Annotated in this window: 53 protein-coding genes and 1 riboswitch (2 of these 54 only partly in view); of the genes, 27 read left to right on the forward strand and 26 right to left on the reverse strand. The window is 68.9% G+C overall.

Annotated elements, in window-relative coordinates:
• From DMH01_RS08235 to DMH01_RS08275, 10 genes are all read left to right on the forward strand, one after another.
• Positions 1-138: the 3' portion of an adenylosuccinate lyase family protein gene (locus DMH01_RS08235; RefSeq protein WP_125674807.1), read on the forward strand. The gene continues 1,284 nt to the left of window position 1, outside the view; 138 of the gene's 1,422 nt are visible here — the last part of the coding sequence; its start codon lies beyond the left edge, outside the window; its stop codon occupies positions 136-138.
• A gap of 61 nt (positions 139-199) precedes the next feature.
• Positions 200-439, forward strand: a complete 240-nt coding sequence (locus tag DMH01_RS08240; protein ID WP_125674809.1) for a hypothetical protein — start codon at positions 200-202, stop codon at positions 437-439.
• A 15-nt stretch (positions 440-454) separates the two neighbouring features.
• Positions 455-589, forward strand: coding sequence for a hypothetical protein (locus DMH01_RS43520; protein WP_255432015.1), 135 nt, complete (start codon positions 455-457; stop codon positions 587-589).
• 363 nt (positions 590-952) lie between these two features.
• Positions 953-1,714 (forward strand): 3-oxoacyl-ACP reductase FabG, encoded by a 762-nt coding sequence (gene fabG, locus DMH01_RS08245; RefSeq protein ID WP_125674811.1) that lies wholly within the window; start codon positions 953-955, stop codon positions 1,712-1,714.
• Positions 1,715-1,717: 3 nt separating this feature from the next.
• The gene (locus tag DMH01_RS08250; RefSeq protein WP_125674813.1) at positions 1,718-2,170 is read left to right on the forward strand and encodes a MaoC family dehydratase; all 453 of its coding nucleotides are present in this window, start codon (positions 1,718-1,720) and stop codon (positions 2,168-2,170) included.
• A gap of 91 nt (positions 2,171-2,261) precedes the next feature.
• Positions 2,262-3,287: a phosphotransferase family protein gene (locus tag DMH01_RS08255; protein ID WP_125674815.1), complete on the forward strand. Its 1,026-nt coding sequence runs from the start codon at positions 2,262-2,264 to the stop codon at positions 3,285-3,287.
• Between the two features lie 2 nt (positions 3,288-3,289).
• Positions 3,290-4,513 (forward strand): acyl-CoA dehydrogenase family protein, encoded by a 1,224-nt coding sequence (locus DMH01_RS08260; protein ID WP_125674817.1) that lies wholly within the window; start codon positions 3,290-3,292, stop codon positions 4,511-4,513.
• A complete protein-coding gene (locus DMH01_RS08265) occupies positions 4,510-5,691 on the forward strand; it encodes an acyl-CoA dehydrogenase family protein (protein ID WP_125674819.1) in 1,182 nt (393 codons plus the stop codon). Before DMH01_RS08260 ends, DMH01_RS08265 begins: the two co-directional genes overlap by 4 nt.
• Positions 5,688-6,803 (forward strand): acyl-CoA dehydrogenase family protein, encoded by a 1,116-nt coding sequence (locus DMH01_RS08270; RefSeq protein ID WP_125674821.1) that lies wholly within the window; start codon positions 5,688-5,690, stop codon positions 6,801-6,803. Before DMH01_RS08265 ends, DMH01_RS08270 begins: the two co-directional genes overlap by 4 nt.
• Positions 6,804-6,887: 84 nt before the next feature.
• A complete protein-coding gene (locus DMH01_RS08275; protein ID WP_125674823.1) occupies positions 6,888-7,274 on the forward strand; it encodes a hypothetical protein in 387 nt (128 codons plus the stop codon).
• 3 nt (positions 7,275-7,277) lie between these two features.
• Here DMH01_RS08275 and DMH01_RS08280 read toward each other — a convergent pair whose 3' ends face one another.
• The 3 genes from DMH01_RS08280 to DMH01_RS08290 all read right to left on the reverse strand — a co-directional run bounded on the left by DMH01_RS08280 (position 7,278) and on the right by DMH01_RS08290 (position 10,713).
• Entirely contained in the window at positions 7,278-7,895 is a 618-nt protein-coding gene (locus DMH01_RS08280; protein WP_125674825.1) for a TetR/AcrR family transcriptional regulator, read from the reverse strand.
• A 173-nt stretch (positions 7,896-8,068) separates the two neighbouring features.
• Positions 8,069-9,052 (reverse strand): phosphotriesterase, encoded by a 984-nt coding sequence (locus tag DMH01_RS08285; protein ID WP_125674827.1) that lies wholly within the window; start codon positions 9,050-9,052, stop codon positions 8,069-8,071.
• A gap of 5 nt (positions 9,053-9,057) precedes the next feature.
• Positions 9,058-10,713 (reverse strand): AMP-binding protein, encoded by a 1,656-nt coding sequence (locus tag DMH01_RS08290; RefSeq protein ID WP_125674829.1) that lies wholly within the window; start codon positions 10,711-10,713, stop codon positions 9,058-9,060.
• Between the two features lie 76 nt (positions 10,714-10,789).
• Here DMH01_RS08290 and DMH01_RS08295 point away from each other — a divergent pair, with 76 nt between their 5' ends.
• Positions 10,790-11,611, forward strand: a complete 822-nt coding sequence (locus DMH01_RS08295) for an enoyl-CoA hydratase-related protein (RefSeq protein WP_233621449.1) — start codon at positions 10,790-10,792, stop codon at positions 11,609-11,611.
• 38 nt (positions 11,612-11,649) lie between these two features.
• Here DMH01_RS08295 and DMH01_RS08300 read toward each other — a convergent pair whose 3' ends face one another.
• The 3 genes from DMH01_RS08300 to DMH01_RS08310 form a co-directional block, all read right to left on the reverse strand.
• Positions 11,650-11,985, reverse strand: a complete 336-nt coding sequence (locus tag DMH01_RS08300; RefSeq protein WP_125674831.1) for a hypothetical protein — start codon at positions 11,983-11,985, stop codon at positions 11,650-11,652.
• A gap of 161 nt (positions 11,986-12,146) precedes the next feature.
• Positions 12,147-12,932, reverse strand: coding sequence for an SDR family oxidoreductase (locus tag DMH01_RS08305; RefSeq protein ID WP_125674833.1), 786 nt, complete (start codon positions 12,930-12,932; stop codon positions 12,147-12,149).
• Positions 12,929-13,681, reverse strand: coding sequence for an SDR family oxidoreductase (locus tag DMH01_RS08310; protein ID WP_125674835.1), 753 nt, complete (start codon positions 13,679-13,681; stop codon positions 12,929-12,931). The genes DMH01_RS08305 and DMH01_RS08310 overlap by 4 nt, the downstream gene beginning before the upstream one ends.
• A gap of 122 nt (positions 13,682-13,803) precedes the next feature.
• On the opposite strand from DMH01_RS08310, the gene DMH01_RS08315 reads away from it, so the two are divergent.
• Both DMH01_RS08315 and DMH01_RS08320 read left to right on the forward strand, forming a co-directional pair.
• On the forward strand, positions 13,804-14,418 hold the full coding sequence (locus DMH01_RS08315) for a TetR/AcrR family transcriptional regulator (protein ID WP_125674837.1): 615 nt from the start codon (positions 13,804-13,806) through the stop codon (positions 14,416-14,418).
• A gap of 158 nt (positions 14,419-14,576) precedes the next feature.
• Positions 14,577-15,950, forward strand: a complete 1,374-nt coding sequence (locus DMH01_RS08320) for an MFS transporter (RefSeq protein WP_125674839.1) — start codon at positions 14,577-14,579, stop codon at positions 15,948-15,950.
• On the opposite strand, the gene DMH01_RS08325 is transcribed toward DMH01_RS08320, so the two are convergent.
• Entirely contained in the window at positions 15,909-16,868 is a 960-nt protein-coding gene (locus DMH01_RS08325; protein WP_125674840.1) for a YafY family protein, read from the reverse strand. The genes DMH01_RS08320 and DMH01_RS08325 overlap by 42 nt on opposite strands.
• 310 nt (positions 16,869-17,178) lie before the next feature.
• Here DMH01_RS08325 and DMH01_RS08330 point away from each other — a divergent pair, with 310 nt between their 5' ends.
• Positions 17,179-17,610 carry a nucleoside deaminase gene (locus tag DMH01_RS08330; RefSeq protein ID WP_125676604.1) on the forward strand — a complete coding sequence of 144 codons (432 nt, stop codon included), beginning with the start codon at positions 17,179-17,181 and terminating at the stop codon, positions 17,608-17,610.
• Here DMH01_RS08330 and DMH01_RS08335 read toward each other — a convergent pair.
• Complete coding sequence (locus tag DMH01_RS08335; RefSeq protein ID WP_233621450.1) at positions 17,607-18,866, reverse strand: GGDEF domain-containing protein; 1,260 nt, start codon at positions 18,864-18,866, stop codon at positions 17,607-17,609. The genes DMH01_RS08330 and DMH01_RS08335 overlap by 4 nt on opposite strands.
• A 223-nt stretch (positions 18,867-19,089) precedes the next feature.
• Here DMH01_RS08335 and DMH01_RS08340 point away from each other — a divergent pair, with 223 nt between their 5' ends.
• Positions 19,090-20,040: a chitinase gene (locus tag DMH01_RS08340; protein WP_125674842.1), complete on the forward strand. Its 951-nt coding sequence runs from the start codon at positions 19,090-19,092 to the stop codon at positions 20,038-20,040.
• 433 nt (positions 20,041-20,473) lie between these two features.
• Here the strand turns inward: DMH01_RS08340 and DMH01_RS08345 are convergent, their stop codons facing one another.
• From DMH01_RS08345 to DMH01_RS08405, 13 genes are all read right to left on the reverse strand, one after another.
• Positions 20,474-22,012: an amino acid ABC transporter substrate-binding protein gene (locus DMH01_RS08345; RefSeq protein WP_125674844.1), complete on the reverse strand. Its 1,539-nt coding sequence runs from the start codon at positions 22,010-22,012 to the stop codon at positions 20,474-20,476.
• Between the two features lie 49 nt (positions 22,013-22,061).
• A complete protein-coding gene (locus tag DMH01_RS08350) occupies positions 22,062-24,086 on the reverse strand; it encodes a hypothetical protein (RefSeq protein WP_125674846.1) in 2,025 nt (674 codons plus the stop codon).
• 182 nt (positions 24,087-24,268) lie between these two features.
• Entirely contained in the window at positions 24,269-24,784 is a 516-nt protein-coding gene (locus tag DMH01_RS08355) for a hypothetical protein (protein ID WP_233621451.1), read from the reverse strand.
• Positions 24,785-24,907: 123 nt separating this feature from the next.
• Positions 24,908-25,177 carry a hypothetical protein gene (locus tag DMH01_RS08360; protein WP_125674848.1) on the reverse strand — a complete coding sequence of 90 codons (270 nt, stop codon included), beginning with the start codon at positions 25,175-25,177 and terminating at the stop codon, positions 24,908-24,910.
• Between the two features lie 86 nt (positions 25,178-25,263).
• Positions 25,264-25,896 (reverse strand): TetR/AcrR family transcriptional regulator, encoded by a 633-nt coding sequence (locus DMH01_RS08365; RefSeq protein ID WP_125674850.1) that lies wholly within the window; start codon positions 25,894-25,896, stop codon positions 25,264-25,266.
• Entirely contained in the window at positions 25,893-26,744 is an 852-nt protein-coding gene (locus DMH01_RS08370) for an NAD(P)-dependent oxidoreductase (protein ID WP_125674852.1), read from the reverse strand. Before DMH01_RS08370 ends, DMH01_RS08365 begins: the two co-directional genes overlap by 4 nt.
• A gap of 12 nt (positions 26,745-26,756) precedes the next feature.
• Positions 26,757-27,923, reverse strand: coding sequence for an acyl-CoA dehydrogenase family protein (locus tag DMH01_RS08375; RefSeq protein WP_091597231.1), 1,167 nt, complete (start codon positions 27,921-27,923; stop codon positions 26,757-26,759).
• Entirely contained in the window at positions 27,920-29,872 is a 1,953-nt protein-coding gene (locus DMH01_RS08380; protein ID WP_125674854.1) for a biotin carboxylase N-terminal domain-containing protein, read from the reverse strand. The genes DMH01_RS08375 and DMH01_RS08380 overlap by 4 nt, the downstream gene beginning before the upstream one ends.
• A gap of 8 nt (positions 29,873-29,880) precedes the next feature.
• Entirely contained in the window at positions 29,881-31,479 is a 1,599-nt protein-coding gene (locus tag DMH01_RS08385) for an acyl-CoA carboxylase subunit beta (protein ID WP_199745407.1), read from the reverse strand.
• Entirely contained in the window at positions 31,476-32,624 is a 1,149-nt protein-coding gene (locus DMH01_RS08390; RefSeq protein ID WP_125674856.1) for an acyl-CoA dehydrogenase family protein, read from the reverse strand. Before DMH01_RS08390 ends, DMH01_RS08385 begins: the two co-directional genes overlap by 4 nt.
• Complete coding sequence (locus DMH01_RS08395; protein ID WP_125674858.1) at positions 32,621-34,318, reverse strand: acyclic terpene utilization AtuA family protein; 1,698 nt, start codon at positions 34,316-34,318, stop codon at positions 32,621-32,623. Before DMH01_RS08395 ends, DMH01_RS08390 begins: the two co-directional genes overlap by 4 nt.
• Positions 34,315-35,109: a TIGR03084 family metal-binding protein gene (locus DMH01_RS08400; protein WP_125674860.1), complete on the reverse strand. Its 795-nt coding sequence runs from the start codon at positions 35,107-35,109 to the stop codon at positions 34,315-34,317. Before DMH01_RS08400 ends, DMH01_RS08395 begins: the two co-directional genes overlap by 4 nt.
• A gap of 265 nt (positions 35,110-35,374) precedes the next feature.
• A complete protein-coding gene (locus tag DMH01_RS08405; protein ID WP_125674862.1) occupies positions 35,375-36,235 on the reverse strand; it encodes an NAD(P)-dependent oxidoreductase in 861 nt (286 codons plus the stop codon).
• Positions 36,236-36,285: 50 nt separating this feature from the next.
• Here DMH01_RS08405 and DMH01_RS08410 point away from each other — a divergent pair, with 50 nt between their 5' ends.
• From DMH01_RS08410 to DMH01_RS08455, 10 genes are all read left to right on the forward strand, one after another.
• Positions 36,286-36,678 carry a MerR family transcriptional regulator gene (locus tag DMH01_RS08410; protein WP_125674864.1) on the forward strand — a complete coding sequence of 131 codons (393 nt, stop codon included), beginning with the start codon at positions 36,286-36,288 and terminating at the stop codon, positions 36,676-36,678.
• On the forward strand, positions 36,675-37,154 hold the full coding sequence (locus DMH01_RS08415; protein WP_233621452.1) for a tetratricopeptide repeat protein: 480 nt from the start codon (positions 36,675-36,677) through the stop codon (positions 37,152-37,154). The genes DMH01_RS08410 and DMH01_RS08415 overlap by 4 nt, the downstream gene beginning before the upstream one ends.
• 41 nt (positions 37,155-37,195) lie before the next feature.
• Entirely contained in the window at positions 37,196-38,035 is an 840-nt protein-coding gene (locus DMH01_RS08420; protein ID WP_125674866.1) for an enoyl-CoA hydratase-related protein, read from the forward strand.
• Positions 38,032-38,640: an acetoacetate decarboxylase family protein gene (locus tag DMH01_RS08425; protein WP_125676613.1), complete on the forward strand. Its 609-nt coding sequence runs from the start codon at positions 38,032-38,034 to the stop codon at positions 38,638-38,640. Before DMH01_RS08420 ends, DMH01_RS08425 begins: the two co-directional genes overlap by 4 nt.
• A gap of 235 nt (positions 38,641-38,875) precedes the next feature.
• On the forward strand, positions 38,876-41,851 hold the full coding sequence (locus tag DMH01_RS08430; RefSeq protein WP_125674868.1) for a ribonucleoside-diphosphate reductase subunit alpha: 2,976 nt from the start codon (positions 38,876-38,878) through the stop codon (positions 41,849-41,851).
• 70 nt (positions 41,852-41,921) lie between these two features.
• On the forward strand, positions 41,922-42,998 hold the full coding sequence (locus DMH01_RS08435) for a ribonucleotide-diphosphate reductase subunit beta (protein WP_125674870.1): 1,077 nt from the start codon (positions 41,922-41,924) through the stop codon (positions 42,996-42,998).
• A 195-nt stretch (positions 42,999-43,193) separates the two neighbouring features.
• Positions 43,194-43,417: riboswitch (cobalamin riboswitch) on the forward strand.
• Positions 43,418-43,515: 98 nt separating this feature from the next.
• Positions 43,516-45,789, forward strand: a complete 2,274-nt coding sequence (gene metE, locus DMH01_RS08440) for a 5-methyltetrahydropteroyltriglutamate--homocysteine S-methyltransferase (RefSeq protein ID WP_125674872.1) — start codon at positions 43,516-43,518, stop codon at positions 45,787-45,789.
• Positions 45,790-45,925: 136 nt separating this feature from the next.
• Entirely contained in the window at positions 45,926-47,371 is a 1,446-nt protein-coding gene (locus DMH01_RS08445) for a cytochrome P450 (protein WP_199745408.1), read from the forward strand.
• Positions 47,372-47,580: 209 nt separating this feature from the next.
• The gene (locus DMH01_RS08450; RefSeq protein WP_233621453.1) at positions 47,581-49,428 is read left to right on the forward strand and encodes a bifunctional diguanylate cyclase/phosphodiesterase; all 1,848 of its coding nucleotides are present in this window, start codon (positions 47,581-47,583) and stop codon (positions 49,426-49,428) included.
• Between the two features lie 17 nt (positions 49,429-49,445).
• On the forward strand, positions 49,446-49,910 hold the full coding sequence (locus DMH01_RS08455) for a peroxiredoxin (protein WP_034311845.1): 465 nt from the start codon (positions 49,446-49,448) through the stop codon (positions 49,908-49,910).
• Here DMH01_RS08455 and DMH01_RS08460 read toward each other — a convergent pair.
• The 4 genes from DMH01_RS08460 to DMH01_RS08475 form a co-directional block, all read right to left on the reverse strand.
• Positions 49,897-50,427, reverse strand: a complete 531-nt coding sequence (locus tag DMH01_RS08460) for a GNAT family N-acetyltransferase (RefSeq protein ID WP_125674875.1) — start codon at positions 50,425-50,427, stop codon at positions 49,897-49,899. The two genes, DMH01_RS08455 and DMH01_RS08460, sit on opposite strands and share 14 nt — an antisense overlap.
• 61 nt (positions 50,428-50,488) lie before the next feature.
• Positions 50,489-51,700 (reverse strand): LCP family protein, encoded by a 1,212-nt coding sequence (locus tag DMH01_RS08465; protein WP_125674877.1) that lies wholly within the window; start codon positions 51,698-51,700, stop codon positions 50,489-50,491.
• 94 nt (positions 51,701-51,794) lie between these two features.
• Positions 51,795-53,057, reverse strand: a complete 1,263-nt coding sequence (locus tag DMH01_RS08470; RefSeq protein WP_125674879.1) for a cyclopropane-fatty-acyl-phospholipid synthase family protein — start codon at positions 53,055-53,057, stop codon at positions 51,795-51,797.
• 21 nt (positions 53,058-53,078) lie between these two features.
• A complete protein-coding gene (locus DMH01_RS08475) occupies positions 53,079-53,774 on the reverse strand; it encodes an alpha/beta hydrolase (protein WP_125674881.1) in 696 nt (231 codons plus the stop codon).
• Positions 53,775-53,905: 131 nt separating this feature from the next.
• Here DMH01_RS08475 and DMH01_RS08480 point away from each other — a divergent pair, with 131 nt between their 5' ends.
• Both DMH01_RS08480 and DMH01_RS08485 read left to right on the forward strand, forming a co-directional pair.
• The gene (locus DMH01_RS08480; RefSeq protein ID WP_125674883.1) at positions 53,906-54,634 is read left to right on the forward strand and encodes an SIS domain-containing protein; all 729 of its coding nucleotides are present in this window, start codon (positions 53,906-53,908) and stop codon (positions 54,632-54,634) included.
• 93 nt (positions 54,635-54,727) lie between these two features.
• Positions 54,728-55,876, forward strand: a complete 1,149-nt coding sequence (locus tag DMH01_RS08485) for a serine hydrolase domain-containing protein (RefSeq protein WP_125674885.1) — start codon at positions 54,728-54,730, stop codon at positions 55,874-55,876.
• Between the two features lie 82 nt (positions 55,877-55,958).
• Here the strand turns inward: DMH01_RS08485 and DMH01_RS08490 are convergent, their stop codons facing one another.
• A protein-coding gene (locus DMH01_RS08490) for an ABC transporter ATP-binding protein (RefSeq protein WP_125674887.1) crosses the window boundary here: on the reverse strand, positions 55,959-57,671 show its 3' portion. 153 nt of this gene lie beyond the right edge of the window; 1,713 of the gene's 1,866 nt are visible here — the last part of the coding sequence; the start codon falls outside the window, past its right edge; the stop codon is at positions 55,959-55,961.

Below are 57,671 nucleotides of genomic sequence, written 5' to 3' on the forward strand. Positions count from 1 at the left end.
CCGCTCCTCGCCGCCCGCTTCGACGGCGAGGACCTGGCCGGGCTCTTGGCTCCGGAGCGGTACACCGGCGCGGCCGCCCGGCTGGTGGACCGGGCGCTGGCCGATTACCGGCAGCGCCGATCCAGTCCTCGTGAGTGATGCTATCGAGGGTACCGTCGCGCGAGAGCCGCGTGGAACCCTCCACCGCCGACAGGCTGACGTGGTCGCCGCTCGCCGCGAGCAACGGGAGCAGGACGCTGTCCGTGGGGTCGTCTCCACCGGAGAAGTCCTTGGCCGCGACCACTTTGCCCGCCAGATCCGGGTGGCGGGCGTCGATACCGGTGTCCAGCACTTCCGCACCGAAGCCGCGCCGGGACCGGTCAACGAGGCCCAGAATTCGCCCGCGCGGTCCTTGGGCTGGACGATCAGCGGCAACGTCCGCCGCGCGCTCTCGTCGTAGCCGTCGGCGAGCAGCTTGTCGATCCGGAACAGCCGCGCGTCCAGCGTTCCCTTCGCCACCAGCGGCAGCGCCTCGGCCTGGTACACCGACCAGCCGTCCTTGCCCTGGCTGCGCTGGAAACCCATCCGTTCCCGGCCCGGCCCCGGCTGAACGGCGAGTGTGGGCACGCCGCCCGGTCGCTCCTGCACGGTGACCCGGTCGCCGGTGATCAGTGTGAGGGTGCGCGGCCCGGGCACCGCGTTCTACTCCGAGCACGGTCACCAGGAGCAGACCGGTCAGGACATGGGCTCTTCGGCGCATGTGGCGCCTCCGTGTGCGCTCGTATCGGCGCGCCGAGGCTTTCGGGAGTGCAGGTCGGGGCGCTAGCGGTCGGGACGATCAGGTCGTCGGGAGTAGCCGTTCGGGCATCCGTGATTACGATCACAGCGAGACTCGGGGCCTGACATCTCTAACGACCGACCGCTTAGTACGGCAGACTGGCGTCACTTCCACTCGACGACGAGGAGAACACCCGTGACCGAACACCCCTCCCGTGTAGCGATCGTCACCGGCGCCGGCCGCGGCATCGGCGCGGCCGTGGCCAACCGCCTCGCTTCCGACGGGTTCGCCGTCGGCCTGCTGGACCTCGACGAGGCGGGTGTCAAGCAGGGGGCCGAAGCGATCGTCGCCGAGGGCGGCAAGGCCGTCGGTGTCGCGCTGGACGTCAACGACGCCGCACAGGTCGAAGCCGCGGTGACCCGGGTGGCCGAGGAACTCGGCGCGCCGACCGTGTTGATCAACAACGCCGGCATCACCCGCGACAACCTGCTGTTCAAGATGACCGAACAGGACTGGGACTCGGTGCTGGGCGTGCACCTGAAGGGCTCGTTCCTGATGACCCGCGAGGTGCAGAAGTACCAGACGCAGGAGAAGTGGGGCCGCATCGTCAACCTGTCCAGCACCTCGGCGCTGGGCAACCGCGGCCAGGTCAACTACTCCGCCGCCAAGGCGGGCATGCAGGGCTTCACCAAGACCCTCGCGATCGAACTGGGCAAGTTCAACGTCACCGCGAACGCCATCGCCCCCGGGTTCATCGCCACCGACATGACCGCGGCGACCGCCGAGCGGATCGGCATGTCGTTCGAGGACTTCAAGGCGGCGGCCGCGTCGCAGATCCCGGTGCAGCGCGTCGGCACCCCCGAAGACATCGCCAACCTCGCGTCGTTCCTGGTGAGCGACGGCGCCGGGTTCATCTCCGGCCAGGTCATCTACGTCGCCGGCGGACCGAAGGACTGAGCCATGCGCGAATTCGCCTCCCTGCAGGAGTTCGAGAACGCCGTCGGCGAGCACTTCGGCCACAGCGACTGGCTGACGCTCACCCAGGACCGGGTGAATCTGTTCGCCGACGCCACCGACGACCACCAGTGGATCCACGTCGACGTCGAGAAGGCGGCCGAAGGGCCGTTCGGTGCCCCGATCGCCCACGGTTTCCTGACGCTTTCGCTCATTTCGGGCTTCGTCGGGAAGCTCTACCGCGTCAACGGGCTCAAGATGGGCATCAACTACGGGCTGAACAAGGTCAGGTTCCCCCAGCCGGTCAAGGTCGGCGCGAAGATCCGGGCCGGCGCCGAACTGGTCGAGGTCACCGACGTCGCGGGCGGCAAGCAGGCCGTCGTCCGGTGGACGATCGAGATCGACGGCGAGCCCAAACCGGCGTGCGTCGCGGAGATGGTCGTCCGGCTGATCGCCTGAGAAGGTGACGTCCGGCACCTCGCCGGACCACCCCTACCCGACATACCGACTGGTCGGTACTGTAACCGGAAAGCGAGCCGCTGGAGGCACCATGAACCAGTCCGACCTGCCGGGCCTCGACCTGGCCATGCTCAAGGCCCATCTGGACGAGCACCGGCCCGGTCTCGTCCAGGGCGACCTGAGCGGCCAGGTCGTGGAAGGGGGCCGGTCCAACCTCACCTACATCGTGGGCGACGGCCGGTCCCGCTGGGTGGTCCGCCGCCCGCCGCTGGGCCACGTCCTGCCGACCGCGCACGACATGGGCCGCGAATTCCGGGTGATCTCCGGGCTGCACGGCACGGCCGTCCCGGTGCCGGAAACCGTGCTGCTGTGCGACGACACCGACGTCATCGGCTCGCGGTTCTACGTGATGGAGTTCGTCGAGGGCACGCCCTTCCGCTCGGACACCGAACTCGCCGCGCTCGGCCCCGCCCGGACAAGGGCGATCGCGGAGGAACTGGTCGACACGTTGGTCGAACTGCACGCCGTCGATCCCGGATCGGTGGGGCTGGGCGATTTCGGTCGTCCGGAAGGCTTCCTCGAACGCCAGCTGCGGCGCTGGAAGAAGCAACTCGACGGCAACCGCAGCCGCGACCTCCCCGGCGTCGACGAACTCCACGACCGGCTCGCCTCGTCGGTCCCCGAATCGGGCAAGCCGTCGATCGTCCACGGCGACTACCGGCTGGACAACGTGCTGGTGAACGCGGACGACCGGATCACCGCGGTGCTGGACTGGGAGATGTCCACCCTCGGCGACCCGCTGACCGACCTCGCGCTGCTGGTTGCCTACGCCGAACGCGACAAGGTCTCGCTGCAGTTCGTGTCCAACGCCAGCTCGGCGCCGGGCTATCCGCGCAACGACGAGGTCATCGCGCGGTACGCCGAGCGTTCCGGCCGCGACGTCTCCCGGCTCAACTGGTACGTGAGCTTCGCGTTCTTCAAACTCGCGGTGATCCTGGAAGGCATCCACCTCCGCTACAGCAAGGGACAGACCGTCGGTGCCGGCTTCGAGGGCATCGGGTCCGGCGTCGTCCCGTTGATCGCGCACGGCAATGAGACTCTCAAGGAAGAGGGATAGAGATGGACTTCGCCTTCGACGCGAAAACCGAGGAACTGCGGGGAAAACTCCTCGAGTTCATGGACTCGCACATCTACCCGGCCGAGGCCGTCTTCGAGCAGCAGTTGGCCGAGCGCGACAGCGAATGGTCGCAGCCGCCGATCGTCGAAGAACTCAAGGCCGAGGCCCGCAAGCGTGGACTGTGGAACTTCTTCCTCCCCGGTGACCACGGCGCGGGGCTGACCAACCTCCAGTACGCGCCGCTGGCCGAGATCACCGGCCGCAGCATCCGGCTCGCGCCGACCGCGCTGAACTGCGCGGCGCCGGACACCGGGAACATGGAAGTCCTCACCATGTTCGGCACCGAGCAGCAGAAGAAGCAGTGGCTCCAGCCGTTGCTGGACGGCGAGATCCGGTCCGCGTTCGCGATGACCGAGCCCGACGTCGCGTCCTCCGACGCGCGCAACATCGCGACCAGCATCCGCCGCGACGGCGACGAGTACGTCATCAACGGCCGCAAGTGGTACATCTCCGGCGCGATGAACCCGAACTGCAGGATCTTCATCGTGATGGGCAAGACCGATCCGGACGGCCCGCCGCACAAGCAGCAGAGCATGATCCTGGTCCCCCGCGACACCCCCGGCATGACCGTGAAACGCGGTATGCACGTGTTCGGCTACACCGACGGCGATCACGGCGGCCACGCCGAAGTGGTCTTCGAGGACGTCCGCGTACCCGCGGAGAACCTCATCGCCGGCGAGGGTGACGGGTTCGCCGTCGCGCAGGCCCGCCTCGGCCCGGGGCGGATCCACCACTGCATGCGCGCCATCGGCATGGCCGAACGCGCGCTGGAACTGATGTGCCGCCGGGCGCTTTCGCGCGAGACCTTCGGCAAGCCGATCGCCGAACAGGGCGTGGTGCAGGACTGGATCGCCGAGGCCAGGGTCAAGATCGAGCAGCAGCGCCTGCTGGTGCTCAAGACCGCGTGGCTGATGGACACCGTCGGCAACCAGGGCGCGCACACCGAGATCCAGGCGATCAAGATCTCCACGCCGATCACCGTCGAGTGGATCCTCGACAAGGCCGTCCAGCTGTTCGGCGCGGGCGGGGTGAGCCAGGACTTCCCGGTCGCCGAGATGTGGGCGCAGGTGCGGACGCTGCGGCTCGCCGACGGCCCGGACGAGGTGCACAAGCGCTCGCTGGCGCACCGTGAACTGAAGAAGTACCGCGGGGAGGCCAAGAAATGACCACTGTGGACGATCTCAAGCGGCGCGTGGCCGAGCTGTTGGCCGCCTATCCGCCGGAAAGCACGCCACGTCAGGACTTCCTCGACGCGCGGTTCGACGCCGGGTTGGCGTGGATCCATTTTCCCGAAGGCCTCGGCGGCTTGAACGCGCCGCGTTCGCTCCAGTCCGTCGTGGACAAGGAGCTCGCGGCGGCGGGCGCGCCGGACAACGACAAACGGCGGATCGGGATCGGCCTCGGCATGGCCGCGCCGACCATTCTCGCCTTCGGGACCCCGGAACAGCACCAGCGCTTCCTGCGTCCACTGTGGACCGAACGCGAGGTGTGGTGCCAGCTGTTCAGCGAGCCGGGCGCCGGATCCGACCTGGCCGCGCTGGGCACCCGCGCGGTCCGCGACGGCGACGACTGGGTGGTCACCGGCCAGAAGGTCTGGACGTCGGGCGCGCACAAGTCGCAGTGGGCGATCCTGGTCACCCGCACCGATCCCGACGTGCCGAAACACCGCGGCATGACGTACTTCCTGTGCGACATGACCGCCCCGGGCGTCGAGGTCCGGCCGCTGCGCCAGATCACCGGCGAGGCCGAGTTCAACGAGGTCTTCCTCAGCGAGGTCCGCATCCCCGACGCGCACCGCCTCGGCGCGGTCGGCGAGGGCTGGAAGGTCGCGCAGACCACGCTGATGAACGAACGGGTCGCGATCGGCGGCACCGAGTTCCCGCGCGACGGCGGCATGGTCGGCGTCGTCGCGGAAACCTGGCGGGAACGCCCGGAGCTGCGCACCTCCGAACTGCACGACCGGCTGCTGAAACTGTGGGTGGAGGGCGAAAGCCTGCGCCTGGTGAGTTCTCGCCTGCGGCAGCAGCTCGCCGCGGGCGCGCCGGGACCGGAAGGGTCCGCGGTCAAGGTCGCGTTCTCCGAGCTCAACCAGGCCGCGTCCGGGCTGGAGATCGAACTGCTCGGCGACGACGGCCTGCGTTACGACGACTGGACTATGCGGCGTCCCGACGGCGTGAACTTCCTCGGCCGCGAGGCCGGTTACCGCTATCTACGCGCGAAGGGCAACTCCATCGAGGGCGGCACCTCGGAGGTCCTGCGCAACATCATCGCCGAGCGCGTGCTGGGACTGCCGTCCGAGCCGCGGATCGACAAGGACGTCGCCTGGAAGGACCTGCCCCGATGAGCGACCTGCTGTATTCCGAGGTCGAAGAGGACCTTCGCGCCAGCGTCCGCGACCTGTTCAAAGACCGCGCGGAACCGGCGGCCCTCATCGCCAGGACCGAGACGGCGGAACCGTACGACCTGAAGTTGTGGCGCACGCTCGCCGCCGACCTGGGCACGGCGGGCCTCGCCGTCCCGGAGGCGCTGGGCGGGCACGGCGCTTCGGCGCGGGAAGTCGCCGTCGTGATGGAGGAACTCGGGCGCAGCGTCGCCCCGGTCCCCTATCTCGGCAGCGCCGTGCTGGCGACGTCGGCCCTGCTGGCGGCCGACACGGCACAGGCGGAAGTGGCCGAACCACTCGGGAAACTGGCCGCGGGCACGCTCGTCGGCGCGCTGGCCGTGCCGCTGTCGACCGCGCCCGGCGCCGAGTTCCCCTCGACGGTCACCGCGGCCGCCGACGGCACGCTCAGCGGCCAGGTCCGCAGTGTCGCCGACGCTTCGGTGGCCGAACTGATCGTCGTCCCGGCGGTGGGCCCCGACGGTCCCGGCCTGTACACGGTCGACGCGTCGGCGGCGGGAGTGACGGTCGCCGAGGCGATTTCCCTCGACCTCACCCGGCGCATCGCCGACGTCACCTTGGCGAACGTGGCCGCGAAACGCGTCGCCGGCCCCTCGGTGGCGGCGTCCGCGCTGGACACGGCACTGGTGACCGCGGCGGGGCTCCTCGCCTCGGAACAACTCGGGATCGCCGAATGGGCGCTGACCGAAACGGTGCGCTATCTCAAGGAGCGCTACCAGTTCGGCCGTCAGGTCGGTTCGTTCCAGTCGCTGAAGCACCGGCTGGCGAACCTGTACACGGATCTCGTCAACGCCAGGGCGACCGCGCGGTACGCCGCCGACTGCCTGGCTTCCGGCGACGACATCGCGATCGCCGTCGCGGTGGCGCAGGCCCGCAACTCCCCCATCGCCGTCCACGCCGCCGAAGAAGCGATCCAATTGCACGGCGGGATCGGCATGACCTGGGAGCACCCCGCGCATCTGTACCTGAAGCGCGCGAAGAGCGACGAGATCGCGCTCGGCACTCCTGGACGGCATCGCGCCGCCCTCGCACCGCTGATCGATCTGCCCGCCTGATCTCCTCCCGGCGGGGTCCGGCCCGGAAAGTGTCGGACCCTGCCGGTAGACCTGTTCGAACATAAGATCGAACAGGGAGTGCTCATGAAACTGCTCGTGGCCACCGCGAAGACCCAGGGCGCGCGGGAGAACGACTTCGATCACTGCGTGGAGGGCGAACTGCTCTGGGTCGCCCCGCCCTGCGGCGACGGCGAGAGCTCGCCCGATTCCCGATGCGGCTGCGGCCGGGCGTTCGGCGGGCTGAGCTCGCACCGCGGGACGACGACGGCGCTCGTCGCGGATCTGCCCGGTTTCACCTATTCCGACTACGCCGCGGCGTTGCGGTCGAGTCTGGCTGACCAAGGCTGGCCACCCGAAGCCGCCGAAGACGTGGCCACGGACCTGCTCGCCCTGGCCTCCGAATGGGCGGTGGGGGCGGTGCTCGAACGCCGCGACGACTGGTTCGCCGAACGGCTGCCATCCGGGGGCTGAGCGCTACTCGGGCCGCAGCGCGGCCAGCAGGAGATCGGCGAAGTGGTCGCCGATCTGGCGGGCCGAAAGCGCGCCGCCACGCCGGTACCACGAACCGAGGTGGTGCACCGACCCGAAGAAGAAGTCGACGATCACGTCGGCCGGTTTGTCCGAGCGGAACTCGCCGGACTCCTGGCCTTCCTCGATCAGCGTGCGGAACCGCTCGTGGTACTTGCGGCGTTCCGCTCGGACGGCCTTCTGCTTCTCCACGCTGAGCTGGTGCATGGACTGCATGAAGATCGTGTTGTCGTCGAGGTTGTCGATCGTGCTGACGATGACGTCGGAGGCGGCGGAACGCAACCGCTCCCGCAGCGGTGCCTCACTCGAGGCCACCTTCTCCAGTTGCTCGGTCTGCGAGCGCAGCACCCGGGCGTAGATCTCGTATAGGAGGTCGTCCTTGGAGCCGAAGTAGTGGTACATCGCGCCCTTGGTGACCCCGGCCGCCTCGACGATCTCCTGCACGGAGGTGCGGTCGAACCCCTTCTTGGCGAAGAGCTTCGTGGCGTGCGACAGCAGACGGCGCGGGACGGCGGCCTGGTCTTCGCCGCCGGCCTCGGCCTTCCTGGTGGTCGCTCGTGTCATGGCCGACTCCTTCTCGTGCGGACACTCAGCATACCGGCCGGTTTGTCGACGCCCGAGCAAAGGGGACTCACCGCGCGGCGAAGGGCGCCATCCCCGCATCACATGCGACGAAAGCTCCCTTCACCGCGTGAGATGCGGGGAAAGGGCCCTTCAGCCCCGCCTGGGCCGAAAGGTCAATACGCGCCACCGTGCTCGAAGAACCGCCGCGGATTGTCGACCAACATCGTCGTCATGTCCCGTTCGGACACTCCCCGCTCCCGCAAGGCGGGCAGCACGTCACGGGTGATGTGGAGGAAATGCCAGTTCGGCGCCATCGCGGCGATCTTGTCCTGCTCGAACCAATCGATGAAACAGGAGGCGTCATGGGAAAGCACCATGCTTCCGGCGTACCCCCGTTCGCACAGCGCCGCGACCGTGGCGACACGGTCTTCGAACGGCAGCAACGGGTCCAGCCCGAAGCGATCCATTCCCAGCAGCGATCCCCTGTCCGCGAGCTCGGTGAGGTAATCGAGGTCGGTGCTGTCACCGCTGTGCCCGATGAGGACCCGGCTCAAGTCGACCCCTTCGGACTCGAAGACGGCCTGCTGTTCGAGACCTCTCCGAGTGGGCGCGTGGGTGTGGGTCATGATCGGCGCGCCGGTCTCCCGGTGCGCCTTCGCGACCGCGCGCAGCACACGTTCGACGCCGGGGGTGACCCCTGGTTCGTCGGTCGCGCACTTGAGCAGCGCCGCCTTCACTCCGGTGTCGGCTATCCCGTCGACGATGTCGCCGGTGAAGAGGCCGACCAGCGGATCCTCGCCGTCGTCGAAGAGGAGACCGGGTCCGCGATGGTGGAGGTAATGCGGGACGTCGTTGTAGGTGTAGAGCCCGGTCGCGACGATGATCCGGAGCTCGGTTCCGGCCGCGACCCTCCGCACGCGCGGGATGTAGCGGCCGAGCCCGATGACGGTGGGGTCGACGATGGTGTCGATCCCGGCGGCCTTGAGCTCGTTCAGCCGCCGGATCGCGTCGGCGACGTGTTCGTCTTCACGGAAACCGTCGTGTCCGGGGTGGTTGGCCATGAATTCGGGACTGAGAACGAACAGGTGCTCGTGCATGAGCACCTTGCCCAGCTCGCCGGTGTCGACGGGACCGCGGGCCGTCTCGACCTGTGCCATGCCGCTCACCCCTTGGCCCGCAGTTCGCGGCGGAGGATCTTGCCGCTCGCGGTCTTCGGCAGTTCGTCGAGCACCTCGACCACGCGCGGATACTTGAACGCGGCGAGGCGTTCCTTGCAGTACGCGACGAGGTCCTGAGGGTCGGGCGTGCTTCCCGGCGCCGGGCTGATGTAGGCCTTCACGGTCTCGCCGCGGTATTCGTCCGGGATGCCGACGACGGCCGCTTCGCGCACGGCCGGATGCGTGTACAGGACGTCCTCGACCTCACGCGGCCAGACCTTGAAGCCGGAGGCGTTGATCATGTCCTTCTTGCGGTCGACGACGTAAACCCAGCCACTCGGCTCCATGAAGCCGATGTCACCGGTCAGGAGCCTGCCGCCGGGCAGTGCGGCTTCGGTCGCTTCGGGCCGGTTCCAGTAGCCGGGGACCACCATCGGGCCTTCGACGGCGATCTCACCCGCCTGGCCGAACGGTAGTTCTTCGCCGTCATCGCCGAGGATGCGCACGATGGTCCCGGGGACGGGCAGGCCGATGGAGATCGTGCCGGACGCTTCGTCGATGGGCGCTTCGAGACTGCTCGGGACGACGATGCAGCCCGCGGTCGTCTCGGTGAGGCCGTAGCCGTTGTGGATGTAGTGGCCGAACCGTTCGCGGAACGCTTCGACCACGGCGGGCGGCAGCGCGGCTCCGCCGGAGTACAGCAAGCGGAAAGATTCGAAGTGCTCCGGGCGGACGTCGGGCCGCGCCATCAGCGCCATGTACGCGGTGGACGGGCCGACCGTGTACACGGGCTCGTGCTCCAGGAAGGCGTCGAGCACGACACCGGGCTCGAACCGGTACGCGAGCGCGAGCGTGCCGCCGATGTCGATCGCGGAGGCGATCTCGCAGACCATGCCGGTGATGTGGAACAGCGGCGCCAGGCCGAACAGGGTGGCACCTTCGTCGAGGCCGCTGAACGCGCTGAGCACGGCCGCGTTCGCGCCGAGGTTGCCGTGCGTGTTCATCGCCCCCTTCGGTGTCCCGCTGGTGCCCGACGTGTAGCTGATCAGCGCGACGTCGTCCGGGCCGAGGGCGGGTTCCGGAAGCGGGTCCCCCGCCGCCGCTCGCGCCACCTTCAGCAGGTCGGCGGCGCCGGGAGTCGGCTCCCGCACGCTTTTGCCGAACACCCGCGGATCGTCACGACCCTGTAGGTCGAGCTCACTGGTGGTCAGCGCGATGGTCACGTCACTGCCGGGAACGAGCGGGGCGATACAGCTGTTCCACCCGCTCTGTGAGCACACGACCGCGCGCACCCCGGCGTCCTCGAAGACATGCCTGAGCTCCCGTTCCCGGTACATCGGGTTGACGGGGACGACGATCCCGCCCGCCTTCCACGCGCCGAGCAGCGCCAGCACGAACTGCGGAATGTTCTGCAGGACCAGGGCGAGCCGGTCGCCGGGGGCGAAACCGGACGCGATCAGGTGACGCGCGACGCCGTCGGAAAGCTCGTCGACCTCCCGGTAGCTCATCCTGCCGTCGAAGTAGGCGATCGCGGTGGCGTGCGGGAATTTCCGGACCGTCCGCCGGAAGGACGCGGGAACCGTGGTCGGTTCCATCGGTTCCGCGTCCCTCATCCGGGGCTCGTAGGCGGCCAGCCACGGCTTCGCTTCGTAAGAGCTCACGCAGGTTCCTCCCTGACAAAGTCTCGACGAGTCTCTAAGCATCCGCTTAGTATGGCTATGACGCAAGGAGGTCGATGTGACCGATCAGCTCGCACCGTCCGAAGTGGACACTGCGGATTTCGTCCGGTACGCCGTGGACGGCACCGTCGCCACGATCACCTTCGACAAACCCGAGCGCGGCAACGCGATGGATCAGGCGATGCAGGTCCGCTACGGCGAACTACTGGGCAAGGCGTCCGCCGATCCCGGAATCCGCGCCGTCGTCGTCACCGGCGCCGGACGATCCTTCTGCCCCGGCGCGGACTTGGGGCTGCTGGAGGGAATCTCGGCAGGCGGCGCGGCCGCGCCGGAGCACGAAGGTTTCCGGGACGTCCTGGCCGCCGCGTATGCCGAGGTGCCGGTGGTCGCGGCCATCAACGGCGGCTGCGCCGGGCTCGGCTTCGTGATCGCCTGCGCCGCCGACGTCCGGTTCGCCGCCGAGGGCGCGAAGTTCACCACCGCCTTCGCCCGGCGCGGCCTCATCGCCGAATACGGGGTGGCGAAACTGCTGCCCGAGCTCGTCGGCCGCGGCCGGGCACTCGACCTGCTGCTCTCCGGCCGGACCTTCACCGCCGAACAGGCACACGAATACGGCCTGGTCCAGGAGATCGTGCCCGCGGAAGAACTTCCGGCGCGGGCGAAGGCCTACGCGACCGAACTCGCGACCTACAGCGCACCGCGCTCCATGGCGCTCATGAAGCGGCAGGTCCTGCGGGAAGCCGGGCTCTCGCTTGAAGACTCCGCCCGCGAGGCGACCGCCCTGATGCTCGAATCCTTCGGCCGTCCGGAACTTCCCGAGGGCCTGGCCAGCTGGCACGACCGCCGGGCCCCCGACTTCCCGCCGTACCAAGGGGTTTAGGCCGCCCCGGCTGCACGACCGGGGCGGCCCTGACCGGATCAGACGGTTTCGCGCGTGGTCACCGCGTCCTTCTCGGCGGCCAGCGCGGTGCACGTGCGCACCCACAGCTCCCAGCCGCGCAGCGCCTGGTTGCAGTTCCAGCCGGTCCAGCGGCCCGCCTGCGCGCCCTCGTTGCCGGCGCGGTTGCAGGCGGTTTTGCTGCTCCAGCCCTCACTCACCTTGCGGTACGGCGTACAGGAAGCCGCCGCGACGTCACCCGACGCCCCGGCCGCGCACGGTTCCGCGGTGCTCGCCATCGCCGATCCCGCGGTCAGCACCGACCCGGCGAGAGTGGCGGCGAGAACGGCACCACGGTGCACGAAGCGTTTGTTCATCGAGTTTTCCTTACCGCGAGCAAGACCCCTGCCCACAGTGGCCGATCCGCCGACGAAGATCAACCGCCGCGCGCCGAGTTACGCCTCTGATCACGCGAGTTACGCGTCTAGTCACGCGAGTCACGCCTCTGATCACGCGAGTTCGGCGCAGGCCGCACCGGTCATTCGCCGGTGACCTGCTCCACCTTGCGCTGCAGCTTGTTCATCCCGCCGAGCCAGCGGTCGGTCTGCGTGGCCCGCGCGGCGTAGTAGTCCGCGACCTCGGGATGCGGCAGCACCAGGAACCGGTCGGCGGCGATGGCCTCGAACAGCGCGTCCGCGACCTGCTCCGGCTGGATCGCCGACGCGCCCATCAGCAGTTCGCCCGCCGGGCCGGTGTTCTCGAGCATCGCCGTCCGCACGCCCTGCGGGCAGATTGCCTGCACGGTGAGCCCGCGGTGCCGGTACGTCGCCGACAGCCATTCGGCGAAGGCGAGCGCGCCGTGTTTGGTCACCGAGTAGGACGCCGAACCGAGGCTGGTCAGCAATCCCGCCGCCGACACCGTCGAGATGAAGTGCCCGCGGCCGCGCTCGAGCCACGGCGGCAGGAGCAGCCGCGCCGCGCGCACGTGCGCCATGACGTTGACGTCCCAGATCCGCGCCCAGTCCTCCTCGGGCGCGTCCACACCGCCCATCGGCGCGATCCCGGCGTTGGCGCAGAAGACGTCGATCTCGCCGAGGGTTTCGCGCGCCGCCTCGATCAGCGACGCGACACCCGCTTCGCTCGCGGCGTCCCCGGCGACGGCGGTCCCGCCGATCTCCTCGGCGACCTCGGCCGCGGCCTCCCCGTTCAGGTCGCCGACGACGACCCTGGCGCCCTCGGCGGCGAACCGGCGGGCGAGGACGGCCCCGATGCCGCCGCCCCCACCGGTGACGACGACCCCGGAACCGGTGAACGACCCGGTCATAGGCCACCCGCCAGCGTGACGCCACCGTCGAGGACCACGGTCTGCCCGGTGATCCAGCCCGCCTCTTCCGAAAGCAGGAACGACACGGCGCTCGCGATGTCCGCCGGAACGCCGAGACGCTTCATCGGGTACGACTCGGAGACCTCTTCTTCGCGGCCTTCGTACAGCGCGGTCGCGAACTTGGTCTTGACCACGGCCGGCGCGACGGCGTTCACGCGGATCTTCGGGCCCAGTTCGAAGCCGAGTTCCTTGGTGAGCCGGATCAGCGCGGCCTTGCTGACGCCGTACATGCCGATCCCGGGCGAAGCGCCGAGCCCGGCGATGGACGCGACGTTCACCACCGCGCCGCCGTGCTCCCCCATCCACGCGTCGCGCGCCCGGCGGGTCCACGACAGCGGCGCGAGCACGTTGACGGCGAAGATCTTCGCGGCGGCCCCGGGGTCGATGTCCAGCGTCGGCCCGAACACCGGGTTGATCCCGGTGTTGTTGACCAGCATGTCGAGCCTGCCGAAGGCTTCGATGGTCTTGGCGACGGCCTCGTCCTGGTGCGCCTCGTCGTCGGCCTTGCCAGGAACGGCGATGGCGACCGCCTCGCCGCCCAGTTCGGCCACCGCTTCGGCCAGCGGCTCGGGCTTGCGCGCGGTGATGCACACCTTCGCGCCGCGCTCGACCAGGTCCTTGGCGATCCCGAGGCCGATACCCCGGCTGGCGCCGGTGACGATCGCGACGCGATCCTTGAACGAGTTCACTCTTCGATCTCCTCTGTGTTCACTGGCGCGTGCACCACTAAGCGAGCGCTCACTTACAATGGGAAGGCCGGGAGGCGGTGTCAAGCCCACTGTCCGGTACGAGCGTCTGGGAGGATCTGCGGATGACCATGTCGCTGTCGGCCGAACTGTGGCCCGACGTCCAGCCCGAGACGGCACGGCGGCTGATGCTGGCCGGGGTCGAATCCTTCGCGCGGCGCGGTTATCACGCGACCACCACCCGGGACATCGCCTCGGCGGCGGGCATGAGCCCCGCGGCGCTGTATGTGCACTTCCCGTCCAAGGCCGCGTTGCTGTTCGCGATCTCGAAGTACGGCCACGAGCAGACACTCTCGCTGGTCGAGAGTGTCGTGGCGCGGGAGACCGACCCGGTCGTGCGGATCCGGCTGCTGGTCGAGGACTTCGTGGCGTGGCACGCGCGGAGGCACACCGTGGCCCGCGTGGTGCAGTACGAGCTGCACGCGCTGCCCGACGAGGAGTTCGAGATCGTCGCGAGACTGCGGCGCCGCATCGAGCAGGTCGTGCGCGAGGTCATCACCGAAGGCGCCGCGACGGGCGTGTTCACCGTCGGCGACCCGCACACCGCCGCCCGCGCCGTGCTCTCGCTCGGCGTCGACGTCTCCCGCTGGTACAGCGAGCGGACACGCCAGACCCCCAAGAAGCTCGGCCAGGAGTACAGCGAGCTGGTGCTGCGCATGCTCGGCACGAAACTCTCCTGACCAGTACTGATCGACCTTTCCCGGCGATACCGCCACCAGAGTGACATACCAACTGGTCGGTATCTAGAATTACCCGTTGAGACGTTGACCACATACTAAGCGGTTGTTAACTTGCCCGGACTGCATCGCCGCAGCAGCGCCGAGCGAAGGGCATCCAGATGGCCGACACCGCACCGAACGCCCCGGAAACCGCCGCCGAACCGACGATCACCGTGTCCCAGCGCAGGAGGGCCGCGACCGCGGCGGCACTCGCCTCCTCGGTCGAGTGGTACGACTACTTCGTCTTCGGGATCGCGGCCGCACTGGTCTTCGGGAAGACCTTCTTCCCCACCAGCAACGCGGCGGCCGGCGTCCTCGCCTCGTTCGCGACCTTCGCGGTCGGCTTCCTCGCCCGGCCGCTCGGCGGGATCATCGCGGGCAGCCTCGGCGACAAACGCGGCCGGAAACCCGTGCTGGTGCTGGCGATCGCGCTGATGGGCGCGGCGACCACGCTGATCGGCCTGCTGCCGACCTACGACACGATCGGCATCGCCGCCCCGATCCTCCTGGTCCTGCTCCGGCTCGTGCAGGGGGTCGCCGTCGGCGCCCAGTGGGGTGGCGCGATGCTGCTCGCCACCGAATACGCGCCGCCCGGCAAACGCGGTCTCTACGGCAGCCTCGTGCAGCTCGGCGTCCCGATCGGGGTGGTGCTGGCGAACACGGTGTTCCTGATCGCCGCCCAGGTCGCGCCGCCGTCGGATTTCCTGGTCTGGGCGTGGCGGATCCCGTTCCTGGTGGGTGTCCTCGTGCTCGGGCTGGCCTGGTACATGCACGTCAAGATCGACGAGACCCCCGAATACCGCCGTGCGGAAGCGAAACTCGCCGCCGAGGAACGCGGCCGCGCCAAGTCGCCGCTGCGCGACGTCCTGCGCGACCACAAGGGCACGGTGCTGCTGGCAGGCGGTTCGTTCATGGTCAACACCGCCACCTTCTACATCCTGCTGAACGGTGTCCTCGACTACGCCACCCGCCACCTGGGCATGTCGCGGACCACCGTGCTCGTCGCGACCCTGCTGATCAGCACCTTGCAGCTGGCGATCATCCCGCTGTCGGCGAAACTGTCCGACCGGATCGGCAGGCTCAAGATCTACACCTTCGGCGCGGCGGGCGTCGCGCTCTGGGCGATCCCGATGTTCCTGCTGATCGACACGGCCTCGCTGCCGCTGTTCGTCGTCGCCTCGTTCGTCGGGTCGCTGTTCCTCGGCATCATGTACGGCCCGCAGGCGGCGTTGTTCGCCGAGCTCTTCACCGCCGAGATGCGCTACACCGGCGCCTCGCTCGGCTACCAGATCAGCGCGGTCGTCGGCGGCGGGCTCGCGCCGTTCATCATGGTGCTGCTGCTGGAATCCACCGGGACCTCGCTGTCCGTCTCGCTCTACATCATCGTGCTGGCCCTGATCTCCCTCGGCTCGATCGGCCTGCTGGCCAAACGCGCACGGTCCACTTCGGACTCAGACGACCGCGCGCGCGAAGCGGTCGGCGACCAGTCGTAGCCGTTCCTTGACCTCGTCCGGCGCCTCCTCCACGACGAAGTCGACGTCCCAATGGGCGAGGTAGTAGGGCATCACGGACAGGTCGTTGGCGCCGACCCGGACCCGGCAGGTGTGCTCGTCGATGGCCTCGATCGTCCCGGCGGTCGGGGACACGTATTCGGCGAGCGCATCCGCCGAGGCGTTCACCCGCAGCACCATCTGGTGCGGGTACGGCGAAGTCGTGATCCCGCGGGAGACGTACGCCGCGAGGTCTTCGGCGGGCGGTTCCCTCGGCGTGAACCGGAAACTCGTGTCCGGGACGCCGTCGATACGGTCGACGCGGAAGGTCCGCCAGTCGTCCCGGTCGAGGTCGAACGCGACCAGGTACCACCGGCGCCCGGTGTGCACCAGGCGCAACGGCTCGATGTAGCGCTCGCTGACGTCACCGTTGTGGCTGCGGTAGCCGAACCGGAGCCGCTGATGGTCACGGCACGCGGACGCGATGACCGTCAGCGCCGCCGCGTCGATGACCGGGACGACGCCGCCGAGCGGGATCATCGCCGTGTTCAGCGCGGTGATCCGGTGCCGCAGCCGCGCGGGCAGCACCTGCTCCAGCTTCGTGAGCGCCCGCACCGACGTCTCCTCGATCCCCGAGACCGTCCCGTTCGCGGCCGTGCGGAGCCCGACGGCGACCGCGACGGCCTCGTCGTCGTCCAGCAGCAGCGGCGGCAACGCGGCCCCCGCGCCGAGCCGGTAGCCGCCCGCGACGCCGGGGGTGGCGTGCACCGGGTAACCCAGTTCGCGCAGCCGCTCGACGTCGCGCCGGACCGTGCGGACGTCCACCTTCAGCCGGTCGGCCAGATCGGCGCCCGGCCAGTCGCGACGCGCCTGCAGCAGGGAAAGCAGCCTCAGCAGCCGTGCCGACGTGCCCGTGGTCATCGGTTCGCTCGCTTCATGGGAGGAGTGTCGCAGATATTCAGGACAGGTCCGGTCCGCATTGGGCTCGGCGGCCATGTCGCGAAAGCCACTTTCAGGACGTCAGACGTCGCGAAAGTGGCTTTCGCGACATGCCTCCGGCAGCAGCGGGAGCGCACGTCACGACCACCCCATCGGCCGACCGCGCCGACGTTGCGAAAGCCACTTTCACAACGTTGAAGGTTGCGAAAGTGGCTTTCGCGACGCACCGCCGTCGCCTTACCGCTCACCACTCACGAGCCGTAAGGTGAACCGCGTGATCGATCCCGCGCGCATGCTGTCCGTCGCCCGTGAAGAGGCCGAACTCGGCAAGGCCGAGGGCGGGGTCCCGATCGGTGCAGCCCTCTTCGACACCGCCGGCGTCCTGCTCGGCCGCGGCCACAACCGCCGGGTTCAGGACGACGACCCGTCGATGCACGCCGAGACGTCGGCCTTCCGGAACGCGGGCAGGCGGCCGCACTACCGGGACACGATCATGGTCACCACCCTGTCCCCCTGCTGGTACTGCAGCGGGCTGGTACGCCAGTTCGGCATCGGTCACGTCGTCATCGGCGAGGCCACCACGTTCGAGGGCGGGCACGGCTGGCTCGAGGAGCACGGCGTCGAGATCACCCTGCTCGACGATCCGGCGTGCACCGCGCTGATGACCGAGTTCATCCGGGATCACCCGGACCTGTGGTTCGAGGACATCGGCGTCCCGACCTAGGTCTCGGCCTCGAAGACGACGGTCCGGTTACGCCCGGCCCCCTTCGCCGCGCGCAGCGCCTGATCCGCCGCGCCGACGAGCCGGTCGAGCGTCTCACCGCAGGCGGGATGCGACGACACTCCGATCGAGACGGTCGCCCCGGCGAACTTCCCATCCAGTGAGACGAACGTCGAGGAGATCCGGAGCCGGATGCGTTCGGCGATCGCGTGCGCGTCGAACCGGCTCGTGCCGGGCAGCAGGACCACGAACTCCTCGCCGCCGAACCGGCCGACCAGGTCCGCGGCACGGACCTCGGCGCGCAAAGTGTCCGCCACGGCCCGAAGGACGTCGTCGCCGACGTGCCTGCCGTGCCGGTCGTTGAGCCGGGCGAAATGGTCGAGGTCGAGCATCAGCAGCGAAAGATCGGCGCCACGGCCGCGAAGCAGCTCGAACTGGGTGCGGGCACCGTCCAACCAGGACGACGCGGTGAGCAGCCCGGTGCCGGAATCCGTGCCCGCGTGACCACGCAGGGCGCGCATCGTCCCCGCCCGGTGAAGTACCACGAGCGCACCCGCGAGTACCACGGTGACCAGCGGCCAGTCCGCCGCCGACCACGCGAGCAGCAATCCGAACGCGACCATCGCCGCGTCAAAGGCGAATCCCGACGGTTCCGCCCCGAATTCGGCCGCCGGTGCGGCCAAGGCCGCGTCGACGGACAGGAAGACCAGCCCGGTCGCGAAAACCAGCGCGAAACTTTCGAAATCCCTTGCCGCGCCGATGAACGGCGACGCACCCAGCAGTACCGGGATGATCGAGGCGCCGAGCGCAGAAAGCATGGTCGCGGACGCCGCGAACACTTGCCGATGCGGGATTCCGCGCCGGATCCGGAACCAGCGATAGCCCGCCGAGGCGACGACGAGCACCGCGGCCGGCGCGGGCGGCAGCAGGAGCACACCCGCGAAAATCCACGCCGCGTCCAGCCCGGCGCCGAGCCGGGTGTCGGCGCGGGATCGCTCGACCGGGCGAGAAAGCTCAGCGCTGAGGACCATTCCGGTTAACAGAGCGGAAAACGGAAGAAACGACGACGGCGCCGGCGGCCGCAGCACGAAAAGGTAGACAGTGGCGGCGATGGCGGCGAAGTCGACGAGGAGCAGGTAGCCGATCAGGCCTCGCCTGGGTAATTCCCACAGGCTCCACGACCCCAGTACGCGTCGCGGCGCGGCGAGCCGGTCTCTCCGGTCGCGGCTTCCGGTCGCCATCAGGGAGTCCCCCACCATTTCGGCAAACTAGCCGGTAATCGCGATGGTGTCGATCCGCTTTCCGGGTCATGACCCCCTACTAAGGTCGGTCGTTTCCGATGGGTGTTCCGGTGAATTCTTGACAGTCCTCAATGGTCTAGTCCACCGTGAGTAGGCGCACCCTCCCGGTTGATACGCCGCGTCAAGACGGAGGTGCTCCACACCTGCGCGCCTCGCCGCGCGCGTACCAGTTGGAGGACCTATGAAATCCTTACGACGCTGGGCGACACTGGCCACCACCATCGGCGCCGCTCTCGCCACGGCCGCAGGCCTGGCCCCCGTCGCCTCGGCGGCCCCGGACCCGGTGCTCGCCTCGCCTTATCTGTACCAGTGGTCGGGACAGACGGACCCGATCGCGGCCATGAACGCCACCGGCGTCAAGGCCTTCACGCTCGCGTTCATCCTCTCCGATGGCGGCTGCAACCCGAAATGGGACGGCAGCCGTTCCCTCACCGGCGCCGACGCCACGATGATCACCAACATCCGGGCCAAGGGCGGCGACGTCATCCCGTCGTTCGGCGGCTGGTCCGGCACGAAGCTCGGCCCCAAATGCGGCACTCCCGCGGCACTCGCCGGCGCGTACCAGAAGGTCATCGACGCCTACAAACTCAAGGCGATCGACCTCGACGTCGAGAACACCGACGAGTTCGAGAACTACACCGTCCAAGACCGGATCCTGAACGCCATCAAGATCACGAAGCAGAAGAACCCGGGTCTGCGCGTGGTCATCACCATCCCGACCGAGGTCGGCGGCCCCAACGCGCACGGGAAACGGCTCATCAACCAGTCGAAGGCGCTCGGCGCGGGTGTCGACGCGTGGTCGGTCATGCCATTCGACTTCTCCAGCGGCGGTGACATGGCGGGCAAGACCCGCAGTGCCGTGGACGGGCTGAAGAACGTCGTGAAATCCGCTTTCGGCCTGAGCGACGACGCGGCCTACCGGCGCAGCGGGCTTTCGTCGATGAACGGTAAGACCGATGTGGCGGGCGAGACCGTCAGCGTCGCCGATTTCCGCGCGATCCGCGACTATGCGGCGAGCAAACACCTCGCCCGGCTGTCGTTCTGGGCGGTGAACCGCGACTGCAACAACTGCGCGGGAATCTCGCAGGGCAAGTACGACTACACCAAGATCGTGGCGGGTTATACCGGCTGACTTCCGTTCCCCACCGGTGTCAGTCCGTGAAGGCCTCCTTCCCTACTCTCAGGGTAGGGAAGGAGGCCTTCACTACGCGTGGAGCGCGCTCAGCGACCGCAATATGAGGGACCGTGGTGCGAAAGGCCGATCGGTCCAGGCGTCGTGAGTGTTTCGGGTCGTTCTAACCGTCCTTACCACTCACGAGACCCGACCGACTCGGTACCTGTGCCCTTTGTGCTCGCCTGAGTACATGAAGGCCCCCTTCCTTGCGCCTGGCGCAAGGAAGGGGGCCTTCATGTACCTCGGCAAGGTATGAAGGTCGAGTTTCCTCGGCTGAGCCGAGGCAAGGGGTCCTTCGCCCGCAGCCGTTGTGACTGCTGCTACCTGAGCGACGCACCTGGCGATTGACCTGGGCATGGGGACAACCGCGGCCGGAATCCACATCGCCAGCTCAGCGACCGCAATCCGGCAAGGTGTTCAGCGGCCGCCCGCGCGACCACACGAGGTCGACCGGATGCACCGAACCGTCCGGATCGATCGACAGGATCGGCAGCGCCTTGTCGAGCTGATTCCCCGTCGCCTGGTCGAACGCGATGAAGCCGGTCGCGCCGGGCACCGGGGAGTTGCAGTCGATGCTGCGCACCACGTTCGCCACCGAGACCGGATCCGCCGACACGTTCTGCACGGCCGCTTCGACGGCCGCGGCGACCGCGTCGTGTTCGATCATCGCGGCACCGTCCCACAATTCCGCCTTGGGGAAACCGTGGGTGCCGGTGAATTCCGCGACGAAGTTGTCGTAGTTCTTCTTGTACGTGGGATGCGCCGGATCGGCGGTGAACATATCCCACTGGTCGGGATACGCGAGCGCCGTGTAGCGGAGCCGGACACTGATGTCCCCGTTCAGCTCCAACGGTTTCCCGGCGAGGGTGCTCGCGTCGTCCCCAGTCATCACGGTCACGGTGTCGAGTCCTTCGCAGGCGCCGTCGCCCGCCAGCGCCGCCACGAGGGCGCCGACATCGAGGCCGCGGCCGGCGAAGTAGATCAGATCGGGTTTCGCACCACAGATGTCGTTGTGCCATCTGCTGAACAGCCCCCGCAGGTACGCCTCACGCGAAGTGTCGATGAGTGGCTTGACGTCGTAGGTCTTCGTGAAGCTGACCGGGACCTTCGACGAGTTCTGGAACGCCTCGGCGAGCGTGGTCGCGTAGGTGTCCTCCTTGCTGACCCCCTGGATCATCATCACCCGCCGGAAACCGTGCGCGGCGATGTATCCGGCCGCGGCGCGGGCCTCGTCGGTGTTGGTCGGACCCACGCGGAAGAAGTTGTCGATCCGCGCGCCCTTCGGGTCGGTGTTCATGTTGTCCGCGGTGACGGTCGCGCCGATCGTGGCGATACCGTGCTTGGACAGTTCGGCCACCAGTGCCCGACTGTTCTCCGAGCTGGTGCCGACGTCGGTGACCGCCACGATGCGCTGGGCCGCGGCCGCGGCGACGATCTCCTCGGCGACGACGCGCCAGTGATCGGCGTTGCTCCCGTAATTGGCCAGCAGGAGCTTGATTCCCGGCGGCCCGTTCTTGGGCCACGCGGCGGTGATCGCGCCCTGGACCTCCCGCCGCACGAACGGGAACGGCTGGCTGTCGACCTTCGGATCGGGCGCGAGGTTCTCCAGCACCACGATGGACTTGAAGTTGTCCCCCTCCAGCTCGTTGCGGCTCTTGATGAGCTTCTCCAGCGGATGGAGCGGATCGTCGTCCCGCATCGGGCCGGAGTCGAGGTTCAGCCCGACACAGACGTACGACGAGCCGACCGACTCCTCGTCCGCGTCCACCGCCCGCAGCCCGGAACCGCAGGACTCCCATGGCCTGAACGACACCAGCACCGCCCCCAGCAGCAGGACCACGACCGCGAGCAGCAAGGCCCGATGGCGGCGCGCCCAGCCGCGGGGCCGGACCGGCGGTCCCGTCACCGCGTGTTCACGGGCCTCGGACATGCGTGCTCTCAACGAATCGAACCAGGACATCACAGAGTTCCGTTCCGGGTCAGGGGAATTCGCCGCGACGGGCGGCTTCCTTGGCCGACACGAGCGCGCCGACGTCGGGCTGATGCGACGTGGTGGCCAGCGCGGCGAAGGCGTTCGCGATCACCTGGTGCTGGGCCTGCCCGCGCACGGCGAACGGGTTGGCGGTCAGCCACCCCGCCGCGATGAGCCGGGCGACGTTGTTCCGGATCTCGGACCGGTCGTTCGGGCACCGCGCGTTGTCCAGGTTGACGAGTTCTTCGTACAGCTCCGCGTGATCCCGCTCGGGTGGCAGATCGTCGGGCGCGTTCAGGACCAGCTCGAGTTTCGCGATCCACTCCGCGTGCGGGATCCGGTTGAACTCGCGCTCGAAGAAGGTGACCACCTCGCCGATGTCGCCCAGCGCGAGATTGCAGTAGGCCAGGCGCACCGGATCCTGCGCGGTGTCCGGATCGTCGCGCAGGGCCTTGAACTGGTCGGTGTAGGTCGGCCCGTCGCCGTCGCCCCGCCGGGCCAGCGCGGACACCAGGTTCGTGGCGATCCACGGATGCAGGGCCGCCTGGTCGTTCGTGGAACCGGGCGAGTTCCTCGCCGTCGCCCACAGCGAGGTACGCAGTTCGGTCAGGATCCGCCCGACGTGCGGCTGGTCGATCCGGCTCTGCGCGGCGTCCGGGATCAGCCAGGGCGCGGTCGCGAACGGGGCCGCGGTCACGAAGTCGTCGATGTGGACGTCGTCGAGGTGCTCGGTCAACGCGAGCTCGGTCAGCCTGCGGTAGCAGGGATCCTGTTCGCCACGGGGATCGGTGGTGAGCAGGTCACGGCCGCCTTCGCGCGCGTCGGTGGCCCGCAACCGCCCCGCGAGCTGTTCGACCGCCGACGGGAGTCCACCGGTCGCCTTGTGCGCGAGCGTGACCTTGGGCGTGCGCGCGCCGGAATCGAGGATGCGCGCGATCCGCCCGATCGACTGGGGTGAGATCCGGACCGGGTAGTAGGGCGAGTCGAGCGCGCCGCTACCCGGGTTCGCCCAGTCGTCGTACGAGGCCTCCTCGCAGTCCGCGATCGGCCGGACTGCGGGCGGGGCGCCGGACGCGGGTTTCCACGGCGCCAGCCAGGCGGTCCCCCAGTCGTCGTGCCACCGCCCGCTGGTGGCGATCACCAGCAGCGCGTCGTGGGCATCGCGGTCGTTGGGATGCTGCACGGCGTACCGTTCCCGCGCGGCGATGAGGTCGGCGAGGAACTCGGTGCCGCCGGCGTGGTCGACGTCGTCGAGCACCACCACCCAGTTGTGCCAGTGCCTGCGCTGCGGCGAGATGTCGCAGGTGCAGGGGCTCTTCTCCTCCGGTTTGGCCATCCGGGGATGGTTCTCCCGGACGTCGCCGAGGAATGCCGCCATCAGCCACTCGTTGACCGCCTTGGCGTCGCGGGCGCTGCCGTGCGCGAGCCGGTTGAGTTCGAGCAGCGCGTCGAACGGGGATCTCCCCTCGGCGTTGGGGAAGTCCGCGAGCGACCGCAGGGCCTTGCCGAGCCGCGGCCGGATGTTCCGGACCAGATGCGGCAACGTCTGCCGGAACAGGTCCGCATACGGGGGCTCGACGAGGCCGGTCGCCTTCGCTGTCTCGGTCAGCGTGTCGAGCGCTCTGTCCAGCGCCGGTGTCCAGATGATTCCGTGGAAACTGTTGAGCAGCGACTTCAGTTGCGCGAGGTCTTCGTCGCGATTTCGGCCGGAAAGCTCCGCCTGAACCGCGATCAACGCGATCGTGAATCGAACGAACTGCGGTTTCGGCCGATTTCGCCATTTACTCGACAACCCGTAGGCCAGTTTCGTGAGCACGTCGATCGTGCCCGCCCTGCCGCCTTGCCCGAAATCGAATCCGGCGTGCACGACACCCCAGCCCAGGTCACGGCGGATCGCTTCGAGCGCCGTGGTCTTCCCCGAGCCGACCGGCCCGAGCAGCAACGTCACCGGCTGCGGGCGGGACGGATTCCCCGTCTCGCGATTGAGCAGCATTCTCCGGGCGAGCTGCACCGCGGGAGAATGTCGGTCCACACTCATTTTTCCTGTTCAGCCCCTAGTCGTACGCCGGGAGGAATGGAGAGTGCGGACCATCGTAGGTATCCGGCCGGAGTCAAGACACCGGAAAAAGGGCACTGGACACGAACGGACCAGACCAGGGATGAATCGTGATTCTTGTTCGACGATGCGCGACGCCGCCGCTCACCCGATCGGCGCTATCTGCCCCATTGCGGCCACCGGCCGCCGCCGGGATATCCACCGTGATTCCAGTCGTAATACCACTCGTGGTGCCCGGCGCGCGGATCCGGCCGTTCCTCGGGCGACGGAGTGGGTGTCGGGGACGGTGTCTCCGAGCCGTGCATCGACGCGGTCATCGGCGGCGGAGGTGCGACACTGCCGCCCGAAGGCCCCGACGGGACGGGCGAAGGCACCGCGTCGTCCGGGAACTCGACGGCCTGAGGGGCGATGGTCAGCGACGGCGGCGGGAATGGCATCCCCGGGACGACTTCGGCCTGTTCGGCCGGGATGAGCAGCGCGACCAGCAGTCCGCCGACGAAGACTCCGCCCGCCGAAAGCGCCGAGATCCGCCGGATCCTCCCGCTCCCGGGAGCGGCGTCCGGGGCCCGGTGCTTCGGCCCGCGCGGCCCCCGGCGACGGGGTTCAGCGCCGGCTTTCCGCATCAACTCGCTGAGGGCGTCCCCGCCGGAGTCGCGGCGAGCCGTGCGTGCCATCGGCACCTCCCTACCCGGTCCGTCGCTCGACGGCGACGGCCTCATCCCGGGGTGGATCCTAGGAACGCGGGAGGTGGTTGTAAACGGTCGTCGTCCACTGCGGACAGACGATGCGGTGAAGGGTCAGGCTGCTGCGGTGACCGCGATGGCGGCTTCGCCTGCCTCGGTCAGCTCGGCGGGCACGCGGCCGGTGACCGCGGCGGGACCGGTGGACTCGCCGGGGCGGATGTAACCGCCGCGAGCCAGCGCGTGCGCGGTCATCTGATCGCAACAGGCGAACCCGTCGATGAAGAGATCCGGCTCGCAGCTGCACGACATCTGGGCACGGCGCGCCGCGACCGCTCGCAGCATCGCCATCGCGCGATGGGACAGTTCGATCTCTGAACCGGACACCGGACGGACCTCTCTCGATCAGCCACCTGAATCAGCAGCACTTACACCGTGTTATCGGCCGCTGCTCCATCAGTGTTAACAAGATCTCAGACGTTGTCGGTGACTTCTTGGTTCCGTGAGATCTTCGCCGACGCCAGGGGCGGCTCCAGGACCCGCGCCCACTGGGCGACGATCTGCTTGCGCCGCTTCGTGTCGTCGGTCAGCAGGTTCGCCAGTCCCAGACCGCGGGCAAGATCGAGAGTGGCCTGGACCAGCTCGCGAACGCCCTGGTGGGACTCGTCGACGCCGAGCAGTTCGACCGTCACCCGGTGCGCTTCCCGCCCGACCCGCGCCTCCAGCGGCACCAGGGTCGCGCGCAGCGATTCGTCGGTCGACGCCGCGACCCAGAGGTGGAGCGCGGCGCGGAACAGCGGCCCGCTGTAGAGATTGAGCACCATGTCGACGGCCCGCTCGATCCGCGACCGCCCCGACGGGAGTTCCGCGGCGCGGGCGCGCAGTTCCACGATCTGGATCTCGCCGACATGCTCGACCGCGGCGGCGACCAGGTCCTCCCGGGTCGGGAAGTGGTGCTGGGCGGCACCGCGCGAGACACCGGCGCGTTCGGCGATCAGCGCGACGGTGGTCCCGTTCCAGCCCAGCTCCCCGATCGTCTCGACGGCGGCCTCGACCAGCCGCCGCCGAGTCGTCCGGCTGCGCTCCTGTTGTGGTTCGCGGATCATGGCCCTGATTCTGGGGTACGGCTTTCGACCCAGAAATCGAGCTGCAGGTCTTCCTCCCGCCCGCCGACGCGGTACTTCGAGAAGTCCGTGATCCCCTCGGCGGCCAGCACCTCGTCGTCGAGGTAGAAGTTCCCCGTCGCCTCGGTGCTCGGCTTGGTGAGGATCGCGTGCGCCGCGTCCGCCATGATCTCCGGCGTTCGGGACTTGGCCGCGAGTTCGGCGCCGACGACGTTGCGGATCGCCGCGGTGTCGATCGTCGTCCGCGGCCACAGCGAGTTCGCCGCGATCCCGTACTGCCGCAGTTCCGCGGCGAGCCCGACCGTCACCAGGCTCATCGAGTACTTCGCGATGCTGTACGCGAGGTGCCCGGCCTGGAACCACTTCTCGTCGAGGCTGATCGGCGGAGACAGCGTCAGGATGTGCGCGTTCTCCGCGAGCTTCAGGTACGGGATGGCCAGTTTCGACAGCAGGAACGACCCTCGCGCGTTGATGTCCTGCATCAGGTCGTAGCGCTTCATGCTGACGGATTCGGTCGGGGTCAGGTCGATCGCGCTGGCGTTGTTGAGCACGATGTCGATACCGCCGAACTGCTCCGCGGTCCGCGCGATCGCGGCCTCGACCGACGTGTCGTCCCGGACGTCGCCGACGATCGGCAACGCCTGCCCGCCGGCGTCCTCGATCGCCTTGGCCGCGGTGTAGAGCGTGCCCGGCAGCTTCGGATGCGGCTCGGCGGTCTTGGCGAGCAGGGCGATGTTCGCCCCGTCGCGGGCCGCGCGGATCGCGATGGCCTCGCCGATCCCGCGGCTGCCGCCCGAGATGATGATCGTCTTGCCGTGCAGCGTGCTCATGATTCGCGCCTCTCAGTAGGAGCGGGGCAGGCCGAGACTGTGCTGGCCGACGAAGTTGAGCACCATCTCGCGGCTCACCGGCGCGATCCGCCCCAGCCGGACGGCCGTGACCAGCGTGCCCAGCCCGTATTCGCTGGCGAGCCCGTTGCCGCCGTGGGTCTGCACGGCCTGGTCGACCGCGCGGATGGCGACCTCGGCGGCGGCGTACTTCGCCATGTTCGCCGACTCGCCGGCGCCGAAGTCGTCACCGGAGTCGTAGAGCGACGCGGCCTTCTGCGTCATGAGCTTGGCCAGTTCCAGTTCGATCTTGATCTCGGCCAGCGGATGCGCGAGACCCTGGTGGGTGCCGATCGGCGCGCCCCACACCTTGCGCTCGTTGGCGTAGGAGACGGCCTTGCCCAGCGCGTAGCGGGCGATGCCGAGCGAGAACGACGCGCCCATGATGCGTTCGGGGTTGAGCCCGGCGAACAGTTGCGCGATCGCCGCGTCCTCCTCGCCGACCAGCGCGTCGGCGGGGAGGTGGACGTCGTCGAGGAACAGGCCGAACTGCTTCTCCGGCGAGATGATGTCCATCTCGATCTGCTTGTACTCGAAGCCGGGTGTGTCGGTCGGGACGGTGAACAGCGCGGGCTTGAGCTTGCCGGTCTTCGCGTCTTCGGTGCGGCCGACGACCAGGACGGCGTCCGCCTCGTCGACACCGGAGATGTAGACCTTCCGTCCACTGAGGACCCAGCCGTCGCCGTCACGTTTCGCGGTGGTGGTGATCTTGTGCGAGTTCGACCCGGCGTCCGGTTCGGTGATCGCGAACACCATCCGCCCGCTGCCGTCGGCGATCCCGGGGAGCCAGCGCTTCTTCTGCTCCTCGGTGCCGAACCGCGAGATCACCGTGCCGCAGATCGCCGGCGAGACGACCATGAGCAGCAGCGGGCAGCCCGCCGCGGCGAGTTCTTCGAGCACCGCGGCGAGATCCGCGATCCCCGCTCCCCCGCCGCCGTACTCCTCGGGCAGGTTCACGCCGAGGTAGCCGAGCCGTCCGGCCTCGGCCCACAGCTCGTCGGTCTTGAGCCCGGCACGGGCCTGTTTCGCGTAGTACTCGTGCCCGTACTTCTTGCCGAGTTCGGCGACCGCTGCCCGCAGCGCGACGCGCTCCTCGGGCTCGGTGAAGTTCATCGCGTTCATTCGTCGTCTCCTACCACCGCGAGGATCGTGCCCACTTCGACCTGTTGTCCGACCACCACCGGGAGTTCCGTCACGACGCCGTCGGCGGGCGCCGCGATCCGGTGTTCCATCTTCATCGCTTCGAGCCACAGCAACGGATCGCCGGTCTTGACGGTGTCGCCCGCTTCGACCGCGAGCCGGACGACCGTGCCCGGCATCGGCGCCACCAGCGATCCGGCGGCGAGCGCCGCGTCGGGATCGGTGTACCTCGGCACCACCCCCAGTTCGACGGTGCCTTCCGGGGAGTCGACGTACACGGTGTCGCCGTACCGGGCGACGGCGAACTTCCGCCGTACCCCGGAAACCTCCAGGACGACGGCACCACTTTCGGCGGAAACCAGTTCGACACCTTCGAAACCGTCGGCCCGCAGGCCGTCACGGCCGAGGCTGTAGCCGACCTCGATCTCGTCATCACCTTGACGAAAACGTTTGCGCTGCCCCTGGGAGTGGACGTTGCGCCAGCCGCTCGGCAACCGCCGCTGCACCTGCGCGGTCGAGCGGTTCGCCGCCGCCTCCGCCAAAGCGGCGGCCAGTGCGGATATCCGTACAGTGTCCACAGTGGCCAGTGGACGGGCCAAGGTTTCGAGTCCGTGCCGGTCGAAGAACGCCGTGTGGGTCTCTCCGGCGAGGAAGGCCTCGTGGCGCAGGACGTTCACCAGCAGGTCGCGGTTGGTCACCACACCGTGGATCTCTGCGCCGGCCAACGCTCCGGCCAGTGCCCGTGCCGCGCTCCGGCGGTCGGGGGCGTAGGCGATGACCTTGGCGAGCATCGGGTCGTAGTGCACGCCGACGGTCTGGCCGCTGACGAAACCGGAGTCCAGCCGGACACCCGGACCGACTTCGAATTCCCGTCGTGCGGCGGGAATCTCGAAGCGGTGCAAGGTGCCGCTCTGCGGCTGCCAGCCCGCGGCCGGGTCTTCGGCGTAGAGCCGGACCTCGATCGCGTGCCCCCGCGTCTCCGGCTCCTCGATCGGGAGGTGCTCGCCCTCGGCGATCCGCAGCTGCAGCGAGACGAGGTCGAGCCCGGTCGTGGCCTCGGTGACCGGATGCTCCACCTGGAGCCGCGTGTTCATCTCCAGGAAGTAGAACCGCCCGTCCGGTCCGGCGAGGAACTCGACCGTCCCGGCACCGACGTAATCGATCGCCTGCGCGGCTTTGCGCGCGGCGTCGAACAGCGCCTCCCGCATGGCTTCGTCGACGAACGGCGACGGCGCCTCTTCGACGACCTTCTGGTGACGGCGCTGGATCGAGCACTCCCGCTCCCCCACCGCCCACACCGTGCCGTGGGTGTCGGCGAGCACCTGGACCTCGATGTGACGGCCGGTCTCCAGGTACCGCTCGCAGAACACGGTCGGGTCGCCGAAGGCCGACGCGGCCTCCGCACTCGCGCCTTCGACGGCCTCGGCCAGTTCGCCGAGTGAGCGCACGACACGCATCCCGCGTCCGCCACCTCCGGCGGAAGCCTTGACCAGCAAGGGAAGGTCGGCTTCGGTGACCTCGTCCGGGTCCAATTCGGACAGGATCGGGACCCCGGCCTCGGCCATCATCCGCTTGGACTCGACCTTGGAGCCCATGCTCTCGATGGCTTCCGGCGGCGGGCCGACCCAGATGAGCCCGGCGTCGATCACGGCGCGGGCGAATCCGGCGTTCTCGGACAGGAAACCGTAGCCGGGGTGGATCGCGTCGGCGCCGGTCTCGACGGCCGCCTTGATCAGCAGTTCGGCGCGCAGGTACGTGTCGGCGGGCGCGTTGCCCGGCAGGCGGACGGCGACGTCCGCCTCGGCGGTGTGCGGCGCGTCGGCGTCCGCGTCGGAGAACACCGCGACCGTGCCGATCCCGGCGTCGCGACAAGTACGGAACACGCGGCGGGCGATCTCACCACGGTTGGCGACCAAGAGTTTCTGGATCACTTCGGCCCCTACATCCTGAAGACGCCGAAGCCTTCGGCGCCCTTCACTGGTCCATTGTGGATCACGGACAGGCTGAGCCCGAGCACCGTGCGGGTGTCGCGGGGATCGATGATCCCGTCGTCGTAGAGCATCCCGGAGAGGAACATCGGCATCGACTCGGCTTCGATCTGCCCCTCCACCATGGCGCGCATGGCGGCGTCGTGCTCCTCGTTGTACTCCTGGCCTCGCGACGCGGCAGCGGCGCGGGCCACGATGGACAGCACGCCCGCCAGCTGTTGCGGCCCCATGACCGCGGATTTCGCACTGGGCCAGGCGAAGAGGAACCGGGGATCGTAGGCGCGGCCACACATGCCGTAATGACCGGCGCCGTACGAGGCGCCCATGAGCACCGACAGATGCGGCACCTTCGAGTTCGACACGGCGTTGATCATCATCGCGCCGTGTTTGATGATGCCGCTCTGCTCGTATTCCTTGCCGACCATGTAGCCGGTGGTGTTGTGCAGGAAGACCAGCGGCGTGTCGATCTGGTTGGCCAGCTGGATGAACTGCGCTGCCTTCTGCGACTCCTCGCCGAACAGAACCCCCTGCGCGTTGGCAAGGATGCCGACCGGGTAGCCGTGGATACTCGCCCAGCCGGTGGCGAGACTGCTGCCGTACAAGGGTTTGAACTCGTCGAAGTCCGAACCGTCGGCGACCCTGGCGATCACCTCGCGCGGGTCGAACGGCACCTTGAGATCGGTGGGCACGATGCCGAGCAGGTCCTCCACGGAGTACAGCGGCTCCGCGTAGTCCGGTTTCGGCGTCGGGCCCTGTTTGGTCCAGTTCAGCCGTTTGACGATGCTGCGGCCGAGCCGGATCGCGTCCTCTTCGTCCGCCGCGAGGTAGTCGGCGAGACCGGAGGTCCTGGCGTGCATCTCGGCGCCGCCGAGCGATTCGTCGTCGGACTCCTCACCGGTGGCCATCTTGACCAGCGGCGGCCCGCCGAGGAACACCTTCGCCCGTTCCTTGACCATCACGACGTAGTCCGACATTCCCGGCAGGTACGCGCCGCCCGCTGTCGAGTTGCCGAACACCAGGGCGATCGTGGGCACCTTCGCCGCCGACGACCGCGTGAGGTCGCGGAAGATCCGGCCACCGGGGATGAAGATCTCCTTCTGCGTCGGCAGATCCGCCCCGCCGGACTCGACGAGGTTGATCACCGGCAGCCGGTTCTGCGCGGCGATGTCCGCGGCGCGGTAGCTCTTCTTGGCCGTCCACGGGTTGCTCGCCCCGCCTTTGACCGTCGGGTCGCTCGCCGAGATCATGCACTCGACGCCTTCGACGACGCCGATCCCGGTGATCACGCTGGCGCCGACCTGGTAGTCCGAACCCCAGGCCGCCAGCGGCGACAGCTCCAGGAACGGCGAGTCCTCGTCGAGGAGGAGCTCGATCCGTTCGCGGGCCAGCAGTTTGCCGCGTTTGCGGTGGCGGGCGACGTACTTCTCGCCACCGCCCGCGATCGCCTTGGCGTGCTCGCCGTCGATCTCGGCCAGCTTGCCGAGCATGGACTCGCGGTTGGCGGCGAACTCATCGCTCCGCGTGTCCACAGTGGACCTGATCGTGCTCATGCGGTGTATCCCAATCGCTTCGCGGCCAAGCCGGTGAGGATCTCGTTGGTCCCGCCGCCGATCCCGAGGATGCGCACGTCACGGTAGTGACGCTCCACTTCGGACTCCCGCATGTAGCCGAGTCCGCCGTGCAGCTGCACGGCCTCGTTGACCACCCATTCGGCGGTCTCGACGGCGGTGTTCTTCGCGAAACAGGCTTCGGCGATGACCTCTTCGCCCGCGACGTGCCGCAGGGCGACCTGCCGGGTGTAGGTGCGGGCGACGTCGATCTTGCGGGCCATCTCGGTGAGCTTGTGCTGCACCAGCTGACGGGAGATCAGCGGGCGGCCGAAGGTCTCGCGCAGGCGACACCAGTCCAGCGTCAGGTCCAGCGCTCGCTGGGCGTGCGCGTAACCCTGCACCGCCAGTGAAACCCGCTCGGTGACGAACTGGGTGGCGACCTGCGCGAACCCGCTGTTCTCGGCGCCGATCAGGTTCTCCGCGGGCACGCGAACGTCCACATAGGACAACTCAGCGGTGTCCGAGCAGAGCCAGCCCATCTTCTCCAGCTTGCGGGAGACGGTGAAGCCCGGCGTGCCGCGTTCGACGACGATGAGCGAGATCCCGTGGGCGCCTGGCTCGCCGGTGCGGACCACGGTGGTCACGAAGTCGGCGCGGCAGCCCGAGGTGATGAAGGTCTTGGCCCCGTTGATGACGTACTCGTCGCCCTCGCGCACCGCAGTGGTGCGAATCCCGGCGACGTCGGAGCCGCCGTCGGGTTCGGTGACCGCGAGCGAGCCGATCTTGTGGCCCTCCAGGGTCGGCCGGACCCAGCGTTCGATCTGCACCGGATCCCCGGCCGCCGCGATATGCGGGACGGCGATGCCGCAGGTGAAAAGCGAGGCGAACAGGCCGCCGGAACCGCCCGCGTAGTGCAGTTCCTCGGCGATGACGACCGCGTCGAGGTAGTCACCGCCCCCGCCGCCGACCTCTTCGGGGAAGCCGACGCCGAGCAGCCCGAGTTCCCCGGCCTTGCGGTGCAGATCGCGGGGCAGTTCGCCCTCGCGCTCCCAGTCTTCGAGGTGGGGCAGGATCTCGGTTTCGGCGAACCGCCGCACGGTCTTGCGGAGTTCGGCGCGTTCCGGCGTGGCGAAGGGGTCGGTCACAGGAGGGCCTCCGGGATGTCGATCTCGCGGGAGCGCAGCCATTCCCCGAGTGCCTTCGCCTGCGGGTCGAACCGCGCCTGCGACGCGACGCCCTCGCCGAGGATGCCTTCGACGACGAAGTTGAGCGCCCGCAGGTTCGGCAGGAGATGCCGCCGGACTTCGAGGTCCGCGGTCTCCGGGAGCAGCAGTTTGAATTCGGTGACGGTGAGCCGATGTGCGAGCCAGCGCCACGCCTCGTCGGAACGCGCCCAGACGCCGACGTTCGCGTTGCCGCCCTTGTCGCCGCTGCGGGCGCCGACCACCTTGCCCAGCGGTGCCCGGCGGACCTGGGCCTGGGTGAACGGCGCGGGCAGCCGGTCTTCGTCCACTTCGGACAGCGGCAGCGTTTCGGCGGCGGGCGCGATGTCGCGGCGCGTTCCGTCCGGCAGGACGGCCACGTGCGGAACCTCGTGCGCGTCGACGAAAGCGGGCCGGTACACGCCGTAGGGCGAGGCGGCCGCGGGCGGCGCGGTGACGTGGAAGCCCGGGTAGCTCGCCAACGCGAGTTCGATCGCCGCGCCGCTGAACGCGCGCCCGGCGACCTCCGGATCGGCGTCCTTCACCGCGACGTGCAGCAGCGCGCTCGCCTGCTGCTCGGTTTCGGCGTCGGGCCGGTCCGTGCGGGCCAAGGTCCACTGGACGTCCGCCGGCGGCTTGGCCTTGAGCGCGCCTTCGAGTTGTTCCTTCACCAGCGCGGCTTTCGCCTCGATGTCGAGTCCGGTGAGGACGAACGTCGTCTCGTTGCGGAAACCGCCGAGCCCGTTCAGGCAGACCTTGAGCGTCGGAGGCGGCGGCTCACCGGTGACGCCGCTGATCCGGACGCGGTCCGGGCCGTCCTCGGAGAGCGTCAGCGTGTCGAACCGCGCGGTGACGTCCGGCCCGGCGTACCGGGCGCCGGTGATCTCGTAGAGCAGTTGCGCCGTAACGGTTCCGGCGTTCACCACACCGCCGGTGCCGGGGTGTTTGGTGATCACGCTGGAGCCGTCGGCGGAGATCTCGGCGATCGGGAACCCCGGGACGCCGAGCTCGTGCTCGGCGAAGAAGGCGTAGTTGCCGCCGGTGGCCTGCGTACCGCATTCGATCACGTGCCCGGCCGCGACCGCGCCCGCCAGCGCGTCGTAGTCGTCGCGGGCCCAGCCGAAGTGCGCGGCGGCCGGGCCGACGATCACCGACGCGTCCGTGACGCGCCCGGTCACCACGATGTCGGCGCCCGCGTTCAGGCATTCCGCGATCCCCCACGCGCCGAGATACGCGTTGGCCGTCAGGGTCTTGCCGAAGCCGAGTTCTTCCGCGCGCTGGATGAGGTCGTCGCCCTCGACGTGCGCGATCGCGACGTCGACGCCGAGTTTCGCGGCCAGTTCACGAAGCGCGTCCGCGAGACCGGCGGGGTTGAGCCCACCGGCGTTCGCCACAATCTTGACGCCCTTTTCCTTCGCCAGCGCGAGATTCTGGTCCATCTGGCGCAGGAAGGTCTTGGCGTACCCGCGGTTCGGGTCCTTCATCCGGTCGCGGCCGAGGATGAGCATGGTCAGTTCGGCCAGGTAGTCGCCGGTCAGCACGTCGAGCGGGCCGCCGGTGAGCATCTCGTGGACCGCGGAGAACCGGTCGCCGTAGAACCCGGACGCGTTGCCGATCCTGATCGGAGCCTGGGTCATGCGAACTGCCCCGGTTTCCGCCCGGCACCGGGCGGACCGGCGAACGCCTGCGCGATCCCGAGCCATTCCTCGACATCCTTGCCGGTGGCGACCAGGTCGGTGTCGGCGGGGTGACGACGCTGGGTGATGACGAGACAGAAGTCGACCGCGCTGCCGGTGAGCCGCTGCCCCGCGTCCTCGGGCCCGAACGCCCAGGTGGTGCCGTCGGGCGCGGTCAGCTCGACGCGGAATTCCTCGGCGGGCGGCGAGAGCGAGTTGAGCTTGTAGGCGAAGTCGCGAGTGCGGGTGCCGAAACGGGCGATGTGCCAGATCCGCGCGGTGTTCTCCCGCTCGACGCCGAGCGCGTCGTAGATGTCCTGGCCGTGTGCCCAGGTCTCCATGAGGCGCGCCGTCACCATGGACGCGGCGCTCATCGGCGGGCCGTACCAGGGGATCTTCTGTCCGTCGGGCACCGCGGCGAGCGCGTCGGCGAGTTTCGCGCGGCCGGCGCGCCACTCCGCCAGCAGCTCACGCGGCGGCGTCTTCGCGCCCTCGGCCGCGCCGTCGTCGACGTAGGACTCGCCCGTCGCGAGCAGCCCTTCGATCTCGGTCTGCCACTCGGCCTCGGATCCGCGCGCCGCGATCAGCGCCTTTTTGTCCGTCCAGGCCAGATGGGCGATCTGATGGGCGATCGTCCAGCCTTCGGCCGGGGTCCGCCGCGCCCAGTCCGACGCGGGCAGCTCCGCCACCACGTCGTCGATGGCCTGCGATTCCGCCGCGAGATCCCCAAGGATCACGCCAAGGTCAGCCATGCCCGCCTCCTCGCGTCCCCCTCAGGCTGGCACCCACCGCCGGAAAAATCAAGCACGCCTGATTGTTTTTATCCAGCCGGACGCTCAAGTACATGAAGGCCCCCTTCCTGTACCTAGGCGCAAGGAAGGGGGCCTTCATGTACTTCGGCGGCTGTTGTGACTAGTGGTGCTGCTGGGGCGCAATTGGCGGCCAGGTCCGTGAAGGCCTCCTTGAGGGACCCTGGGTCCCTCAAGGAGGCCTTCACGGACCGACGTGCGAGCCGCCCTACTCCCCCGCCCGCTCGAATTCCCGGATCAGCACCGGATACTGCTCCCCGCCGTGCCCGGCCGCGATCGCACGGTCGGCCATCGCCTTGATCAGCTTCGGCAGTTCGGCGTTCACGCCCAGCGCCTCACTCTCCTCGACCATATGCGCCATCGCCCGCGCGTCGGTCTCCAAGGCCGACACCTCGGCGGGGAAGGAATCCTTGTCGACCTGTTCGGCGTACCCGGGCAGCCAGCCCGCCACCCCGACGGCGATCTGCTGCGCGAAGGGCGCGTACGTCGCAGCGTCGACACCGGCCGTCTTGAGCATCGCGGTGCCCTGGAGCCACGCGTTCAGGACGCTCCACATCATCGTCAGACCGGCGACGTCGTACAGAGAGGCGAGTCCGGGGTCCTCGCCGAGGTAACTGATCGTGCCGAGTGCGCCGATCTCGAAGTCCGGCCGCGGCCCGCTCAGCAGGATCACCGCGTCGGCGGTCCCGATCGCCGACGGGATGGCCATGATCGCGCCGTCCACGTACCGGGCACCCTGTTTTTCGGCCCAGGCGGCGGTTTCCCGCGCCTGGGCCGAGTCGCCCGAGGTCAGGTTGACCAGTGTCGCGCCCTCCAGGCCGGCGTCGCCGAGCAGCTCACGGACGGCGGTGTAGTCGGTGAGGCACAGGATCGTCACGCCGCCCGAGCCGAGCGCGTCGCCGATCGTCGGCGCGAGCCGGGCACCTTCGGCCACGAGCGCGTCCGCCTTGGCGGCCGTCCGGTTCCACACGGTCGTGGGATGCCCCGCCTTCAGGAACGCGCGGGCGAGCGCGGTGCCCATGAGACCGAGGCCGACGACCGATACCGGGGTGTTCTCGTTGTCTGTCATGGCACGATCGTGAACGTTGATACCGGTATGAAGGTCAAGTGGGGAATGCGATGAAGATCGGTGAACTGAGTCACCGGACGGGCGTCAACGCCCACCAGTTGCGCTACTACGAAGCACAAGGGCTCCTGGAGGCGAGCCGCGGCACGAACGGTTACCGCGAGTACGACGAGACCGCTTTGCTGCGGGTGAAGCAGATCCGTCATCTGCTCGCCGCCGGCCTGTCGTCCGAAGACATCGCGTATCTGCTCCCCTGCGCGATCGGCGAGGAACCCGAGCTGATCGGCTGCCCCGAGTTGCTGGCCGCGATGCGAGAACGCCTCGGACGCCTGGACGAGCAGATGGCCAAGCTGGCACGTTCGCGTGACGCGCTGGCCGAGTACATCATCGTCGCCGAGCGCGTCGGCGCCGAGACCTACCCGCCCTTCGACGGCACCGCCGCGTGAACGAGGCACAGGAAGCGATCCGGCTGCGCGAGCAGGGCACCGACGAGGCCCGCCTGCGGCTGATCGAACTGGCCGGGCGGAACCCGCGGGACGCCGTGATCGCCTACCAGACGGCCTGGGCTCACGATTCCGCTGGACTGGAAGCCGGCGCGGCCCCGTTCTACGAACAGGCGCTCGCGGGCGAAGGTCTGTCCACAGAGGACAGGCACGGGGTGTTCGTCGGGCTCGGCAGCACATACCGCGTCCTCGGCCGGTACGACGAGTCGCTCGCGACCTTGCGCCGCGGCCTCGGCGAGTTCCCGGACGACGCGGCACTGAGGACGTTCCTCGCGATGGCGCTCTACAACGTCGGCGAGGCGCGCGAGGCGACGGGAACGCTGCTGAAGGTGCTCGCGGCGACCAGCGCGGACGACGGCGTCCAGCGGTACCGGCGTGCGGTCGAGTACTACGCGGACCATCTGGACGACGTCGAATGAGCCTTATTGACACCTTGTCAACGTAGCCTTACTTTCACGTCATGAGCGCGTACGCCGAAATCACCTACGAGGTCGCCGACCACATCGCGACCGTCACGCTCAACCGGCCGGAAGCCCGCAACGGCTACACCATCCGCATGGCCGACGAACTCGGCGACGCGATGGACCGGGCCGACCGCGACGAAGAGGTCCGGGTGGTGATCCTGACCGGCAACGGCAAGGATTTCTCGGTGGGCGCCGACCTCTCGCAGGGCGGTTTCGACTTCGACCCCGAGTCCGGGCCGGACGCGGCTTGGCAGGAGCCGGCGGGACGCTGCTCGAAACGGATCTTCACGATGAACAAGCCGGTGATCGCGGCTCTGCGGGGCGCGGCCGTCGGCGGCGGCATCACGATCACGCTGTCGTGCGACTACCGGCTGGCGTCCACGGATTCCCGGTTCGGTTTCGTCTTCGTCCGCCGCGGGATCTACCCCGAAGGCGCGTCCGCGTGGTTCCTCCCGCGGCTCGTCGGGATGGGAACGGCACTCGACTGGATGGTCAGCGGGCGTGTCTTCGGCGCCGAGGAAGCGAAATCCGCCGGATTGGTCCACAGTGTCCACGAGCCCGGGGAAGTGCTCGGCAAGGCGCGCGAACTGGCTCTCGAAATCGCCACGACCACGTCGCCGGTGTCGGTCGCGGTGACCCGGCAACTGCTGTACCGGATGGCGAGCGCCGCGTCGCCGTTCCCGGTGCACGAACTGGACTCCAAGCTGATCGGCGGCCTGGGCTCCAGCCCGGACGCCGTCGAGGGCGTCCTGTCCTTCCTGCAGAAACGACCACCGGAGTTCTCCATGCGCGTCGACACCGACCAGCCCCCCTACCTGCCGTGGCGGAACTCGTGACCGCCTATCCCCCGGAACCCTGGGACCTGGCGGGCCAGGCGTACCTGTCGATCTGGCGTGTCCCGGTGAGCGAACTGCCCGAACTCCCCGGCGGCGTCGAGCCGATCACGCTGGGCGGCCGCGCCCAGGTGTTCACCGCGTGGATCGACTATCAGGAGCCCGGGCAGCTTCAGTACCACGAGCTGCTCGCGACCGTCGCGGTCCGCGGCGAACGTCTGTCCAGCTCCATCACCGACATCTGGGTCGACAGTGAGGTCTCCCTCGCCGGCGGACGCGCGCTGTGGGGCATCCCGAAGGATCTCGCCGCGCTCGACTTCGCCCACGGGCGGACCTTCACCGCCTCGGCGGCCACCCACGAGGACTGGATCGCGACGGCGGCCTTCACCGCCCGCCCGAGCCTCCCGGTGCGGATGCCCGCGGCCTTCGACGTCGTCCAAATGCTGGACGGCCGTCTCAAAAGAAGCCCCGTCCGAGCGACGGCGAACCCGCGTCCCGCGGCCGCGGATTGGCGGATCAACGAGTCCGGCCCGTTCGGCTTCCTCGCCGGTCAGCGGCCCGTGCTGAGCGCCTGCCTGCGCGACTTCAAGATCGTCTTCGGCGGCTGACCGGCCGCTCAGCGTGATCGTCTAACCCGCCAGGGTGAGACGACGACACGCCACCCATTGGGGCACGTGCAGCCTCCGACCCCTACATGTAGTCTCTGGGAACCGGTACCGCCCAGCGACGGGGAGACCGCTCGGGAGCGGTTGCCGGACAGCTTTGTGAACGTGCAGCGCACGGCCTTGTGAGGCCTTGTGGTGCTTCAACGCGCCTTTTTCAAGAGACACAGTGGAGTCATGCATGTCAGTCGATACCGGTCAGCGGCCGCCCTCGTCCTCGGACACCACGCCCGCGACCGTGCGAGTCATCCGGCGGGACGGCAGCGTGTCCCCCTTCGACGCGAACAAGATCTCGGTCGCCGTGACCAAGGCCTTCCTCGCCGTCGAGGGCGGTGACGCGGCCGCCTCGTCGCGGATCCACCACCTGGTCAAGGAATTGACCGAGCAGATCGAGACCACCCTGCTCCGCCACGCCGGTCCCGAGACCGCGCTGCACATCGAGCAGATCCAGGACATCGTCGAGCTCGCGCTGATGCGCGGCGAGCACCACAAGGTCGCCCGCGCGTACGTCCTGTACCGCGATGAGCGCGCGAAGGCCCGCGAGGCCGAGAAGCCCGCTTCGTCCGACGTCGCCATCAGCGTCAAGACGGCCGACGGCTCGCTCCGCCCGCTCGACTGGGCCCGCGTCTCGCACGTGGTCGGCGAGGCCGTCGCCGGCCTCGAGGACGTCTCGGCCGAGCCGGTCCTGGCCGAGGCCAAGCGCAACCTCTACGACGGCATCAGCGCCGACGAACTCGCCCTCGCCCAGATCATGGCCGCGCGTGTGCTCGTCGAGCAGGAGCCGAACTACTCCTACGTCAGTGCCCGGCTGCTGGCGGACAAGCTCCGCGGCGAGGCGCTCAGCTACCTCGCGGGCGTGCCGCAGCAGGCCAGCCAGGACGAGATGACCGCCCGGTACCCGCAGTACTTCCGGGACTACCTCAAGCGCGCCATCGAGCTGGAGCTGGTCAACCCCGAGCTCCAGACCTTCGACCTGGACAAGATCACCGCGGCCATCCGCGCCGAGCGCGACCTCGACTTCGGCTTCCTCGGCCTGCAGACCCTGTACGACCGGTACTTCCAGCACCACGACGGCGTCCGCTTCGAGCTGCCGCAGGCGTTCTTCATGCGCGTCGCGATGGGCCTGGCGATCCGCGAGGACGACCGGGAAGCCCGCGCCATCGAGTTCTACGAGCTGCTCTCGACGTTCCACTTCATGGCGTCCACCCCGACGCTGTTCAACTCGGGCACCACGCGCCCGCAGCTGTCGTCCTGCTTCCTGACCACGGTCGACGACGACCTGGACTCGATCTTCCAGGCGTACAAGAACAACGCGCTGCTGGCGAAGTACTCGGGCGGTCTCGGCAACGACTGGACCCCGGTCCGCGGCCTCGGCGCGCACATCAAGGGCACCAACGGCCAGTCGCAGGGTGTCGTGCCGTTCCTCAAGATCGCTAACGACACCGCGGTCGCGGTGAACCAGGGCGGCAAGCGCAAGGGCGCGGCCTGCGCGTACCTCGAGACCTGGCACGTGGACATCGAGGAATTCCTCGACCTGCGCAAGAACACCGGTGACGACCGTCGCCGCACGCACGACATGAACACCGCGAACTGGGTGCCGGACGAGTTCCTGCGCCGCGTCGAGGCCGACGCGCAGTGGACGCTGTTCTCGCCGAACGAGACCCCGGACCTGCACGACCTCTACGGCAACGCGTTCGCCGAGCGCTACCGCGAGTACGAGGCCGCCGCCGAGCGCGGTGAGCTGAAGGTGTTCCGCAAGGTCCGCGCGGTCGACCTGTGGCGCCGCATGCTGACCATGCTGTTCGAGACCGGCCACCCGTGGATCACCTTCAAGGACCCGTGCAACCTGCGTTCGCCGCAGCAGCACGTGGGTGTCGTGCACTCGTCCAACCTGTGCACCGAGATCACGCTGAACACCACCACCGACGAGGTCGCGGTCTGCAACCTCGGCTCGGTGAACCTGCTCAAGCACGTCACCCCCGAGGGCCTGGACACCCAGCGCCTCGAGAAGACCGTGCGCACCGCGGTCCGCATGCTCGACAACGTGATCGACATCAACTTCTACACGATCCCGGAGGCGCGCCGCTCCAACCTGCGCCACCGCCCGATCGGGCTGGGCCTGATGGGCTTCCAGGACGCGCTGTTCGAGATCGGTGTGCCGCTGTCCTCGGACGAGGCCGTGCAGTTCGCGGACACCAGCATGGAGCACATCAGCTACTACGCGATCTCGGCGTCGACCGACCTCGCCGAGGAGCGCGGCCAGTACCAGACGTTCGAGGGTTCCTTGTGGAGCAAGGGAATCCTGCCGATCGACTCGATGCAGCTGCTGATCGACGCGCGGCAGGGCGACGCGCTCGACGTCGACATCTCGTCCACTTTGGACTGGGCGCCGCTGCGCGAGCGGGTCAAGACCGTCGGCATGCGCAACTCCAACGTGATGGCGATCGCGCCGACCGCGACGATCTCCAACATCTGCGGGGTCGGGCAGTCGATCGAGCCGCTGTTCCAGAACCTGTTCGTCAAGTCGAACATGTCCGGCGACTTCACCGTGGTGAACCCGCACCTGGTCCGCTCGCTCAAGGAGCGCGGGCTGTGGGACGAGGTCATGGTCTCGGACCTGAAGTACTTCGACGGCAGCCTCGGCCAGATCGACCGCGTGCCGGACGACCTGAAGGCGCTGTACGCCACCGCGTTCGAGATCGAGTCGAAGTGGCTGGTGGACGCCGGTTCGCGTCGTCAGAAGTGGATCGACCAGGCGCAGTCGCTGAACCTGTACATCGCGGCGCCCAGCGGACGCAAGCTCGACGAGCTGTACCGCTACGCCTGGCACAAGGGCCTCAAGACCACGTACTACCTGCGGGCGCGGTCCGCGACGCACGTGGAGAAGAGCACCCTGCGCGGCACCGACGGCAAGCTGAACGCGGTCTCGGCCACCCCGGCCCCTGCCACGCCTAAGCCCGCCGCCCCGGCCCCGGCTCCCGCCGCTTCGCCCGCCCCGTCGGCTTCCGCCGCGGTCCCGGCCGTCCCGGTGACCGCCCCGGCCCCGGCCGCCAAGCCGGAGCCGAAGGAGATGCCGCAGGTCTCGGACGTCGACTTCGTCGCCACCGACGGCGCCGCCTGCCGGATCGACGACCCCGACTGCGAAGCCTGCCAGTAATACATCCTCGTGAGTGGTAAGGGCGGTTCTCACCGTCCTTACCACTCACGACGCCCTCTTGGAGCTCTTTATGACCACCTTTGACCCCGCCACCGACGCCACCGGCCTCGGTGAGATCGAAGTCGGCGCCGCCCGGATCAACGTCGACGACAAGCGGATGATCAACGCCCGCGCCGACGTCAACCAGCTGCTGCCGATGAAGTACACCTGGGCGTGGGAGAAGTACCTCGCCGGCTGCAACAACCACTGGATGCCGACCGAGGTCGCCATGCAGGCCGACATCGCGCTGTGGAAGTCGCCCGACGGCCTCACCGAGGACGAGCGCACCATGCTCAAGCGCAACCTCGGCTTCTTCGCCACCGCGGAATCGCTGGTGGCCAACAACATCGTGCTCGCGGTGTACCGGCAGATCACCAACCCCGAATGCCGCCAGTACCTGCTGCGCCAGGCGTTCGAGGAGGCCGTGCACACGCACACCTTCCAGTACATCTGCGAGAGCCTCGGCCTGGTCGAGGGCGAGCTGTTCAACATGTACCGCGAGGTCCCCTCCATCTCGGAGAAGGACGCGTGGGCGCTGAAGTACACGCAGAACCTGGAGAACCCGGACTTCGAGACCGGCACCCCGGAAGCCGACCAGAACTTCCTGCGTGACCTCGTCGCGTTCTACGTGATCTTCGAGGGCATGTGGTTCTACACCGGCTTCGCGCAGATCCTCTCGCTCGGCCGCCGGAACAAGATGGTCGGCATCGCCGAGCAGTACCAGTACATCCTGCGCGACGAGTCGATCCACCTGAACTTCGGCATCGACTGCATCAACCAGATCAAGATCGAGAACCCGCACCTGTGGACCGAGGAGTTCCAGGCGGAGATCCGGACGATGCTGACCGAGGCGTGCGAGCTCGAGGTCGCCTACGCCCGCGACACCATGCCGCGCGGCATGCTCGGGCTCTCGGCCGAGCTGATCGAGCAGTACATGCACTTCATCACCGACCGGCGCGCGCAGCAGATCGGTCTCGCGCCGATCTTCGGCGAGACGGAGAACCCGTTCCCGTGGATGTCGGAGGCGATGGACCTCAAGAAGGAGAAGAACTTCTTCGAGACCCGCGTCATCGAGTACCAGTCGGGCGGCGCCCTCGACTGGGACTGACCCCCGCACACGCAACTCGCGTGCTCGAATCGCGAACTCGCGTGATCAGACACGCAACTCGCGTGATTGAACGGCGAACTCGCGAGTTACGCCCCCGATCACGCGAGTTCGCCGTCTGATCACGTGAGTTCGCCGTCTGATCACGCGTGGCGTCCGGTTCGTCACATGTCCAGCGGGCCACTAGCGCGCCTCGGTACGCTCCGGAGTGCTACTGGTTCGCCCGGCCTCCCAGGCCGGTCGAGGTAACAGGGAACCCGGTGTGAATCCGGGACTGCCCCGCAGCGGTATGTGGGAACGAAAGCCGTCACCGTGCGAGACACGGTAAAGCACTGGGACATGGCGCCCCGGGAAGCGACGGCCGGTAGGACCGAGCGAGTCGCCCACGAGTCCGAAGACCTGCCCGTGGTACGCGCGCCGACGGCGTGCGTGAGTCCGGGCCTCGTGGGATGGGCACGACCGAACGGCGGTCACTCCTGCGCGCTCCGGGCTCTCACGACAAGCTCGCGAGGAGAGAGCTGTGACCGAAATCGGCACGACAGTGCTGGGCTACCCCCGGATCGGACCGGACCGCGAACTCAAGCGTTCACTCGAACGCTACTGGGCAGGCAAGATCGACGAGGCCGAACTGCTGGGCACCGGCCGCGCGTTGCGCACCCGGACCTGGCGGGAACTCAAGGACGCGGGGCTGGATTCCGTCCCCTCCAACACCTTCTCCCATTACGACCAGATGCTCGACACGACCGAGCTGTTCGGAGCGCTGCCGGAGCGCTTCACGACGCTCGGTCTCTCGCCGCTCGACACCTACTTCGCCGCCGCCCGCGGCGTGCAGGACGCGCCGGCGATGGAGATGACGAAGTGGTTCGACACGAACTACCACTACATCGTCCCCGAACTCGGCCCGGACACGACGTTCTCGCTCACCGGCACCAAACCGCTCGACGAATACCGCGAGGCCCGCGCGGTCGGCGTCGAGACCCGGCCGGTGCTGGTGGGCCCGGTGACCTTCCTCCTGCTCGCGAAGCCGGCCGAGACCGCCCCGGAAGGTTTCCGCCCGCTGGACCTGCTCGACAACCTCCTCGACGGCTACGTCGAGCTGCTGCGCCGTCTGCACGACGAAGGCGTCGAGTGGGTTCAGTTCGACGAACCCGCCTTCGCCGCGGACCGCACCGAGCGGGAGCTCAACGCGCTCATCCGCGCCTACCACCGGCTCGCGAAGGAGACCGCGCGGCCCAAGATCCTGGTCGCCGGGTATTTCGGCGGCCTCGGTCGCGGCTTGGGTGTGCTCGCCCGCTCCCCGATCGACGCCATCGCCGTCGACCTCGTCACCGATCAGTCCTTTGTGGACGCCGTCGCGGCCGAGCCCGCCTTGCGGGACAAGGAGGTTCTGGCCGGTGTCGTGGACGGGCGCAACGTCTGGCGCACGGATCCGACCCGCGCGCTCAGCCGGGCGGCGACCCTGCTCGGCGTCGCGAAGTCGGTCAGCGTGTCGACGTCCTGTTCGTTGCTGCACGTGCCCTACGACGTCGAACGGGAGGACGGGCTCCACCCGCGTCTCAAAGGCTGGCTCGCCTTCGCCAAGCAGAAGGTCGACGAGGTCGTCCTGCTCGGACGCGCGTTGAAGGAAGAAGGTGTCGACCTCGCTCCCGCCCGTGCCGCGGCCGCGGATCGCGCGACGGCGGCCGATCTGGCCGACAGCGGGGTGCGCGCCCGGCTGGAGGCGCTGCGGCCGGAGGACACCGTCCGCTCCCCCTACGCCCGGCGCGCGGCGGCTCAGCAGGCCGCGCTGGATCTGCCGCCGTTGCCGACCACGACGATCGGCTCGTTCCCGCAGACCACCGACGTCCGCAAGGCGCGCGCCGCGCACAAGGCGGGTTCGCTGGACGACGCGGGCTACGAGGCCGCGATGAAGGCGGAGATCGAGCGCGTCGTCCGGCTGCAGGAGGACCTCGGCCTGGACGTGCTGGTGCACGGCGAGCCCGAGCGCAACGACATGGTGCAGTACTTCGCCGAGCGGCTGGCCGGGTTCGCGGCCACCGACTTCGGCTGGGTGCAGTCCTACGGTTCGCGGTGTGTCCGGCCACCGATCCTGTACGGCGACGTCTCGCGTCCGGAGCCGATGACCGTCGAGTGGGCGCGTTACGCGCAGAGCCTGACCGGCAAACCCGTCAAGGGGATGCTGACCGGGCCGGTGACGATCCTGGCGTGGTCGTTCGTCCGCGACGACCAGCCGCTGGGCGAGACCGCCCGCCAGGTGGCGCTGGCCATCCGCGACGAGGTGCACGATCTGCAGGAAGCGGGCATCCGCGTCATCCAGGTGGATGAGCCGGCGCTGCGGGAACTGCTCCCCCTGCGCACGGCGACGCATGAGGCGTACTTCGCGTGGGCTATTTCGTCGTTCCGGCTCGCGACTTCCGGGATCGACGACGCGACCCAGATCCACACGCATATGTGCTACTCGGAATTCGGCGACGTGGTCAAGGCGATCGACGCGCTCGACGCCGACGTCACCAGCATCGAGGCCGCGCGGTCGAAGATGGAGGTCGTCACGGACCTCGGCGCGGCGGGCTTCGGCCGTGGTGTCGGGCCGGGCGTCTACGACATCCACTCGCCGCGTGTCCCCGGCGTCGACGAGGTCAGCGGGCTGCTGCGGACCGCCGTCGGCGCCGTGCCCGCCGAGCGGATCTGGGTCAACCCGGACTGCGGCCTGAAGACGCGCGGATACGCCGAGGTCGAGCCCGCTCTGCGGAACCTCGTCGCGGCCGCCCGCACGGTCCGCTCCGAGCTGGCCTGACGTTCCGTGAAGGCCTCCTTGAGGGACTCTGGGTCCCTCAAGGAGGCCTTCACGGACTTCCTTCGAGGTATTGTCAAGGCGTCAATAAGGGTGCGATGGTGGAACGGCAACCGGTCTCAGCGGGGAGATGGTCACCATGGCGAACGCCGTCGAAAAGGTCACCGGGGCGCTGCGCGAGCGGGTCCCGCCGCTCACCTCGATCCCCCTGCCGCGTTCGGTCGACCAGCGCTGGCTCGGCGCGACGTGGCCGGTCCGCGAACTCGCACCCGCCCCGCCGGGCCTCAAACCCGTCCTGGGCGACGAAGGCCCGCCGGTCATCGGGCACGCGCTGGACTTCATGCGTTTCGGCATCGAGTTCGGCCTGAAACGCCACGAGACCTACGGCCCGGTCTCCTGGATGGGCGCGTTCGGCCGCCGCATCGTCGCGCTCTCGGGCCCGGAGGCCACGCAGATCGCGCTGGTGAACAAGGACAAGGCCTTCTCGCAGGAGGGCTGGAAGTTCTTCATCGAGCAGTTCTTCGACCGCGGCCTGATGCTGCTCGACTTCGGCGAGCACCATCTGCACCGCCGGATCATGCAGGCGGCGTTCACCCGGCAACGGCTCACCGGGTACGTCGACCAGATGGGACCGGCTCTGCGCGAGGGCGTCGCCGCGTGGACGGACCGGCCGAACCCGCGGATCTACTGGTCCCTCAAGCAACTCACGCTCGACGTCGCGACGCGCGTGTTCATGGGCATGCGGTCCGGCGACGACGCGGCCACGATCAACCGCGCGTTCGTGAACTCCGTGCGCGCGGGCACGGCCATCGTGCGGTTCCCCGTCCCCGGCGGCCGCTGGGCGGCGGGGCTGCACGGCCGCAAGGTCCTCGAACGCTATTTCTCGGCGAACCTGCCCGCGAAACGGGCGGGCGACGGCGAAGACCTCTTCACCGCGTTGTGCCACGCCACCACCGAAGACGGTGACCGCTTCACCGACTCCGACGTCGTCAACCACATGATCTTCCTGATGATGGCCGCGCACGACACGTCGACCATCACCAGCGCCGCCGCCGTCTACCACCTTGCCAAGAACCCCGAATGGCAGGAACGCGCGCGCCGGGAGTCCCTCGCGCTCGGCGACGACGTGCCGGACATCGAGGCGCTGGAGACCCTGACCACGCTCGACCTGGTGATCAAGGAATCCCTGCGGCTGGTGGCCCCGGTTCCTTCCCTGGCAAGGAAGACCGTGAAGGACACCGAGGTTCTCGGGCATTTCATTCCCGAAGGGACACTCGTCGGGGTTTCGCCCACCGTCAACCACTTCTCGCCGGACCACTGGACCGACCCGATGCGGTTCGACCCGGACCGCTTCGGCGAGGCACGCCGGGAGGACAAGTCGCATCGCTACGCGTGGATGCCGTTCGGCGGCGGCGCGCACAAGTGCATCGGCCTGCATTTCGGGACGTTCGAGGTGAAGGCGCTGCTGCACGAGATGCTGCGGGCGTATCGGTGGTCGGTACCGGAGAACTACACCGCACGCTGGGACTACGTCTCGCTGCCCGTACCCGCGGACGGCCTGCCGATCCGCCTGACGGCCCGCTGAAGCCGGACCAATCGGACAACCACTATCGAGTACTCTTGGTAACTTCCGGTCACCACTCGTGTAGCGGCGATCACCCTTTCAGCCGGTAGACACCCCGGATCGCGCATGATGCCGTGGCACTACACCCGGCCGGCTCATACCTAGTGTGGGCCCATGGGCTCGGACACCCGGTCTGAGCTGGCCATCAACCGCGCATGAAGAGGTGAAGTGTGCCCGAACCTGGTTCCGCGCCAGGGTTGGTGGACGTCGCCCGGAGATGGGCCGAGACGCTCGCTGACACTAAAGGAGTATCGCTTCCCAAGGAGCAACTCGAACAGCTGCTGCTCGGTGTCGCCAAGGACGCCGTCCTGGCCGAGCCCGACCATCAGCCCGCCGTGCTGCGCTTCTCCAAGCTCTATTCCGCCTCTCCCGTCGGGATCGCCCTCGCCGACGCCAACGGCGCCATCGTGGAGGCGAACGCCGCGCTCGGCCGTCTCCTCGGCTGCCGTCCGGCTTCGCTGCGCGGCCGGGAGATCCCCGATCTCGGCTCCGCCGACCACGACGTCGCCCGCCTGCGGAACGCGCTCGCCCAGCTCATGACGCACGGCCAGCCGACGCAGGAGGAACGCCTGCTGCTGGACCACAGCGAGGAAGGCGCGCTCTGGGTCGACGTGACCCTGACCGATCTGCCCGGCGACCGGCCCGGCTCGGCCTATCCGGTGCTGATGGTCTCCGACGCCAACGAAATCCACCTGCTGCAGGAACAACTGCGGCACCAGAACGTGCACGACGCGCTGACCGGCCTGCCCAACGCCACCGCGTTCGGCAACGCCCTCGAAGCCGCGCTGGCCGGGTCCGGCAACGAGCAGGTCGCGCTCGTCTATCTCGACGTCGACGGCTTCAAGGTGATCAACGACGGTCTCGGGGCCGGCGTGGGTGATCAGGTGCTGCGCGGGGTCGCGAACAAGCTCACGGCCGTCTTCACCGGCAGGCACAACGGTTCCGTCGCCCGGCTGTCCGGCGACGGGTTCGCCGTCCTGCTGCGCGGCGACTTCACCCCGCCCGAGGTGATCTCGCTGGTCGAGCAGGCCTTGGAGGAACTGGTCGAGCCGATCTACCTCGGCGGGCACGGGATCGGCGTCAGCGCGAGCGCGGGCATCGTCGTCCGCCCGGTCACCGACGGCGGGCCAGAAGACCTGCTGCGCGCCGCGGAGATCGCGCTGCACCGCGCCAAGGAGGCGGGCAAGGCGCAGTGGATGCTGTTCGATCCGGAACTCGACGCGCGTGACCGGGGCCGCTACCAGCTCGGCGCGGTCATCGCGGGCGCGCTGGAGAACGGCGAGTTCTCGCTGATCTACCAGCCGACCGTGAAGCTCGCGAATCCCGACCAGCTGGCCGCCGTCAACGCCGGGCTGCGCTGGAGCCATCCGGAGAAGGGCGACCTCGACTCGGACGAGTTCTACCCGCTCGCGCAGATCACCGGGATGACCATCCCGCTCGGCCGGTGGCTGCTGGCCGAATCGCTCGCCGCCACCGCGAGGTGGCGGAACAGGTTCGGCGAGGCCGCCCCCGACGTCTGCGTGCGGCTGCCGAACCGGCTGGCCATCGAGCCCGATCTGGTGCTGCTGGTCAAGGAACAGCTCGACCGGCACAACCTGCCCGCCCAGGCACTGCGCCTGTGCACGGACCGCGAATCCATCCTCGACGGGGGCGGCGAGGTGCTCGATTCCTTCGCCGTACTGGCCGATCTGGGTGCCCAGCTGGTGCTGACCATCTCCGGTTCGGACGATCTGGAGCTGATCCCCCGGCACGGGCTGCCGGTCCGCCACGTGATCCTGTCCGGCGCGGTCGTCGACGCGCTGGCCGACGGCGAGGACGAGGCCGACGTCCGCCATCTGTGTCAGCTGGTCGCCAGGGCCAAGGAGCTGAAACTGCGCATCGGCGCGGAAGGCGTCCACAGTCACGAACAGGCCGAACGGCTGCGGCGGTACGGCGTTCTCGCGGCGCGTGGTTCGTTCGTGGCGGATTCCGCGACCGGGGACGAGGTCGACGAGCTCATCGAACGGCACGCCCACTGACGTGACAGGATCGCTCCATGGACCAAGGTGACATCGCCCCGGACTTCACCCTGCCCGACGACAAGGGCGAGGAGCGCACGCTGTCGGACTTCCTCTCGTCCGGCCCGGTCGTGCTGTTCTTCTACCCCGCCGCGATGACCAGCGGCTGCACCGCGGAAAGCTGCCACTTCCGTGATCTCGCCGCCGAATTCGCCGAAGTGGGCGCGCACCGCGTCGGCATCAGCCCGGACGCCGTCGCCAAACAGCAGGAATTCTCGGCCAAACACGGTTTCGACTATCCCCTGCTGTCCGATGTGGACGGTGTGGTGGCGAAGCAGTTCGGCGTATGGCGCAAATTCAGTCCGCTGCACGCCAAACGGCACACCTTCGTCATCGACACCGACCGCAAGGTGCTCGAAGTGATCAAGAGCGAGCTGAAGTTCACCGTGCACGCGGACAAGGCACTCGCGGCCCTGCGCGAGCGCAAGACTAAGGACGCTTGAGCCGCCAGATCCTGGTGACACCCGCGCAGGCGGGGGCGAGCGGCGGTTCGGTGGCCTCGTCGCCGATCATCGTGAACCCCAGCCGCGCGGGCACGGCACCGCTCGCGCGGTTCTTCTCGTCGTGCCGGATCTCGACCTCCGGCGCGCCGAGCCGGAAGGCCTCGGCGGTCAGGAGCCGCGCGGCCCTGGTCACGTAGCCGCGGCCGGTGTGATGGCGGCCGAGCCAGTAACCGATCTCGATCCGGTCCGGGTGGATGATCATGCCCGTACCGCCCACGAGTTCGTCCTCGACGAGGATCGCGAAGTCGTAGGTCTTGCCCTCGGTCCAGTTCTTCGCGGTGTTCTCCAGGAAGTCCGCGGCTTCGCGGCGGCCGTAACCGTAGGTGGCCCAGAGCATCCACGCGCCGAGATGCGCGTCCGAATCCCCCGCGACGGCGGCGAGGGTTTCGAGCTGCTCCGGCTTCCAGCGGCGCAGCGTGACTACTTCGTCGGCGAGGGTCTCCGCGGGCGTTTCCATCAGGCTCCTCGTGAGTGGTAAGGACGGTTAGAACCGTCCTTACCACTCACGAGGCCTGCGGTCAGGTCAAAATCGCGCTGTCCGGGATCTCGGTGTCGTTCTTCAACGCGTCGAAGAGCAGCTTCGACTTCGTCTTGTCCCAGTTCTCCGCCGACCCGCTGGTCACCGGCACCGTCGTGGTGACGACGCCGCCCGAGGAGATCCCGCGCATCGCCAGCGCCAGCCCCACCAGGTTGTGCACGTGGTCGCCGGTGTCCATCGTCAGCGCGTCGGGTCCCGTCGACAGCAGCGGGAACAGCGAGAACGGGTTCAGCAGGGTGCCGGGGCTGCCGATCTCGCTGACCAGCGCGCCGATGAACTTCCGCTGGTTGGCGACGCGGTCGAGGTCCGAACGCGGGGTGGCCTCGCTGTGCCGCATGCGGACGAACCCGAGCGCCTGCGGCCCCTGGAGGTCCTGGCAGCCCGCGGGGATCTTGATCTTGGTGAGCGTGTCCTCCATCGGCTTCTCGACGCACATGTGGACCCCGCCGATCGCGTCGACGATCTTGGCGAACCCGCCGAAGCCGATCTCGGCGTAGTGGTCCATGCGCAGGCCGGTGGCGCCTTCGACGGTCTGCGCGAGCAGCGCCGGGCCGCCGATCGAGAACGCGGCGTTGATCTTGTTCTTGCCGTGCCCCGGGATGGTCACCTGCGAGTCGCGCGGGAGGCTCAGCAGGGTCGGCTTGGTGCTGTTGGACGGGACGTGCGCGATCATGATGGTGTCGGTCCGCTTGCCGCCACCGGCGGCCTTGGAGTCCCCGGTGACCAGTTTCTCCTGCTCTTCGGGGGTCAGCCCGTCGCGGCTGTCGGAGCCCACGATCAGCCAGTTGGTGCCCTCGGCCGCGACGGGGCGGCCGGAGTATTCGGCCAGCGCGTCGACGCGGTTGATGGAGAACTCCAGGTACACCCACACGCCGGCGAGGAACACCACGAACACGGTCAGCAGGGTGAGCAGCACCTTGCCGAAGCCCCAGCGCTTACGTCGCCGCGGTGGCCGCGCGCCGTCGGCGGGGCGGCCGGGCGGGGGCTGCGGCGGGCCGGGGCGGCGCGGTGGCGGGCCGGCGGGCTGTTCCTGACCGCCGTGCCCCATGGGCCGCGTCCGCTCGTCGTACGGGCTGCTCCCCCGGCCCGGCAGCGGCATCATCTGCGCGGGCTGATGCCGCCGGGGGCGGCCGGACGGCGGCCGTTGCGGCGGCGGCATCCGTCGCCCTCGGTCGTCGCCTCCATACGTCATGCCGAATCACCCGTCCCGATCTCGCGTGTAGGGCCCAGTCAACCGCAGACCCTAGGTGAAGGACGTCCGGCACCCCGCATCGGTTGGGTGGAGCTCACTGTCCGTTTTCGGCGAATCCGAACTGGTGGACCTTGAGATACCCCGAACGGAACCCCGCTTCGGAGTACGCCAGGTAGAACTCCCACATCCGCTTGAAGACGTCGTCGAAGCCCAGTTCGGTGATTTCGTCCCACCGCTGGGTGAACTTCTCCCGCCACAGCCGCAACGTGCGGGCGTAGTCCTGGCCGAACTCGCGCAGCCCCTCCAGTTTCAGCCTGGTGTACGCCAGCATGCCCTGCTCGACCGACGTCGTGGACGGGATGAGCCCACCGGGGAAGATGTACTTGTGCATCCAGGTGTAGGACCGGGCCGCGGCGAGCATGCGTTCGTGGTCCATGGTGATGGCCTGGAGCCCGAATCTGCCGCCCGGTTTCAGCCGTTTCCCGATGGTCTCGAAGAACGTGGGCCAGTAGGACTCGCCGACGGCCTCGATCATCTCGACGCTGACCACGGCGTCGTACTCGCCGGTCGAGTCGCGGTAGTCGCACAGCCGGACATCGACGCGGTCGGCGAAACCCGCCGCCGCGATGCGCTCGGTCGCCAGCTTCGCCTGCTCCTCGGAAATGGTCAGTGACGTGACGGTGGCCCCGCGCGCGGCGGCCCGGATCGAGAGTTCGCCCCAGCCGGTGCCGATTTCGAGCACGGTGCTGCCTTCGCGGACCCCGGCGTAGTCGAGGACGCTGTCGATCTTGCGGTGCTGGGCGGCGGTGAGGTCGTCGTCCGGGCCGAACAACGCCGACGAATACATCATCGACGGGTCCAGGAACGTGCCGAACAGTTCGTTGGACAGGTCGTAGTGGCGATGGATGTTCGCCCGCGCGCCCTCGACGGTGTTCTCCTCGTCCGCGGGGTGACCGCGGTCGACGAACCGGCGGAACCGTTGCAGCAGCGGCGGGATGAGCGTCGCCATCCGCTCCGCGAACGGGGTCAGCACCTCGGCGAGCGCGTCGCTCGTCCAGTCTCCGACCATGTAGGCCTCGCCGAAGCCGATCTTCGCGTCCACGCCGAGGCGGTGGAAGAAGGCGGCGGGACGGTTGAGCCGCATCTCGGGCGCGTCCGGCCCGCCCGACCCGAGCTGCGAGCCGTCGGGCATGCGCACGCGGACGTTCAGCGGGCGCACCGCGTGCCGGAACAACTGCTCGGCGATCCGCGCCCGGAACGGGGAATGCGGCGGGGTGGCCAGTCCCGGCCACCGGCTTTCGTCGGGGGTGGGCAGGCCGGACGGACCGGCCGTCCGATCGACGCTCGACGTGGACATGAGTACTCCCTCCCGCCCGGTCTAGACCGGGATCCGCAGCCGTTCCGAGCTCGGCCGCCCCCAGGCGCCGCTCAGCGTTTCGTCACTTCCCCCGGCTTCGATCAGCTCGAGTGTGAAAGCCCGTACGAGACGGTTCCAGACGCGAGACCTTCGTAGCATCGCGTGCCCTTCGCCGCCTATTTCAAACCGCGCGGACCGCGAGGTCACCTTTTCGGCGCGTTCCGCGAAAGCGTGTGATGCCACCGGATCGGTCATCCGGTCCTTGGTCCCGTGCGCGATGAGCACGGCGCGGCCGCCGAGGGCGCCGATGGGTTCACCCGGTGGTGTCCACGGCGCGAGCGCGCAGACGCCGATGACGGCCGGATCGTCGGCGACACGCAGGGCGACCCGCCCGCCCATCGAGTGGCCGACGAGGATCACCGGAACACCCGGATGGTCTTCGCGGATGCGTTCCAGAGCCCAGCGCGCGTCGGCGAGCGCGTCGGTGCCGTGGTCGTTCCAGCCGTAGATCCGGTTGCGCAGGAGCCGCACCTCGGCCCCGTGCGCCCGGCCCGCCCGATGGACGTCCCTCGCCAGCGGCACCATCCGCTGGTACGCCAGCCGCCACGGCGCCACGCCGGCATGACTGTGCTCCGCGCCGCCGTGCAGGACCAGCACCACGCCTTTCACCCGGCCGCGTGCTCGCCAAGTCCGCACCGCGGGATCAGCCTCGCTCACCCTGGACCCTCCAGTCTCCGAAACCCCGGCCGCAGTGATCGGGTCAACCTCGATCATGACCCGATGTATTCCACTTCGGCCATTGGTCCACGCGATACATTCGTCGCTGATCTCCAGACGGAAGGGCGGATGTGGTGAGCACCACCGAACGTTGTGCAGACGTCGCCGAACGGCTCGCTGAGGCCGAACGGGGTAACGCGGAGCAGATCCGGAAATCGGCCGAGCTGATCCTGGGGGTCGTCCGGGCGGACGCCCTGGTGTTCACCGCCGGGGCAGGGCATTCACTGGCCGCGGTCGCCGAGACCTTCTACCGGGCGGGCGGGCTCGCCTGCGTGTACCCGGTCTACCACCCCGAACTGCTGCCGCTGCACGGCGCGCAGCACAGCACCAAGACCGAGCGCCGCTCCGGGCTGGCCGAAGAGGTGCTGGCCGAGCGCGCGCCGGGCCCGGACGACGTGCTGGTGGTGTTCTCGACCTCGGGGGTCAACCCGTACCCGGTCGAACTGGCCGCCGGTGCCCGGAAGCGCGGCGCGTCGGTCATCGCGGTGAGTTCGGCCGCGTGCGTGGCCGCGGCGCCCAAACGCGCGGCCACGACGCTGATCGAAGAGGCGAGCATCGTGCTCGACTCCCACGTCCGCCCCGGGGACGCGAGCTACCCGTCGGCGGCGCCGCGGACCGCGCCGCTGTCGACGGTGATCAACGCGTTCCTGTGGAACCTGGTGCTCGCCGAGGTCGTCGACCTCGGTGCGGCGCAGGGTGTCGACATCCCGCTGTGGCGCAGTTCCAACGTGGACGGTGGCGACGAGGCCAACGCCGCGCTGCTGGCCAAGTACGGCGAGCGGGTTCCCGCTCTCCGCTAGCCCCTCCACCGCGCGGACGAGTTCCTTGACTCGTCCGCGCGGGCCTTCTACGGTCACATACCGACCGGTCGGTGTCCGCAGGAGGTCCGTGCCATGACCGAGATCCACGGCGAGTGCGCGGCGGGCTTCGAACCCGTCCGCGCCGCCTTCGAAGAGAACTTCGCCGAACGCGGCGAGATCGGCGCCGCGTTCTCGGTGACGCGGCACGGCGAGACCGTGGTCGATCTCTGGGCCGGCTGGGCAGATCCAGACCTGACGATCCCGTGGCGGGCGGACACGCTCACCAACGTCTGGTCGACCACCAAGGGCATGACCGCGCTCTGCGCGCACCACCTCGCCGACGCCGGGCTGCTCGACCTCGACGCCCCGGTCGCGAAGTACTGGCCCGAGTTCGCGGCGGCGGGCAAGCAGGACATCCCGGTGCGCTGGCTGCTCTCGCACCGCTCCGGCGTGACCGGGATCGGCCTCGAACGGCCGGTGGCGGTGAAGGAGCTGTACGACTGGGACCACATCACCGGACTGCTCGCCGCGCAGGCGCCGCTCTTCGAACCGGGCGCCGCCAGCGGCTACCACGCGCTGTCGTTCGGGTTCCTCGTCGGCGAGGTGATCCGCCGGGTGAGCGGGCAGGACGTCCGCACGTACTTCGCCGGGCACATCGCCGGCCCGCTGGACGCGGACTTCCGGATCGGCCTGGATTCCGACGACGATCTGGCGCGCTGCTCCACCCTCGTCGAGCCCGTGCTCAGCGAGGAGATGACGACCGCGCTGACCCAGGCGTTCGCCAACGCCGGCCCGGTCGCCCTCGCGGCGCTGGCGAACCCGCGCGTGCAAGGCCGCGACGCCAACGATCCCGAATGGCGGCGCGCGATCCTGCCCGCCCTGAACGGTCACGGCACCGCCAGGGCCATCGCGACCATCTACGGCGCGCTCGCCTCCGGGCGGTTGCTCTCGGCCGGAGCACTCGCGACCGCCCGCGAAGGACAGGGCCGCGAGCCTGACGTCGTCGGCGGGCTGGGCAACGAATGGGCGCTGGGGTTCTACCTCGGCAGCGAGGAACGCGGCTTCGGGCCGAACCCGCGCGCGTTCGGGCACGACGGGTTCGGCGGCTCGTCCGGCGGCGCGGATCCCGAAAGCGGGATCGCCTTCGGCTACACGATGAACCGGATGGGTCCGCTGATGCGGGACGATCCGCGGAAGATGGCGCTGGTGAACGCGACCTTCGCTTCCCCCACCCTCGCCTGACCCCTCCCCCTGGCGCGCGCTATGAAGGACGCTTTCATAGCGAATTTCGCTATGAAAGCGTCCTTCATTGCGCTCCCGAGGGTCACGCGGCCGCAGGCTCCTCCGAGAACTGCGTCAGGTACAGCGCCGCATAGCGCCCTTCCCGCGCGAGAAGCTCTTCGTGCGTCCCCCGCTCGACGATCTCCCCGTGTTCGATCACCAGGATCTGGTCCGCCGCCCGCACCGTCGACAACCGGTGCGCGATCACCAGCGCGGTCCGCCCGTCGAGCGCGTCGGTCAGCGCCTCGCCCACGGCAGCCTCGGACTGCGAGTCCAGATGCGCGGTCGCCTCGTCGAGGACGACCACCTTCGGCTGCGCCAGCAGGAGCCGCGCGATGGTCAGCCGCTGCCGTTCCCCGCCGGAGAGCCGGTAACCCCGCTCCCCCACCACGGTCTCCAGCCCGTCCGGCAGCTCCCGGATCAGCTCGGCCAGCCGCGCCTTCTCCAAAGCCGACCAGATCTCCGCGTCGGTGACGCCGGGCCGCGCGTATTCGAGGTTCGATCGGATCGTGTCGTGGAAGAGGTGCCCGTCCTGAGTCACCACGCCGACGGTTTGCCGCAGCGTGGCGAAACCGAGGTCCCGGACGTCCACATCGGACAGTTTGACCGATCCGGCGTCGACGTCGTAGAGCCGCGGCAGCAGTGAGGCGATCGTCGACTTGCCCGCACCGGACGAACCGACCAACGCCACCATCTGCCCTGGCTCGGCGCGGAAGCTGATGCCGTGCAGCACCTCTTCGCCACCCCGGTGATCCAAAGTGGACACGTCCTCCAGCGACGCGAGCGAGTACCGGTCCGCCGCGGGGTAGCCGAACCGGACGTCGGAGAACTCCACCGAAACCGGGCCTTCGGGCAGGCCGCGCGGGGAAGGCTTCTCTTCGATCATCGGCTTGAGGTCGAGCACCTCGAAGACCCGCTCGAACGACACCAGCGCGGTCATCACGTCCACCCGGACGTTCGCCAGCGCGGTCAGCGGCGAGTACAGCCTGGTCAGCAGCAACGCCAGCGCCACGACGGTGCCCGGCGCGAGCGCCCCGGTCAGCGCGAGGTAGCCGCCAAGGCCGTAGACCAGGGCCTGCGCGAGCGCGGAAACCGTGGTGAGGCTGGTCAGGAACCAGCGCGTCAGCATCGCCGTGCGCACGCCGATGTCGCGCACCCGCCCGGCCCGCGAGCCGAAGTCGCCCGCCTCGCGCCCGGGGTCGCCGAACAGCTTCACCAGCGTCGCGCCCGGCGCGGAGAACCGTTCGGTCATCTGCGTGGTCATCGACGCGTTGAGCTGGCCCGCCTCCCGCTGCAGCGCGGCCATCCGCCGTCCGAGCCGCCGCGTCGGCAGGATGAACACCGGCAGCAGCACCAGCGCCAGCAGGGTCACCTGCCAGGACAGCGTCACCATGACCACCAGCGACAGCACGAGCTGGATCACGTTGGTGACCAACCCGGACAGGGTCGCGGTGAACGTGCGCTGTGCGCCGATGACGTCGTTGTTGAGCCTGCTCACCAGCGCGCCGGTGCGGGTGCGCGTGAAGAACGCGACCGGCATCCGCTGCACGTGCCGGTACACCGCGAGCCGCAGGTCGAGGATGATCCCCTCGCCGATCCTCGACGACTGGGCCCGTTCGGCCAGCCCGAGCCCGGCGTCGATCAGCGCCAGCACGGCGATCACCACGGCCAGCCACACCACCAGCGAGACGTCGTGCCCGCCGACGATCGCGTCGACCACCTTTCCGGCCAGTACCGGCGTGCTGACCGCCAGCAC

The organism is Amycolatopsis sp. WAC 04182, assembly GCF_003947465.1.
Taxonomy (GTDB): Bacteria; Actinomycetota; Actinomycetes; order Mycobacteriales; family Pseudonocardiaceae; genus Amycolatopsis.

Bases quoted from the DNA above. Each gene is read 5' to 3' on its own strand.
- DMH01_RS08250 (WP_125674813.1), top strand. From the start codon at position 1,718: ATGCGCGAATTCGCCTCCCTGCAGGAGTTCGAGAACGCCGTCGGCGAG.
- DMH01_RS08255 (WP_125674815.1), top strand. From the start codon at position 2,262: ATGAACCAGTCCGACCTGCCGGGCCTCGACCTGGCCATGCTCAAGGCC.
- DMH01_RS08260 (WP_125674817.1), top strand. From the start codon at position 3,290: ATGGACTTCGCCTTCGACGCGAAAACCGAGGAACTGCGGGGAAAACTC.
- DMH01_RS08265 (WP_125674819.1), top strand. From the start codon at position 4,510: ATGACCACTGTGGACGATCTCAAGCGGCGCGTGGCCGAGCTGTTGGCC.
- DMH01_RS08270 (WP_125674821.1), top strand. From the start codon at position 5,688: ATGAGCGACCTGCTGTATTCCGAGGTCGAAGAGGACCTTCGCGCCAGC.
- DMH01_RS08275 (WP_125674823.1), top strand. From the start codon at position 6,888: ATGAAACTGCTCGTGGCCACCGCGAAGACCCAGGGCGCGCGGGAGAAC.
- DMH01_RS08280 (WP_125674825.1), bottom strand. From the start codon at position 7,895: ATGACACGAGCGACCACCAGGAAGGCCGAGGCCGGCGGCGAAGACCAG.
- DMH01_RS08285 (WP_125674827.1), bottom strand. From the start codon at position 9,052: ATGGCACAGGTCGAGACGGCCCGCGGTCCCGTCGACACCGGCGAGCTG.
- DMH01_RS08300 (WP_125674831.1), bottom strand. From the start codon at position 11,985: ATGAACAAACGCTTCGTGCACCGTGGTGCCGTTCTCGCCGCCACTCTC.
- DMH01_RS08305 (WP_125674833.1), bottom strand. From the start codon at position 12,932: ATGACCGGGTCGTTCACCGGTTCCGGGGTCGTCGTCACCGGTGGGGGC.
- DMH01_RS08315 (WP_125674837.1), top strand. From the start codon at position 13,804: ATGACCATGTCGCTGTCGGCCGAACTGTGGCCCGACGTCCAGCCCGAG.
- DMH01_RS08320 (WP_125674839.1), top strand. From the start codon at position 14,577: ATGGCCGACACCGCACCGAACGCCCCGGAAACCGCCGCCGAACCGACG.
- DMH01_RS08325 (WP_125674840.1), bottom strand. From the start codon at position 16,868: ATGACCACGGGCACGTCGGCACGGCTGCTGAGGCTGCTTTCCCTGCTG.
- DMH01_RS08330 (WP_125676604.1), top strand. From the start codon at position 17,179: ATGCTGTCCGTCGCCCGTGAAGAGGCCGAACTCGGCAAGGCCGAGGGC.
- DMH01_RS08335 (WP_233621450.1), bottom strand. From the start codon at position 18,866: ATGGTGGGGGACTCCCTGATGGCGACCGGAAGCCGCGACCGGAGAGAC.
- DMH01_RS08340 (WP_125674842.1), top strand. From the start codon at position 19,090: ATGAAATCCTTACGACGCTGGGCGACACTGGCCACCACCATCGGCGCC.
- DMH01_RS08345 (WP_125674844.1), bottom strand. From the start codon at position 22,012: ATGTCCGAGGCCCGTGAACACGCGGTGACGGGACCGCCGGTCCGGCCC.
- DMH01_RS08355 (WP_233621451.1), bottom strand. From the start codon at position 24,784: ATGGCACGCACGGCTCGCCGCGACTCCGGCGGGGACGCCCTCAGCGAG.
- DMH01_RS08365 (WP_125674850.1), bottom strand. From the start codon at position 25,896: ATGATCCGCGAACCACAACAGGAGCGCAGCCGGACGACTCGGCGGCGG.
- DMH01_RS08370 (WP_125674852.1), bottom strand. From the start codon at position 26,744: ATGAGCACGCTGCACGGCAAGACGATCATCATCTCGGGCGGCAGCCGC.
- DMH01_RS08375 (WP_091597231.1), bottom strand. From the start codon at position 27,923: ATGAACGCGATGAACTTCACCGAGCCCGAGGAGCGCGTCGCGCTGCGG.
- DMH01_RS08385 (WP_199745407.1), bottom strand. From the start codon at position 31,479: ATGAGCACGATCAGGTCCACTGTGGACACGCGGAGCGATGAGTTCGCC.
- DMH01_RS08395 (WP_125674858.1), bottom strand. From the start codon at position 34,318: ATGACCCAGGCTCCGATCAGGATCGGCAACGCGTCCGGGTTCTACGGC.
- DMH01_RS08400 (WP_125674860.1), bottom strand. From the start codon at position 35,109: ATGGCTGACCTTGGCGTGATCCTTGGGGATCTCGCGGCGGAATCGCAG.
- DMH01_RS08405 (WP_125674862.1), bottom strand. From the start codon at position 36,235: ATGACAGACAACGAGAACACCCCGGTATCGGTCGTCGGCCTCGGTCTC.
- DMH01_RS08410 (WP_125674864.1), top strand. From the start codon at position 36,286: ATGAAGATCGGTGAACTGAGTCACCGGACGGGCGTCAACGCCCACCAG.
- DMH01_RS08420 (WP_125674866.1), top strand. From the start codon at position 37,196: ATGAGCGCGTACGCCGAAATCACCTACGAGGTCGCCGACCACATCGCG.
- DMH01_RS08430 (WP_125674868.1), top strand. From the start codon at position 38,876: ATGTCAGTCGATACCGGTCAGCGGCCGCCCTCGTCCTCGGACACCACG.
- DMH01_RS08435 (WP_125674870.1), top strand. From the start codon at position 41,922: ATGACCACCTTTGACCCCGCCACCGACGCCACCGGCCTCGGTGAGATC.
- DMH01_RS08445 (WP_199745408.1), top strand. From the start codon at position 45,926: ATGGCGAACGCCGTCGAAAAGGTCACCGGGGCGCTGCGCGAGCGGGTC.
- DMH01_RS08455 (WP_034311845.1), top strand. From the start codon at position 49,446: ATGGACCAAGGTGACATCGCCCCGGACTTCACCCTGCCCGACGACAAG.
- DMH01_RS08460 (WP_125674875.1), bottom strand. From the start codon at position 50,427: ATGGAAACGCCCGCGGAGACCCTCGCCGACGAAGTAGTCACGCTGCGC.
- DMH01_RS08465 (WP_125674877.1), bottom strand. From the start codon at position 51,700: ATGACGTATGGAGGCGACGACCGAGGGCGACGGATGCCGCCGCCGCAA.
- DMH01_RS08470 (WP_125674879.1), bottom strand. From the start codon at position 53,057: ATGTCCACGTCGAGCGTCGATCGGACGGCCGGTCCGTCCGGCCTGCCC.
- DMH01_RS08485 (WP_125674885.1), top strand. From the start codon at position 54,728: ATGACCGAGATCCACGGCGAGTGCGCGGCGGGCTTCGAACCCGTCCGC.